This window comes from Brevundimonas sp. (assembly GCF_035935935.1).
Classification (GTDB): Bacteria; Pseudomonadota; Alphaproteobacteria; order Caulobacterales; family Caulobacteraceae; genus Brevundimonas.
On record NZ_DASYWO010000004.1, the window covers coordinates 1 to 54,653 of the forward strand.

At 71.2% G+C, this 54,653-nt stretch carries 55 protein-coding genes and 2 pseudogenes (1 of these 57 running past the window's edge); 27 read left to right on the forward strand and 30 right to left on the reverse strand.

Features of this window, described 5'->3' with window-relative positions; all coding sequences use genetic code 11:
- Positions 1-260: 260 nt before the first annotated feature.
- Entirely contained in the window at positions 261-1,799 is a 1,539-nt protein-coding gene (locus tag VGR32_RS03285; RefSeq protein ID WP_327448016.1) for a YifB family Mg chelatase-like AAA ATPase, read from the forward strand.
- Between the two features lie 4 nt (positions 1,800-1,803).
- Here the strand turns inward: VGR32_RS03285 and VGR32_RS03290 are convergent, their stop codons facing one another.
- A complete protein-coding gene (locus VGR32_RS03290) occupies positions 1,804-2,502 on the reverse strand; it encodes a MarC family protein (RefSeq protein WP_327448018.1) in 699 nt (232 codons plus the stop codon).
- Between the two features lie 99 nt (positions 2,503-2,601).
- Here VGR32_RS03290 and pyrF point away from each other — a divergent pair, with 99 nt between their 5' ends.
- Complete coding sequence (gene pyrF / locus VGR32_RS03295) at positions 2,602-3,318, forward strand: orotidine-5'-phosphate decarboxylase (protein ID WP_327448571.1); 717 nt, start codon at positions 2,602-2,604, stop codon at positions 3,316-3,318.
- A 3-nt stretch (positions 3,319-3,321) separates the two neighbouring features.
- On the opposite strand, the gene VGR32_RS03300 is transcribed toward pyrF, so the two are convergent.
- Both VGR32_RS03300 and VGR32_RS03305 read right to left on the reverse strand, forming a co-directional pair.
- Positions 3,322-3,975: a hypothetical protein gene (locus VGR32_RS03300; protein ID WP_327448020.1), complete on the reverse strand. Its 654-nt coding sequence runs from the start codon at positions 3,973-3,975 to the stop codon at positions 3,322-3,324.
- Between the two features lie 117 nt (positions 3,976-4,092).
- A complete protein-coding gene (locus VGR32_RS03305; protein ID WP_327448022.1) occupies positions 4,093-4,320 on the reverse strand; it encodes a DUF1674 domain-containing protein in 228 nt (75 codons plus the stop codon).
- A 76-nt stretch (positions 4,321-4,396) separates the two neighbouring features.
- Between VGR32_RS03305 and htpX the strand changes: the two genes are divergently transcribed.
- Positions 4,397-5,347: a zinc metalloprotease HtpX gene (htpX, locus tag VGR32_RS03310; RefSeq protein ID WP_327448573.1), complete on the forward strand. Its 951-nt coding sequence runs from the start codon at positions 4,397-4,399 to the stop codon at positions 5,345-5,347.
- A gap of 25 nt (positions 5,348-5,372) precedes the next feature.
- On the forward strand, positions 5,373-5,774 hold the full coding sequence (arfB, locus tag VGR32_RS03315) for an alternative ribosome rescue aminoacyl-tRNA hydrolase ArfB (RefSeq protein WP_327448024.1): 402 nt from the start codon (positions 5,373-5,375) through the stop codon (positions 5,772-5,774).
- On the opposite strand, the gene VGR32_RS03320 is transcribed toward arfB, so the two are convergent.
- The 5 genes from VGR32_RS03320 to VGR32_RS03340 are packed head-to-tail and all read right to left on the reverse strand — an operon-like array spanning position 5,775 to position 10,085.
- Positions 5,775-6,257, reverse strand: coding sequence for a hypothetical protein (locus tag VGR32_RS03320; RefSeq protein WP_327448026.1), 483 nt, complete (start codon positions 6,255-6,257; stop codon positions 5,775-5,777).
- A gap of 25 nt (positions 6,258-6,282) precedes the next feature.
- Positions 6,283-7,881, reverse strand: coding sequence for a 2-polyprenylphenol 6-hydroxylase (gene ubiB, locus VGR32_RS03325; protein ID WP_327448028.1), 1,599 nt, complete (start codon positions 7,879-7,881; stop codon positions 6,283-6,285).
- Positions 7,869-8,645: a class I SAM-dependent methyltransferase gene (locus tag VGR32_RS03330; RefSeq protein ID WP_327448030.1), complete on the reverse strand. Its 777-nt coding sequence runs from the start codon at positions 8,643-8,645 to the stop codon at positions 7,869-7,871. The genes ubiB and VGR32_RS03330 overlap by 13 nt, the downstream gene beginning before the upstream one ends.
- A gap of 9 nt (positions 8,646-8,654) precedes the next feature.
- Complete coding sequence (locus VGR32_RS03335) at positions 8,655-9,344, reverse strand: hypothetical protein (RefSeq protein ID WP_327448032.1); 690 nt, start codon at positions 9,342-9,344, stop codon at positions 8,655-8,657.
- A 39-nt stretch (positions 9,345-9,383) separates the two neighbouring features.
- Complete coding sequence (locus tag VGR32_RS03340) at positions 9,384-10,085, reverse strand: Crp/Fnr family transcriptional regulator (protein ID WP_327448034.1); 702 nt, start codon at positions 10,083-10,085, stop codon at positions 9,384-9,386.
- 109 nt (positions 10,086-10,194) lie between these two features.
- On the opposite strand from VGR32_RS03340, the gene VGR32_RS03345 reads away from it, so the two are divergent.
- On the forward strand, positions 10,195-10,494 hold the full coding sequence (locus VGR32_RS03345; protein WP_327448036.1) for a 4a-hydroxytetrahydrobiopterin dehydratase: 300 nt from the start codon (positions 10,195-10,197) through the stop codon (positions 10,492-10,494).
- Positions 10,494-11,276, forward strand: a complete 783-nt coding sequence (locus VGR32_RS03350) for an SDR family oxidoreductase (protein ID WP_327448038.1) — start codon at positions 10,494-10,496, stop codon at positions 11,274-11,276. The genes VGR32_RS03345 and VGR32_RS03350 overlap by 1 nt, the downstream gene beginning before the upstream one ends.
- A 12-nt stretch (positions 11,277-11,288) precedes the next feature.
- Here VGR32_RS03350 and rph read toward each other — a convergent pair whose 3' ends face one another.
- Complete coding sequence (rph, locus tag VGR32_RS03355; RefSeq protein WP_327448040.1) at positions 11,289-12,002, reverse strand: ribonuclease PH; 714 nt, start codon at positions 12,000-12,002, stop codon at positions 11,289-11,291.
- 77 nt (positions 12,003-12,079) lie between these two features.
- On the opposite strand from rph, the gene VGR32_RS03360 reads away from it, so the two are divergent.
- The 4 genes from VGR32_RS03360 to VGR32_RS03375 all read left to right on the forward strand — a co-directional run bounded on the left by VGR32_RS03360 (position 12,080) and on the right by VGR32_RS03375 (position 14,861).
- The gene (locus tag VGR32_RS03360; RefSeq protein ID WP_327448042.1) at positions 12,080-12,616 is read left to right on the forward strand and encodes a GNAT family N-acetyltransferase; all 537 of its coding nucleotides are present in this window, start codon (positions 12,080-12,082) and stop codon (positions 12,614-12,616) included.
- Complete coding sequence (gene hrcA / locus VGR32_RS03365) at positions 12,613-13,683, forward strand: heat-inducible transcriptional repressor HrcA (protein WP_327448044.1); 1,071 nt, start codon at positions 12,613-12,615, stop codon at positions 13,681-13,683. Before VGR32_RS03360 ends, hrcA begins: the two co-directional genes overlap by 4 nt.
- Before the next feature lie 38 nt (positions 13,684-13,721).
- On the forward strand, positions 13,722-14,312 hold the full coding sequence (gene grpE / locus VGR32_RS03370) for a nucleotide exchange factor GrpE (RefSeq protein ID WP_414642891.1): 591 nt from the start codon (positions 13,722-13,724) through the stop codon (positions 14,310-14,312).
- A gap of 207 nt (positions 14,313-14,519) precedes the next feature.
- Positions 14,520-14,861, forward strand: coding sequence for a hypothetical protein (locus VGR32_RS03375; RefSeq protein ID WP_327448045.1), 342 nt, complete (start codon positions 14,520-14,522; stop codon positions 14,859-14,861).
- A gap of 103 nt (positions 14,862-14,964) precedes the next feature.
- On the opposite strand, the gene VGR32_RS03380 is transcribed toward VGR32_RS03375, so the two are convergent.
- Complete coding sequence (locus VGR32_RS03380) at positions 14,965-15,873, reverse strand: dienelactone hydrolase family protein (RefSeq protein WP_327448046.1); 909 nt, start codon at positions 15,871-15,873, stop codon at positions 14,965-14,967.
- A 74-nt stretch (positions 15,874-15,947) separates the two neighbouring features.
- Positions 15,948-16,304: a hypothetical protein gene (locus VGR32_RS03385; protein WP_327448047.1), complete on the reverse strand. Its 357-nt coding sequence runs from the start codon at positions 16,302-16,304 to the stop codon at positions 15,948-15,950.
- A gap of 249 nt (positions 16,305-16,553) precedes the next feature.
- Here VGR32_RS03385 and dnaK point away from each other — a divergent pair, with 249 nt between their 5' ends.
- The 3 genes from dnaK to dapB all read left to right on the forward strand — a co-directional run bounded on the left by dnaK (position 16,554) and on the right by dapB (position 20,550).
- A complete protein-coding gene (gene dnaK / locus VGR32_RS03390; RefSeq protein WP_327448048.1) occupies positions 16,554-18,464 on the forward strand; it encodes a molecular chaperone DnaK in 1,911 nt (636 codons plus the stop codon).
- 164 nt (positions 18,465-18,628) lie between these two features.
- Entirely contained in the window at positions 18,629-19,804 is a 1,176-nt protein-coding gene (dnaJ, locus tag VGR32_RS03395; protein WP_327448050.1) for a molecular chaperone DnaJ, read from the forward strand.
- On the forward strand, positions 19,801-20,550 hold the full coding sequence (dapB, locus tag VGR32_RS03400) for a 4-hydroxy-tetrahydrodipicolinate reductase (RefSeq protein ID WP_327448052.1): 750 nt from the start codon (positions 19,801-19,803) through the stop codon (positions 20,548-20,550). Before dnaJ ends, dapB begins: the two co-directional genes overlap by 4 nt.
- Here dapB and VGR32_RS03405 read toward each other — a convergent pair.
- The 6 genes from VGR32_RS03405 to VGR32_RS03430 form a co-directional block, all read right to left on the reverse strand.
- Complete coding sequence (locus tag VGR32_RS03405) at positions 20,547-20,966, reverse strand: hypothetical protein (protein WP_327448054.1); 420 nt, start codon at positions 20,964-20,966, stop codon at positions 20,547-20,549. The two genes, dapB and VGR32_RS03405, sit on opposite strands and share 4 nt — an antisense overlap.
- A gap of 2 nt (positions 20,967-20,968) precedes the next feature.
- Positions 20,969-22,087: an acyl-CoA dehydrogenase family protein gene (locus VGR32_RS03410; protein ID WP_327448056.1), complete on the reverse strand. Its 1,119-nt coding sequence runs from the start codon at positions 22,085-22,087 to the stop codon at positions 20,969-20,971.
- A gap of 4 nt (positions 22,088-22,091) precedes the next feature.
- Complete coding sequence (locus VGR32_RS03415; RefSeq protein ID WP_327448058.1) at positions 22,092-23,276, reverse strand: acyl-CoA dehydrogenase family protein; 1,185 nt, start codon at positions 23,274-23,276, stop codon at positions 22,092-22,094.
- A 249-nt stretch (positions 23,277-23,525) separates the two neighbouring features.
- Positions 23,526-25,175 carry a chaperonin GroEL gene (gene groL, locus VGR32_RS03420; RefSeq protein ID WP_327448060.1) on the reverse strand — a complete coding sequence of 550 codons (1,650 nt, stop codon included), beginning with the start codon at positions 25,173-25,175 and terminating at the stop codon, positions 23,526-23,528.
- Positions 25,176-25,229: 54 nt separating this feature from the next.
- Positions 25,230-25,517, reverse strand: a complete 288-nt coding sequence (gene groES, locus VGR32_RS03425; protein ID WP_123288102.1) for a co-chaperone GroES — start codon at positions 25,515-25,517, stop codon at positions 25,230-25,232.
- Between the two features lie 136 nt (positions 25,518-25,653).
- Positions 25,654-27,135, reverse strand: a complete 1,482-nt coding sequence (locus tag VGR32_RS03430) for a tetratricopeptide repeat protein (protein WP_327448065.1) — start codon at positions 27,133-27,135, stop codon at positions 25,654-25,656.
- A gap of 131 nt (positions 27,136-27,266) precedes the next feature.
- On the opposite strand from VGR32_RS03430, the gene VGR32_RS03435 reads away from it, so the two are divergent.
- Positions 27,267-27,761: a hypothetical protein gene (locus VGR32_RS03435; RefSeq protein WP_327448067.1), complete on the forward strand. Its 495-nt coding sequence runs from the start codon at positions 27,267-27,269 to the stop codon at positions 27,759-27,761.
- 150 nt (positions 27,762-27,911) lie between these two features.
- Here VGR32_RS03435 and pgi read toward each other — a convergent pair.
- Positions 27,912-29,540: pseudogene (gene pgi, locus VGR32_RS03440) on the reverse strand (glucose-6-phosphate isomerase); the annotation flags it as partial.
- Positions 29,541-29,650: 110 nt separating this feature from the next.
- Between pgi and VGR32_RS03445 the strand changes: the two are divergent.
- A complete protein-coding gene (locus VGR32_RS03445; RefSeq protein ID WP_327448071.1) occupies positions 29,651-30,118 on the forward strand; it encodes a hypothetical protein in 468 nt (155 codons plus the stop codon).
- Here the strand turns inward: VGR32_RS03445 and VGR32_RS03450 are convergent, their stop codons facing one another.
- From VGR32_RS03450 to VGR32_RS03465, 4 genes are all read right to left on the reverse strand, one after another.
- Complete coding sequence (locus tag VGR32_RS03450) at positions 30,119-30,778, reverse strand: redoxin domain-containing protein (RefSeq protein ID WP_327448073.1); 660 nt, start codon at positions 30,776-30,778, stop codon at positions 30,119-30,121. It abuts the gene before it with no gap.
- Entirely contained in the window at positions 30,775-32,919 is a 2,145-nt protein-coding gene (locus VGR32_RS03455; RefSeq protein WP_327448075.1) for a protein-disulfide reductase DsbD family protein, read from the reverse strand. The genes VGR32_RS03450 and VGR32_RS03455 overlap by 4 nt, the downstream gene beginning before the upstream one ends.
- A 79-nt stretch (positions 32,920-32,998) precedes the next feature.
- Positions 32,999-33,448, reverse strand: a complete 450-nt coding sequence (locus VGR32_RS03460) for an OmpA family protein (RefSeq protein ID WP_327448077.1) — start codon at positions 33,446-33,448, stop codon at positions 32,999-33,001.
- Positions 33,449-33,573: 125 nt separating this feature from the next.
- Positions 33,574-33,897: a YMGG-like glycine zipper-containing protein gene (locus VGR32_RS03465; protein WP_327448079.1), complete on the reverse strand. Its 324-nt coding sequence runs from the start codon at positions 33,895-33,897 to the stop codon at positions 33,574-33,576.
- 169 nt (positions 33,898-34,066) lie between these two features.
- Here VGR32_RS03465 and VGR32_RS03470 point away from each other — a divergent pair, with 169 nt between their 5' ends.
- The 4 genes from VGR32_RS03470 to VGR32_RS03485 are packed head-to-tail and all read left to right on the forward strand — an operon-like array spanning position 34,067 to position 38,548.
- Positions 34,067-34,432 (forward strand): hypothetical protein, encoded by a 366-nt coding sequence (locus VGR32_RS03470; RefSeq protein WP_327448081.1) that lies wholly within the window; start codon positions 34,067-34,069, stop codon positions 34,430-34,432.
- 40 nt (positions 34,433-34,472) lie between these two features.
- Positions 34,473-35,417 carry a diacylglycerol/lipid kinase family protein gene (locus VGR32_RS03475; RefSeq protein WP_327448083.1) on the forward strand — a complete coding sequence of 315 codons (945 nt, stop codon included), beginning with the start codon at positions 34,473-34,475 and terminating at the stop codon, positions 35,415-35,417.
- The gene (locus VGR32_RS03480; RefSeq protein WP_327448085.1) at positions 35,414-36,235 is read left to right on the forward strand and encodes a metallophosphoesterase; all 822 of its coding nucleotides are present in this window, start codon (positions 35,414-35,416) and stop codon (positions 36,233-36,235) included. The genes VGR32_RS03475 and VGR32_RS03480 overlap by 4 nt, the downstream gene beginning before the upstream one ends.
- Positions 36,236-36,268: 33 nt before the next feature.
- Entirely contained in the window at positions 36,269-38,548 is a 2,280-nt protein-coding gene (locus tag VGR32_RS03485) for an NADP-dependent malic enzyme (RefSeq protein WP_327448087.1), read from the forward strand.
- Positions 38,549-38,564: 16 nt separating this feature from the next.
- On the opposite strand, the gene VGR32_RS03490 is transcribed toward VGR32_RS03485, so the two are convergent.
- From VGR32_RS03490 to VGR32_RS13430, 4 genes and pseudogenes are all read right to left on the reverse strand, one after another.
- Positions 38,565-40,301: an AmpG family muropeptide MFS transporter gene (locus VGR32_RS03490; RefSeq protein ID WP_327448089.1), complete on the reverse strand. Its 1,737-nt coding sequence runs from the start codon at positions 40,299-40,301 to the stop codon at positions 38,565-38,567.
- A 37-nt stretch (positions 40,302-40,338) separates the two neighbouring features.
- Complete coding sequence (locus VGR32_RS03495) at positions 40,339-41,847, reverse strand: response regulator (protein WP_327448091.1); 1,509 nt, start codon at positions 41,845-41,847, stop codon at positions 40,339-40,341.
- 48 nt (positions 41,848-41,895) lie between these two features.
- Positions 41,896-42,327, reverse strand: a complete 432-nt coding sequence (locus VGR32_RS03500; protein WP_327448093.1) for an FG-GAP-like repeat-containing protein — start codon at positions 42,325-42,327, stop codon at positions 41,896-41,898.
- A gap of 118 nt (positions 42,328-42,445) precedes the next feature.
- Positions 42,446-42,640, reverse strand: a pseudogene (locus VGR32_RS13430) (FG-GAP-like repeat-containing protein); the annotation flags it as partial.
- Here VGR32_RS13430 and VGR32_RS03505 point away from each other — a divergent pair.
- Entirely contained in the window at positions 42,617-43,168 is a 552-nt protein-coding gene (locus tag VGR32_RS03505) for a hypothetical protein (RefSeq protein WP_327448095.1), read from the forward strand. The pseudogene VGR32_RS13430 and the gene VGR32_RS03505 overlap by 24 nt on opposite strands.
- Positions 43,169-43,172: 4 nt before the next feature.
- Here VGR32_RS03505 and VGR32_RS03510 read toward each other — a convergent pair whose 3' ends face one another.
- Positions 43,173-43,985, reverse strand: a complete 813-nt coding sequence (locus VGR32_RS03510) for an SDR family NAD(P)-dependent oxidoreductase (protein ID WP_414642888.1) — start codon at positions 43,983-43,985, stop codon at positions 43,173-43,175.
- Positions 43,982-44,452, reverse strand: coding sequence for an Rrf2 family transcriptional regulator (locus tag VGR32_RS03515; protein WP_327448097.1), 471 nt, complete (start codon positions 44,450-44,452; stop codon positions 43,982-43,984). The genes VGR32_RS03510 and VGR32_RS03515 overlap by 4 nt, the downstream gene beginning before the upstream one ends.
- A gap of 168 nt (positions 44,453-44,620) precedes the next feature.
- Between VGR32_RS03515 and VGR32_RS03520 the strand changes: the two genes are divergently transcribed.
- The 7 genes from VGR32_RS03520 to VGR32_RS03550 all read left to right on the forward strand — a co-directional run bounded on the left by VGR32_RS03520 (position 44,621) and on the right by VGR32_RS03550 (position 53,580).
- Positions 44,621-46,579 carry a potassium transporter Kup gene (locus VGR32_RS03520; RefSeq protein ID WP_327448099.1) on the forward strand — a complete coding sequence of 653 codons (1,959 nt, stop codon included), beginning with the start codon at positions 44,621-44,623 and terminating at the stop codon, positions 46,577-46,579.
- Positions 46,576-47,859, forward strand: coding sequence for an RsmB/NOP family class I SAM-dependent RNA methyltransferase (locus VGR32_RS03525; RefSeq protein WP_327448101.1), 1,284 nt, complete (start codon positions 46,576-46,578; stop codon positions 47,857-47,859). Before VGR32_RS03520 ends, VGR32_RS03525 begins: the two co-directional genes overlap by 4 nt.
- A 41-nt stretch (positions 47,860-47,900) precedes the next feature.
- Entirely contained in the window at positions 47,901-48,563 is a 663-nt protein-coding gene (gene rpe / locus VGR32_RS03530) for a ribulose-phosphate 3-epimerase (RefSeq protein WP_327448103.1), read from the forward strand.
- A complete protein-coding gene (locus VGR32_RS03535; RefSeq protein WP_327448106.1) occupies positions 48,560-50,320 on the forward strand; it encodes a heparinase II/III family protein in 1,761 nt (586 codons plus the stop codon). Before rpe ends, VGR32_RS03535 begins: the two co-directional genes overlap by 4 nt.
- Before the next feature lie 53 nt (positions 50,321-50,373).
- On the forward strand, positions 50,374-51,150 hold the full coding sequence (locus VGR32_RS03540; RefSeq protein WP_327448108.1) for a hypothetical protein: 777 nt from the start codon (positions 50,374-50,376) through the stop codon (positions 51,148-51,150).
- A 62-nt stretch (positions 51,151-51,212) separates the two neighbouring features.
- Positions 51,213-52,817, forward strand: a complete 1,605-nt coding sequence (gene purH / locus VGR32_RS03545) for a bifunctional phosphoribosylaminoimidazolecarboxamide formyltransferase/IMP cyclohydrolase (RefSeq protein ID WP_327448110.1) — start codon at positions 51,213-51,215, stop codon at positions 52,815-52,817.
- 10 nt (positions 52,818-52,827) lie between these two features.
- Complete coding sequence (locus tag VGR32_RS03550; RefSeq protein WP_327448112.1) at positions 52,828-53,580, forward strand: dienelactone hydrolase family protein; 753 nt, start codon at positions 52,828-52,830, stop codon at positions 53,578-53,580.
- Here the strand turns inward: VGR32_RS03550 and VGR32_RS03555 are convergent.
- On the reverse strand, positions 53,577-54,032 hold the full coding sequence (locus VGR32_RS03555; RefSeq protein ID WP_327448114.1) for an OsmC family protein: 456 nt from the start codon (positions 54,030-54,032) through the stop codon (positions 53,577-53,579). The two genes, VGR32_RS03550 and VGR32_RS03555, sit on opposite strands and share 4 nt — an antisense overlap.
- Positions 54,007-54,653 carry the 3' portion of a GNAT family N-acetyltransferase gene (locus VGR32_RS03560; protein ID WP_327448116.1) on the reverse strand. The gene runs 64 nt beyond the window's last position, so only the last 647 of its 711 coding nucleotides appear in the window; its start codon lies off the right edge, out of view — the gene reads right to left on this strand; the stop codon is at positions 54,007-54,009. Before VGR32_RS03560 ends, VGR32_RS03555 begins: the two co-directional genes overlap by 26 nt.

A 54,653-nucleotide genomic window follows, 5' to 3' on the forward strand; every position in this document is an offset into this window, starting at 1 on the left:
CCGCCCGCCGGAGGCGACCGCGGTAAGGCGTGAACAGCGCCACCCGACGCGGGCTTCCGGAAAACCATGCGCGCGGAGCGTCACGCGAAGCCGAAACGGTATTTTCTTTCTGCATCCGGGCTTCGCGCCCGGCGCTCCGCCCGCCCTCCAACCTCGCCGTCCCGCGGCGGGGCGCTTCGGCACGCCCTCCCACCTGAGCGAGGTCTTGCCAAACGCCGTTAGTTCATGTTCTGTTCCGGTCGAGAGGCGGGAGGAGCCGGATGGTCGCGCGGGCGGTGACGGTGGCGTTCGACGGGGTCGATGCGCGGCGCGTGGACGTCGAGGTGCAGCTGATCGACGCCAGCCAGCCCAGCTTCACCATCGTCGGCCTGCCGGACAAGGCGGTGGCCGAAAGCCGCGAGCGCGTGCGCGGCGCCTTCGCCGGCATCGGTCTGGCCCTGCCGCCGAAGCGGATCATCGCCAACCTCGCGCCGGCGGACCTGACCAAGGAGGGCAGTCATTTCGACCTGCCGATCGCGCTGGCCCTGCTGACCGCCATGGGCGTCATTCCCCTGGACGCGCTGGACGGCTGGTGCGCCGTCGGCGAACTGGGCCTCAGCGGCCAGACCGCGCCGGTGGGCGGCGCCCTGCCGGCCGCCGTGACCGCCTCCTCCATGGGCATGGGCCTGATCTGTCCGGAGGCCAACGGCCCCGAGGCGGCCTGGGCCGGCGACGCCCGGATCCTGGCGCCCCGCTCGCTGATCGGCCTGATCAACCACTTCAAGGGCACGCAGCGCCTGTACCAGCCCGAGCCCGGCCCGCTGAGACAGGGCGAGGCCGTGCGCGACCTGCGCGAGGTCAAGGGTCAGGAGGGCGCCAAGCGGGCGCTGGAAATCGCCGCCGCCGGCGGCCACAACCTGCTGTTCGTCGGGCCGCCCGGTTCCGGCAAGTCCATGCTGGCGCAGCGGCTGCCGGGCCTCCTGCCGCCCCTGACGCCGCAGGAGCTGCTCGAGACGTCGATGGTCTGGTCCGTGGCCGGCATGATCGAGCGCGGCGCCATCGCCCGGGACCGTCCGTTCCGCAGCCCGCACCACTCCGCCTCGATGGCGGCCCTGACCGGCGGGGGACTGCGCGCCCGTCCCGGCGAGGTCTCGCTGGCGCACAACGGCGTGCTGTTCCTCGACGAGCTTCCCGAGTTCTCGCCGCAGGCGCTGGATTCGCTGCGTCAGCCGCTGGAGACCGGCGAGGTCACGGTGGCGCGCGCCAACGCCCACGTCCGCTATCCGGCGCGTTTCCAGCTGGTGGCGGCGATGAACCCCTGTCGTTGCGGGCTGGGCGGCGCCGGCAAGGGGGCCTGCGGCAAGGCCCCGCGCTGCCAGCGCGACTATGCCGGGCGCATCTCCGGTCCCCTGTTCGACCGCATCGACCTGACCGTCGAGGTTCCGCCGGTGACCGCCGCCGACATGGCGCTGCCGTCGCCGGTCGAGGGCACGGCCGAGGCCGCGGCCCGCGTCGCCGCCGCCCGCGACGCCCAGACCGCCCGGTCCGGCGGCGTCAACGCACGTCTGGAAGGCGAGGCGCTGGACCGTTTCGCCACGCCGGACGATCCGGGCCGCGCCCTGCTGTCCCGGGCGGGCGAGGCGGCCGGCCTGACGGCGCGCGGCTGGACCCGGACGCTGCGGCTGGCGCGCACCATCGCCGATCTGGACGGCGCCGACGGCATCCGCCGCACGCACGTGGCCGAGGCCCTGATGTACCGCCGCAGCACCGTCGCGGCCCAGGACGACTTCGACCGGCGGGCCGCGGCGCCCGCCTTCTGAACCGTCAGTGGCCGCCGGTCGGATAGGGCGCTGTGACGCCGGAGGAAATCATTCCGGGCAGGGCTTCCGACAGGCCCATCAGGATGAACTGGATCGCCAGGGCGCACAGGATCAGCCCCAGCACGCGCACGATGATGGCCATGCCGACCTCGCCCAGCACCCGGCTGATCGGCCCGGTCAGGGCGAAGCAGACGAAGGTGGCGAAGGCCGCCGCCGCGATGGCGACGTACCCCGCCGCCTGCGCCGCCGGTCCGATCTTTTCGGCCTCGCCGGCCTGGATGATCATGGTCGAGATCGCTCCTGGCCCGATCATCAGCGGCATGGCGAACGGCACGACCAGACGCTGGAACCGCCGCCGCGCATAGCCGCGGACGTCGGCCAGATCCGCGCCGGCGTCCGCGTCGTGAAAGCTCTTCAGGAAGTCGTCGCCCGTCATGTGCAGGCCCAGCAGCAGCAGCAGGATGCCGCCCGCGATCCGGAACGCCGCCAGCGAAATGCCGAAGAACTGCAGCAGCGACAGGCCGGTCAGGAAGAAGAAGGCCAGCAGGAAGGCCGCGAAGATGCAGATCAGCGCCGCCAGCGACGCGCGCTGCCGCAGGCTGGCCCCTGCCGTGGCGGCGGCGAAGATCGGGATGTTGCCGATGGGATCGACCAGGGCGAACAGCGCCACGAACAGGTTGACCCCCAGATCGACGGCGTCCATTTGATCCCCTTGCCCGACAATTCAGCCTGACCGCCATAAGGGCGGACGACGACCTGCGCGTCCACCCCCGCGCCCGAAAGGATCGCCATGACCTCGCCCGTGCTCGCCGACCCGCGCCTGATCGTCGGCCTCGACCTGCCCTCGATCGAGGCGGCCCGCAGCATGGTCGAACATCTCGGCGGCGCCGTGGAGAGCTACAAGATCGGCCTCGGCCTGCTGGCGCGGCCCGGCGGCGTCGCCTTCGCCCATGAGCTCCGCGGCCGCGGCAAGATGGTGTTCCAGGACTGGAAGCTGCACGACATCGGCGCCCAGGTCGAAGGCGCGGCGCGCGCCGTGGCCGAGGGCGGCTGCGACCTGTTGACGGTGCATGCGCATCCGCAGGTCATGCGGGCGGCGGTCAAGGGCCGCGACGGGGCGGGGGCGGACACGAAGATCCTCGGGGTCACCGTGCTGACCAGTCTGTCCGGGCGCGATCTGGTCGAGCTGGGACATTCCGACGACGTCGCATCGCTGGTCGAGAGCCGCGTGCGACAGGCGCTGGACTGCGGCGTCGACGGCGTCGTCTCCAGCCCGCTGGAGGCCGCCCGGGTCCGGCAGATCGCCGCGGAGGCGGGGCGCCCCGACTTCCTGATCGTCACGCCGGGCGTCCGGCCGGTCGGCGCGGACGTCGGCGATCAGCAGCGCGTGGCGACGCCGTCGCAGGCGCTGGCGGCGGGCGCGACGCACGTCGTGGTCGCGCGCCCCGTCCTGTCCGACCCCTCGCCGATCATGGCCGCCGCGCGCATCGCCGCGGAGATGATCCAGCCGCCGGCCTGACCCTCAGCGGTCGTCCAGGATGGTGTAGCAGTCACAGCCGCGGTCGTGACGATCACGCCCGCGGCGGTCGCGGCCGTAAGGCGGGCGGTCGTCGTGATAGCCGTCGCGCTCGTAGTATCCGCGCCGGTCGTGCCCGACGCTGTAGCCGTACCGTCCGCCCCTGTCGTGCCCGCCCCACGGCTGGTAGCGGCCCCAGTGGCCGCGCCGGTCGGTCCAGCGGGTGCTCCGGGAGTATGAGTATCCCCCGGCGTAGGCATAACCGTCGCCGTAGGCGTAGCCACCGCCGCAGCGGTCATGGCAGCCGTGGGTCGGCGGCGCGGGCGGAGGCGGCGGAGGCGGGTAGTGCCCGCCGCACCGGTCGCGGCATCCCCGGCCATAGCCGTCGTCGTAACCGTAGCTCTCATAGCCGTAGCCGTAGCCGGATCGCCCGTCGGCGTAGGCGCCCGTCGCCGCATAGGCCGCGCCGCGCGTCTCGACCGCGACCTGACCGCCGTAGGCGTAGCGATGGTCCTGCACGCCGGACTGGCCATAGGCGACGTAGGCCTGGCCGCCATAGGCCGGCTGACCGTAATCGAGATAGGCCGACTGCGCCGAGGCTGCGGCGGCCAGCCCCAGAACGGCTGCGCCCGTCAGGGCTCCGAAGACGATGCGGCGCATGGGTCCCTCCTCCGCGCGATTGCGGAAACGTTAACGCCGTTCGCGCCGCCCGGTTCGGAAATCCTGATCCGGGCGAGCCCGAGCCGTCGATTTCGCCCGTGGAGCGATCTCCGGGCGTCAGAAGTCGATGGCCAGACCCTTCTTCTCCCAGTCGCCGTAACGCGTGGGCTCCGGACCCCGCGGGCCGCCGTCCTCGGGCGGCAGTTCCGCGGCGACCGCGGAACGGCGCCGGTCCTCCGCCTCCATAAGCGCCGCGCGCTCCACGGCCGTCAGGGGCCGGTCCCCCCGGGCGCCGGGCACGTCCGGGTTCAGCTTCGGCTCCGGCATGGTGGGCGCTTCGGTCACAGGGGCGGTCTCTTGAGGGGAAGGGGCGCGATCTCATTTAATGGGGCCCGCCGCCCCGCGCGACCCCGGACCCATGATGAATCATCTGAAGACCTTCGTCCTGCTGGCCGCCCTGACCGCCCTGTTCGGCGCCGTCGGCCTGTGGATCGGCGGCGTGAACGGCATGCTGATCGCGCTGGCGATCGCCGCGGCCATGAACCTGTTCAGCTACTGGAACGCCGACAAGATCGTGCTCCGCCTCTACCGCGCCCAGCCGGTGGACGAGAGCCACCCCAACGCCATGGTCCGCGCCTACGTCACCGACGTGCTGGAGATGGCGCAGGCCGCCGGGCTGCCGCGGCCCAGGGTGGCGATCATCCCCTCGGATCAGCCCAACGCCTTCGCCACGGGCCGCGACCCGAAGAACGCCGCCGTGTGCGCCACCACGGGTCTGCTCGACCTCCTGACCCGGGAAGAGGTCCGCGGGGTGATGGCGCACGAGCTGGCGCACGTGAAGAACCGCGACACCCTGACCATGACGGTGACGGCGACCATAGCGGGAGCGATTTCGGCCTTGGCGAACTTCGCCCTGATCTTCGGCGGCGACCGTGAGCGGCCGGGCGGGATCGTGGGGACGATCGCCCTGATGCTGCTGGCGCCGATGGCGGCCGCGCTGGTGCAGATGGCCATCAGCCGCTCGCGCGAATACGAGGCCGACCGCGTCGGGGCCGAGATCGCCGGCGATCCCCACGCCCTGGCCAGCGCCCTGCAGAAGATCGAGGCGCACGCCCGGGGGATCGTCAATCCGACCGCCGAGCGCAATCCCGCCTCGGCCCAGCTGTTCATCATCAACCCGCTGGCGGGCAAGGGCGCGGACAACCTGTTCTCCACCCACCCGGCGACGGGCAATCGCGTGCGTGCGCTGATGGAGATGGCCGATCGGCTTGGCGTGCGACCGCGTCCCGCGACGTCGACGGTCCTGGCCGCCGCGCCCGTGGGAACCAGCGTGCCGACGACCTTCGACCGGCCGCGCGGCCCTTGGGGCTGACGACGGGGCGCGTCATGATGGGGCGATGATCCGTCCGCCCGAGTCAGAGCTGGAGTTCCGCTTCTTCCGCGCCGGCGGACCGGGCGGTCAGAACGTCAACAAGGTCTCGACGGCGGTGCAGCTGCGCTTCGACGCGCGCGGCTCGCCGACGCTGCCCGAGGACGTGCGCGAGCGGCTGATGCGGCTGGCCGGCTCACGACTGACGACGGAGGGCGTCATCGTGATCCAGGCGGTGCGCTTCCGCACGCAGGAGCGCAATCGGCAGGATGCGCTGGACCGCCTGCACGAGCTCATCGACCGGGCCGCCGTCCGCCCGGTCCGCCGCGTCGCCACCCGCCCCACCCGCGCCTCGAAAGAGCGCCGCCTTCAGGCGAAATCGGCGCGCGCGGGCATCAAGTCGGGCCGCGGCCGGCCTGCCCTCGACTGATCACTCGGCCGGCGCGGCTTCCGGCGTGTGCTGGATCGGCGGCGCGGGGCGGAACATCAGCGCCGCGATCTTGCCGGCCTCGTCGAAGCCGATGATCCACTGGGTGTCCGCCTCGGCGAAGCGCACCAGAAACAGGTCGGCGCCGTCGCGATGCTGGAAGAATTCGACGCTCTCCAGCGCGCCCAGACCGCGCACCGCCTCCGACATCTGCGCTTCGGCGGGCCGCAGCTGCTCCACGACGTTCGGTGTGAAGACGCTCCAGTCGACCGTGCCGGTCTGCAGACCCCCGACGAAGGCGCGGATGGCCGGCTCGGAGCGGACGTCGGCTTCGGTGCGCGCCGGCGTCGCCCGCGGCGTCGGCCGGCCGTTGGCGTCGAACGTGTTCTGGATGCGTCCGGCGGCGACGGTCTCCTCCTGCGCGGCGGCGGCGCCGGCCACGAGTACGGTCACGGCGAAGGCGCCGACGGCAAAAACCCTGATCATCACGAGACTCCCGACACGAACCCTGTCATCCGAGAATGCGGGGCCAAAACGACAGAACGAGGGCGGAGGCTCCCGCCAGAAGCCCGATCACCGCGACCACGCCCGGCCATCGCGCCGCCGGCGCGGCCTCGACGATCACGGCGGGCGGCGGCGGGGTCCGGGCCTGACGGGCCAGCGCCTTCAGAACGGCGCGCGCCTCTTCCAGCAGATCGCGGACCTGCGCCTGCGGGCCCAGTTCGCGCCGGATCCACGCCGCCACCACGGGCTCTGCCGCGGCCCACAGGTCGTGGTCCGGGTTCAGGCGTCGCGCCACGCCTTCGACCGAGACCATCGTTTTCTGCAGCAGGATCAGCTCCGGGCGAAGGCGCATGTCGAACAGGTCGGTGATCTCGAACAGCTGTCCCAGCAAGCGGCCCATCGACACCTGCGACGCCTGTTTGCCGATGACGGGCTCGCCCACGGCGCGCAAGGCCTGGGCGAAGGCTTCGACGGAATGCTCCGGCGGCACGTAGCCCGCCTCGAAATGCACGCGGGCGATGCGGTCGTAGTCGCGGTTCAGGAACCCCCACAAAATCTCGGCCAGGTAGCGCCGCTCCGCCGGGCCCAGCCGGCCGACGATGCCGAAGTCGACCGCCGTCAGTTCTGCGGGCGCGTGGCAGAACAGGTTTCCCTCGTGCAGGTCGGCATGGAAGGTCCCGTGATCCAGCGCCTGGATCAGGAAGGCGCGAACGACGTTGTCGGCCAGGGCGTTCCTGTCGATCCCCGGCTGCTCCGCCGCGGCCGGATCGGTCATCGGCAGGCCGGGCGCCCATTCCAGCGTCAGCACGCGCCTGCCGACCCCGTCCCAGATCACGGCGGGGGCGGACATGTGGGCGCGGCCTTCGGCGCGGGCGCGCGACATCACCTCACCCAGTTCGGAAGCGGCGGCGGCCTCAAGCCGCATGTCCAGTTCGATCTGCATCGAGCGCGCGACGATCTCGACGAAGGCCCGCGGCTCCAGACGCCGCGACGGCTCGACGTGGCGCTCGGCCAGCCGGGCGGCCAGCCGCATGGCGTCGAGTCCCCGCGCCACGCGCCGCTCCACGCCCGGGCGAAGCACCTTCACCGCCACCTTGCGGCCGTCCGCCAGCATGGCCGGATGAGCCTGCGCCAGAGAAGCCGCGGCGACCGCCGGCTGCAGGTCGACGAACAGGCTCTCGATCGGGCGGCCCAGTCCGCGCTCGATCTCGCGCCGCGCTTCCTCGACCGGGAAGGGCGGCAGGCGGTCCTTCAGCCGACCCAGATCGCGGGCGAACTGAATCCCGAAAATGTCGGCGCGAGTGGCCAGCACCTGGCCCAGTTTGACGGCGACGGGGCCCAGACTTTCGAATGCGCGGCCCACGCGTTCGCCGGGACGTCCCGCGCGGGACTGCGGGCCGGCGAACAGGTGGAAGAACCGCGCCGTCAGCCGGGCGGCGGGCGGCAGCAGCGGCGTGACCTCGCGCGGGATCAGCGCGTCGTGGCGCAGCAGGACCCAGCCCCACCGCATCAGGCGCGCAAACGCATCGACGGGGCGGCGCACCGGCTGGGCGACCGGCGCGGGCGGCGGCGTCGCGACGTCGGCCAGACGGGTCAGATCGCCCACCCCTGATGCAGGGCGGCGACCCCGCCCGAGAGGTTGGTGACGCCGACCCGGCCGAAGCCGGCGGCCTCGATCATCGCCTTGAAGCGCTGCTGGTCGGGGAAGCGGCGGATGCTTTCGACCAGATAGACGTAGCTGTCCTCGTCCTTCGCCACCCACTTGCCGATCTTCGGAATCGCGCGGAACGACCAGGCGTCGTAGGCGGCCCGGATCGCCGCGGCGGTGGGCCGGCTGAACTCCAGACACAGGAAACGCCCTCCCGGCTTCAGCACGCGCCGCGCCTCGCGCAGCGCCTGGTCCACGTCGGCCACGTTGCGGATGCCGAAACCGATGGAATAGGCGTCGATCGAGGCGTCGGGCAGCGGCAGGGCCATGGCGTCGCCGACCACCCATGTCAGCTCCGGCTCGTGTCCGCGCGCGATTCCGGCGCGGATCATCTCGGCGTTGTAGTCCAGCACGATCACCGAAGCGTCCGGGCCGCCGTTGCGCGCCTGCGCCTTGCGGGCGAGGGCGGCGTAGCGGCGCGCCAGGTCGCCGGTGCCCCCCGCGACGTCCAGAATGGTCTCTCCCGGCCGCGGATTCATCCGGGCGGCGACCGCGTCCTTCCACAGACGATGCACGCCGACCGACATCAGGTCGTTCATGCGGTCGTAGCTGGGTGCGACGCTTTCGAAGACGCCGCGCACGGCGCGCACCTTCTCGCCCGCCTCCAGATCGCGGAAACCGAAAGGAGACGTCTTCTGGGACCCGGAGGCGGCGTCGGTCATGGGCGCGGTTTAGCCGCCTGCGGGGGCCGCGTCACGCGTCCTCGGGGTCGCGGTCTCCCCGTCCGGATCCAGCCGGGCCAGCGCCTGGTCGTACAGCCGGATGAGCCCCTCCTCGCTGGCGACGACGTCGCCGAGGCTGAGCTGGCCCGCGACCACGCCGGCCCGCAGGCCCTCGCCCCGCTCGATCTCGCCCAGGATCGGCGGAAGGGAAGCCACGAACCGGTCGTGCGTGCCCATCACCCGCGCCTGGGCCGCGTAGACGTCGGCCAGAAGAAACACGTCCTCGAGATCCATCTCGCCCAGCAGTTCCCCCGAGCCGACGCTGCGCCAGACGGCGTCCCGAAGCGGTGGAAGGTGCAGACCGGTCTCGAACATGGCCCCGTACGCCCGCATGGTCTCCACCCGCGTCAGGATCTCGAGGCCCGCCGCCTCGTTGAAGACGCGGCGCAGGCGCCTGTGGTGCGGCAGGAAGGCGTCGCTGGCCAGAAGCTGTCGGTTGGCACGAATCTCCGCAACGAAGAATGCCCTGGCTTCCGCCACCTCTGCGGCGACCTTGCGGTCCTCGGCCCAGTTTGTCAGGGCAAGCGCCAGGATCACCGAAAACACGATCAGGGCGCATTCGAACGCCGCGCGCGGGCCCCAGCGCCGCCAGTCGCGGCGGAGCTTCTTCGGCGGCGGAGCTTCGGTCGACGCGTCCATGGCGCAGCTTCGCCCGACGCATGCCGTCCTGCCAAGACCTCAGTCGAACTTCGGCAGGGGAACTCCCAGGTCCGTGGAGACCGCGCGCATCATGCGGTAGCAGCCGCACGACGCCTTCTCCAGGCCGGCGCGGTTCAACACTTCGACCCAGCCGCGTCCGCGGGCGATCAGCTTGCGGTCCTCCAGCAGCGCGCCGACCTCGCTGACGGTGGCCCGACGGACCCCCAGCATTCCGGCGATGTCCTGCTGGGTGAGGTCGAACCGGTCCGCGTCGGCGCGGTCGTGCAGCGTCAGAAGCCAGCGGGCCAGACGTTCGTCCAGCCGGTGCTGGGCGTTGCAGGCCGCGGTCTGCTGGACCTGGGCCAGAAGATTCTCGGTGAAGCGCGACAGAGCGGTGCGCATGGCCTCGCTCTTCGACAGGGCGTCGGAGAAGACGTCCGCCGGGCAGCAGGCGGCCGAGCCCTCGATCTGGGCGATCGCGCGGCTGGACGCGCGGGCGTTCAACGGGCCGCAGGTGACGCCGACCAGACCCTCGCGCCCGATGGCGGCGGTCTCGACCATGCGGTCGTCGGCCAGCACCGTCATGAGGGAGACGACGCCGTCCAGGGGAAACCAGACCTCGTCGACGGCCTCGCCCGCGTCGAACAGGGTCTGGCCCTGAACGAAGGGACGTTCGTTCAGGTGCGGCTCGATGCGGCGGCGATCGGTCGGCTCCAGCGCCTCGATCCAGAGATTGCTCATGTCGGACCCCCGTTTGCGGACGTACGGCAACGCTCCAGCTTGACCGTGTGTTCCGCCGCGCTTGTGGATGGGGCCGAGCGCCGCTAGGCCGGAGCAAACGGAGGACGTCATGGCGGATCGGCTGGATGTGGGCGGGGTTCTGAACGGCCTGCCGTCGTGGCGGGAGGAGCCGGGCGACAGACCCGCCATCCGGCGCGATCTCAAGTTCGCGGACTTCAACGCCGCCTTCGGCTTCATGACGCGCGTGGCCCTGTGGGCCGACAAGGCCGATCATCACCCGGAATGGTCCAACGTCTACGACCGCGTGCAGATCGTGCTGACGACGCACGACGCCGAGGGGGTGACGGACCGGGACGTCGCCCTGGCGCGCTTCATCGACGAGGCGGCCGCGGCCGCGGGAGGACGCTGATGGCCGGACGCGTCGCGGGGAAGAAGGTCCTCATCACCGGCGGAGCCGGCGGGCTGGGCCGGGCCATGGCGTGGATGCTGGTCCGCGAGGGGGCGCAGGTCGCGATCACCGACGTCGACGGCGCGGCCGCAGAGACGCTGGCGGCGGAGATCAACGCGGAAATCGCCGGCGCCGCCTTCGCCTTCGGCCACGACGTGGCGGACGAGGCGCAGTGGGTTGCGGTGATCGGGGGCGCGGCCTCGGCCATGGGCGGGCTGTCGGTGTTGATCAACAACGCGGGGATCGGCGGCGACCTGGTCTTCGTCGAAGGCGACACCGCCGCGAACTGGGATCGCCAGTACCAGGTGAACCTCCGCTCCGTGATGTTCGGCTGCAAACACGCCATGCCGCACCTGCGCGCCGCGGCGCCGGCCTCAATCATCAACATCTCGTCGATCGCCGGCCTGGCCGCCGGACCGGGCATGGGGGCCTACAACGCCACCAAGGCCGGCGTGTGGATGTACAGCAAAACGGTCGCGCTGGAGGCGGCCAAGGCCGAGTGGAACGTGCGCTGCAACTCGGTGCATCCCGTCTTCATCAAGACGCCGATCCTCGATCCCTTCGTGGCCATGGCCGGGGGCGACGAAGGGGCCGCGCACCAGAAGCTGGCGCGCGGCATTCCCCTGAAGCGCATCGGCGAGCCCGACGACGTGGCGTTCTGCGTGCTGTACCTCGCCTCGGACGAGTCGAAGTACGTGACGGGCGCCGAGTTCAAGATCGACGGCGGCATGACCGCCCAGTAGGGCCGCGCCGGGTCAGGCGAGTGCGGCCCGCTGCAGGACGAACAGCTCGGCGCAGCCGCCTTCGGCCAGGCTGAACAGGCGTTCGAACTCGTCGCGCGTGAATCCGCGCTTCTCGCCGGTGGCCTGAATCTCCACGATCGAGCCCGAACCCGTCAGGACGAAGTTCGAATCCGCCTCGGCCGCGGAATCTTCCTCGTAGTCGAGGTCCAGCACCGGCGCGTCCCGGAAAACGCCGCAGCTGACGGCGGCGACCTGATCGAGGATCGGATCGGTCTTCAGCACGCCCTCGGCGCGCATGTGGGCGAAGGCGGAGGCCATGGCCGTCCAGGCGCCCGTGATGGCGGCGGTGCGGGTGCCCCCGTCGGCCTGGATGACGTCGCAGTCCAGCGTCACCTGCCGCTCGCCCAGCGCCTTCAGGTCGACCACGGCGCGCAGGGACCGGCCGATCAGGCGCTGAATCTCCTGGGTGCGGCCCGACTGCTTGCCGGACGCGGCCTCGCGGCGGCCGCGGGTGTGGGTGGCGCGGGGCAGCATGCCGTACTCGGCGGTGACCCAGCCCTGGCCCTTGCCGCGCAGCCAGCCCGGGACGCCGTCCTCGACCGAGCAGGTGACCAGAACGCGCGTGTGACCGAAGGCCACGAGGCACGAGCCCTCGGCGTGGCGGTTGACCCCGGTCTCGAGCGTGACGGCGCGGAGCTGGTCGGGACGGCGGTCGGACGGGCGCATTGAGAACCTTGGACAATCGAATGGAGAGGGAACGGAGACCGCTTGGACAGAGTCCGCGCGCTGCTTATCCTGAAAGCGTGAGCCCCGAAACCGTCACCCTCAGACCCGCCACGGTCGCCGACGCGCCCTTGCTGACGGCGTGGGACCGGCAGCCGCACGTCATCGCCTGTTCCAGCGACGATCCTGACGCCGAGGTGGCGTTCGACGGGATCGACTGGGCCGACGAGCTGTCGAACTCGGACTATGAGCTGACCTACCTGATCGCCGAAGTCGCGGGCGAGCCGGTTGGCGTCATGGCGGTCTGCGATCCGCACACGGAACCCAGCCACTACTGGGGAGAGATCGAGCCGGACCTGCAGGCGATCGACGTCTGGATCGGCCCGCCGGAGTGGCTGAACCGGGGCGTCGGCACGCAGATGATGGCGCAGATGCTGGATCGATGTTTCGCCCAGCCGCAGGTGAAGGCCGTCGTCATCGACCCGCTGAATTCCAACGTCGCGGCGCACCGGTTCTACCGCCGGCTGGGTTTTCGGGACGAAGGCCGCCGGATGTTCGGCGACGACGACTGTCTCGTCATGCGGCTGGAGCGCGACGCGTGGGAGGGGCGGGCATGACGTACCTCGGCGCCTCCGCCCCGCTGACGGTGCTGGACCAGCGGGCGCGCGACATCTTCCGGCGCATCGTCGAGACCTATCTGCAGACCGGCGAGCCCGTCGGGTCCCGTACCCTGTCGATGACGGGCGTGTCGCTGTCGCCCGCGTCGATCCGCAACACCATGCAGGATCTGACGCTGGCGGGACTGCTGGCCTCGCCGCACACTTCGGCGGGGCGGATTCCGACGCATGCGGGGCTGCGCCTGTTCGTCGACGGCCTGCTGGAGGTCGGAGATGTGGGGGCTGAGGAACGGCGCGAGATCGACGCGCGTCTGGCCGGGCGGGGGCGCGGCTTCGACGAGGTTCTGAACGAGGCGTCGGCCCTGCTGTCGGGTCTGGCGGGCGGGGCGGGCATCGTCGCCAGTCCGGTCCGGGACGCGGGCGTCAAGCACGTCGAGTTCGTCGCCCTCGGTCATGATCAGGCGTTGGCGGTGCTGGTCGGCGACGACGGCACGGTCGAGAACCGCCTGATGCCGCTGAAGGCCGGCGTCACGCCGTCGACGTTGCAGGAGGCGTCGAACTTCCTGAACGCCCGGCTGAAGGGCCGACCCCTGCACGAGGCGCGCAGCGAAATGCGGACCGAGCTGGACGCCGCCCGGCGCGAGCTGGACGCCGCGGCGGCGCGACTGGTCGAGGACGGGCTGGCGGCATGGTCGGGCGGCGGGGAGCGCGAGCGGGCCCTGATCGTCCGCGGCCGCGCCAACCTGCTGCAGGACCGCGAGGCGGTCGAGGATCTGGAGCGGGTGCGGGTCCTGTTCGACGACCTGGAGCAGAAGGAGCAGCTGATCGGCCTGCTGGACGGCGTCTCGTCGGCGCAGGGCGTGCGCATCTTCATCGGCTCGGAGACGCGCCTGTTTTCGCTTTCGGGTTCCGCCGTGATCGCGGCGCCCTATATGACCGGCCGGCAGCGGGTGATCGGGGCGCTTGGCGTGATCGGGCCCGCACGGCTGAACTATGCCCGGGTCATCCCGTTGGTGGACTACACCGCACGGGTGCTGGGCCGAATTCTGGACGGACAAGAGACGTGACCGACGCGACCAACGACCCGAACGACTTCGATCCCGCACTGGAGGCCGACGCCGAAGCGGGGCTGAACGCCCACCCGGGCGACGACCTGGGCCCGATCGACCAGCTGATCGCCGAGCGCGACCAGTGGAAGGACCGCGCGCTGCGCGCCGTGGCCGAGGCGGAGAACACCAGGAAGCGCGCCGAGACGCAGAACAACGACGCCCGCGCCTATGCCATCCAGCGCTTCGCCCGCGACCTGCTGGGCGTGGCTGACAACCTGGAGCGGGCGCTGCAGGCCGCGCCCAAGGACGCCGAGGGCGCCGCCGCCGGCCTGGTCACCGGGCTGGAGATGACGCAGAAGTCGCTGCTGTCGGCATTCGAGGCCAACAATCTGGTGCGCGTGGCGCCGGCCGCCGGCGAGGCGTTCGACCCGCATCTGCACCAGGCGATGATGGAGCAGCCCTCGACCGAGGTCGATGGTGGCAAGGTCGTCCAGACGCTTCAGGCCGGCTATGCCCTGTTCGGCCGCACGGTGCGCCCCGCCATGGTCGTAGTCGCGGCCAAGGGGTCCGGCGCGTCGGCGTCGGCGTCGGCGTCGGATCAGGTCGCGGGCGCCGCAGCCTACGCCAGGGCCAGCGATCAGGGCTGAGGCCCTAGGGCCCCTCGGTCCATTCGATCTCGAGCCAGGATTCCCCGGCGCTGGCGGGAGAATGGCTCCACGCAAGCGCATCTCCGTCCGCGCCGGTCATCCGGCGGGCGCCCGGCGCGCTGCCTTCGACCGGGCGCAGCCCCCGGGGCGGACGCCGCCTCCACAAGCGCCGCGTCGATCGCCTCCAAACCGTTGGCGTGCGCGCGTGTGGCCACCCTGCAGGGCGGACCGACGTCGCTTCGCAGCCAGCCGGATTCCAGCCCGGAGTCGACGTATCCGGCTTCGGCGGGCGCGGGCGCGTTCCAGCAGACGTGCGCCAGCCAGGACGTCATGAAGGCGGCATGCGAGGGCGGCGGAGGCGGCGGATCGCTGCGCGGCGGGCGCGGCATCGTCAGCGCCGCCGGCGGGCTCTGCGGAACGGGGCCGGGGTCGTACGGCGCCCCGCAGGCCCCCGCCAGCAACGCCGCGGCCGCTCCGACGGGCGTGAGGAAGCCGGGGATCTTCATGCGCGGCCCGTGCGCGGCCAAGAAGCGGCGGGCAGGGCCGTGAGCATCCGGCCGAAGGGAGAGGCGACGGTCATGACCGGATCACACATCCGGAGGCGCGGGAGGTCAACGCGCCTCGCCGTTCACGTCAGGCGCCGTCAGCCGCGTCAGGCCTTCAGCCGCGCGTCGAACAGCTCCAGCAGCCGGCGCCAGCCGTCGCGGGCGTCGGCCTCGCGATAGCTGTCGCGATAGTCGGCGTGGAAGCCGTGGGGCGCGCCTGGGTAGACGTGGATGCCGCTGTCCGTGCGCCCGGCGCGCTGCAGGGCGGTGTTCATCGCCTCGACCGACGGCAGGGGGATGCCGCGGTCGGCCTCGCCGTACAGGCCCAGAACCGGACATTTCAGATCGTCGGCCAGATCGACCGGCCACGGCTCGCCGGCGGCCCTCTGTTCGGGCGTCGCCTCCGCCGATGGCGCCAGGCGGCCGTACCAGGCGACGCCGGCGTCCAGCGCGGCGAAGCGGGCGCAGGCCTGCCAGACGACCTTGCCGCCCCAGCAGAAGCCGGTGATGCCCATGCGGTCGTCGCGGACCCAGGGCTGGGTCGAGGCCCATTCCATCGTCGCCGAGACGTCGCCCATCACCTGCGGGTATTTCGCCGCGGCCACGATCTCCTGGACCCGCGCCATGTCGGACAGGGGCGCGGGGTCCTCGACGCGGACGAAGAAGGCCGGCGCGATCGCGGCGTAGCCCGCCTTGGCCAGACGGCGGCAGACGTCGCGGACATACTCGTGCACGCCGAAGATCTCGGAGACGACGATGACCACGGGAAACGGGCCGTCGCCCTGCGGCCGGGCCACATAGGCCGGCAGCTGAAAGCCGTCCGGCGCCGGATACGTCACGTCGCCGACCTCCAGCCCCTCGGCGTCGGTGCGGATCGGCGCCGCCTGCGCCGCCAGCGCCGCGGGCGCATAGCCGGCGAAGAACAGGCTGCCGGCGGAAACGCCGGCCAGGGCGCGGCGGCTGAGGGCGAAGTCCTGCGGCTGCGAGCCTTCCGGTCGGGTCAGGCGGACGGTCATGGGCGCGCTCCTGTTTTGAGGCGGTGACCTTGACCGCAGGCCGTCGGGGCGTCGAGTCCCTTCGCCGTGACCGATCAGCGCGTCAGGTACCAGTCGGCGATGCGGCAGACGTTGACGCCCGGCCGCTCCAGCGACTGGCCGTTGGCGAGAACCGCACGGATCGTGAATTGGCAGGCGCCCGAACCGGCGTCGATGGTCAGGGGGCGGCTGCGGCCCGGCTCAAGAGCCTCGCCCGCCAGCAGATCGGGGCCGAAGCCCCCGCCGGGTTCGGACACGCTGAGAGCGCGCACCGCCACGCCGGTCTGATTGTGTACGCGCACGCGCCGGTTCTCGGCGTCCGGGGACCGGGACTGGGCGAGCGCCCCATCCGCCACGCCGCAGGCCGTCGCGCAGACGGTCAGGATCAGGGCGGCGCGGGCAAGAGGCGGCATCTAAGGCTCCGGCGAATTGGCCCCATCCTGCGCCCAAAGACCGATGCGCGCCAATGACGACGCCTGACGGGCCGCGGACGAAAGAGTCCTTGCGGGGAGGGGCAGGCTTCCCATATGCCGCCTGACCCGAGAAACCCCGCGATCGCTGGGGCTTCTCACCCACAGACCCCAACCCACGGGGGCGGTCACGCGCGGCGCTTGATCCAAGGCCGCCGCATCGCCCGCCGAAACGGAGACGAAGACCAGACCATGGCCAAGATCATCGGCATCGACCTCGGCACCACCAACTCCTGCGTCGCGGTGATGGAGGGCGGTTCGCCCAAGGTCATCGAGAACGCCGAGGGCAATCGCACCACCCCGTCGGTGGTCGCCATCCAGGACGGGGGCGAGATCCTCGTCGGCCAGCCGGCCAAGCGCCAGGCCGTGACCAACCCGGCCAACACCTTCTTCGCCATCAAGCGCCTGATCGGCCGCAACTGGGACGATCCCGTGGTGGCCAAGGACAAGGGCATGGTGCCCTATGAGATCGTCAAGGGTCCCACCGGCGACGCCTGGGTGAAGGCGCACGGCAAGGACTATTCGCCCCAGCAGGTCTCGGCCTTCACCCTGGGCAAGATGAAGGAGGCCGCGGAGGCCTATCTGGGCGAGAAGGTCACCCAGGCCGTCATCACCGTCCCCGCCTATTTCAACGACAGCCAGCGTCAGGCGACCAAGGACGCCGGCAAGATCGCCGGCCTGGAAGTCCTGCGCATCATCAACGAGCCGACGGCGGCCGCGCTGGCCTATGGCCTCGAGAAGAACGACGGCCAGAAGATCGCGGTCTATGACCTCGGCGGCGGCACCTTCGACGTCTCGATCCTGGAGATCGGCGACGGCGTGTTCGAGGTGAAGTCGACGAACGGCGACACCTTCCTGGGCGGCGAGGACTTCGACCTGCGTCTGGTCGACTATCTGGCCGACGAGTTCAAGAAGGAGCAGGGCGTCGACCTGCGTCAGGACAAGCTGGCCCTGCAGCGCCTGAAGGAAGAGGCCGAAAAGGCCAAGAAGGAGCTGTCCTCGACGACGCAGTACGAGGTCAACCTGCCGTTCATCACCATGAACGCGTCGGGTCCGCTGCACCTGAACATCAAACTGTCGCGCGCAAAGCTGGAGGCCCTGGTCGAGGATCTGGTGGCCCGCACCATCGAGCCCTGCAAGAAGGCGCTGGCCGACGCGGGCATGAAGGCCTCCGACATCGACGAGGTGGTTCTGGTCGGCGGCATGACCCGCATGCCGAAGGTGCAGGAGGCGGTGAAGGCCTTCTTCGGCAAGGAGCCGCACAAGGGCGTGAACCCCGATGAGGTCGTGGCGCTGGGCGCCGCGGTTCAGGCCGGCGTGCTGCAGGGCGACGTCAAGGACGTGCTGCTGCTGGACGTGACCCCGCTGACGCTGGGCATCGAGACGCTGGGCGGCGTGTTCACCCCGCTGATCGAGCGCAACACGACGATCCCGACCAAGAAGAGCCAGACCTTCTCGACCGCCGACGACAACCAGTCGGCCGTGACGATCCGGGTCTTCCAGGGCGAGCGCCCGATGGCGGCCGACAACAAGATCCTGGGTCAGTTCGACCTGATGGGCATTCCGCCTGCCCCGCGCGGCATGCCCCAGATCGAGGTCGCCTTCGACATCGACGCCAATGGCATCGTGCACGTCACCGCCAAGGACAAGGCGACCAACAAGGAACAGTCGATCCGCATCCAGGCCAACGGCGGCCTTTCGGACGCGGACATCGACAAGATGGTCAAGGAAGCCGAAGCCAACGCCACGGCCGACAAGGCCCGCAAGGAGATGGTCGAGGCCCAGAACTCGGCCGACGCCCTGATCCACTCGACCGAGAAGGCCCTGTCGGAGCACGGCGACAAGATCGGCGAGACCGAGAAGACCGCCATCCAGACGGCCCTGGACGATCTGAAGGCGGCGAAGGAAGGATCCGACCCCGAGGCCCTGCGCGAGAAGACCAACACGCTGGCGCAGGCGTCGATGAAGCTGGGCGAGGCCATGTACGCCGCCCAGCAGGGCTCTGGCGAAGGCGCCGCAGCCGAAGGCCAGCCGGCCGACGACGGCGTGGTCGACGCCGAGTTCGAGGAAGTCTCGGACTCCGACGACAAGAAGAGCGCCTGAGGCGTGTGAAATCCGGAAACGGCCCCGCTTGTCATCCGACGGGCGGGGCCTTTTCTTAAGCCTTGCATCACCGGATCGGGTTCCCATGTCAGCCCGGTCATCGCCGATCTTCAGACGTCGGAACGACGCGGAGGGGCGGCTGAGAGTCAGAGGGTTCCCGCCGCATGGCGCAGCGTGACTATTACGAAGTGCTGGGAGTCGAGCGCACGGCGGACGCCGCCGCGCTGAAGGCCGCCTACCGCAAGCTGGCGATGCAGCACCACCCCGACCGCAACGGCGGCTCGGAGGAGGCGTCGGCCAGGTTCAAGGAAGTGTCCGAAGCCTATGCCGTGCTGTCGGACGCGCAGAAACGCGCCCACTACGACCGGTTCGGTCACGCGGGCGGCGCGGGCGGAAACCCCTTCGGTCAGGGGCAGGGTTTCGCCGACGTCAACGACATCTTCGCCCAGGTCTTCGGCGACGCCTTCGGGGACGTGTTCGGCGGGCGCGCCGGCGGCGGGGCGCGGGGCGGTCCGCGTCGCGGCTCGGACCTGCGCTACGACCTCGAGATCACTCTGGAGCAGGCCTATCAGGGCGCCGAGGTCGAGATTTCGGTGCCGGCCACCCTGACCTGCACCACCTGCGAGGGCTCCGGCGCCAAGGCCGGGACGCAGCCTGTGACCTGCACCACCTGTCAGGGGCAGGGCCGGGTGCGCACGGCCAACGGCTTCTTCCAGATGGAGCGCACCTGCCCCCGCTGCGGCGGTCAGGGCAAGATGATCGCCGAGCCGTGCCCCAGCTGCATGGGTCATGGGCTGGTGCGAAAGACCCGCACCCTGAACCTGCAGATTCCCGCCGGCGTGGACGACGGCTCGCGCATCCGCCTGACGGGCGAGGGCGACGCGGGTCAGCGCGGCGGCCCGCGCGGCGACCTCTACGTCTTCCTGTCGGTGACGCCCCACGACCTGTTCGAGCGCGACAACCTGGATCTGCTGGTCACCGTGCCGGTGCCCATGACGGTCGCGGCCCTGGGCGGCGAGATCGAGGCGCCCTGTCTGGTCAGCCAGGCCTGCGACGGCAACTGCAAGGCGCCCGTCACCGTCCCCGCCGGCGCCCAGACCGGCAAGACGGTCCGCATCAAGGGCAAGGGCATGCCGCACCTGAACGGCAAGTCTCGCGGCGATCTGGTGGTCGAACTGTTCGTCGAGACGCCGACCGACCTGACGGCCCGCCAGAAGGAGCTGCTGCAGGAACTCGCGGACTCGCTGGGCGAGACGCAGACGCCGCGGAATTCCAGCTTCACGGGCAAGGCGAAGCGGTTCTGGGCCGACATCCTCGGCAGCGGCGAGACCGCCCAGTGAACGGCGTGCTGCACGTCGGCATATCCGGCGCCCGCGGACGGATGGGCCGGGCGGTGTCGGCGGCGCTGGACGCCCGGGACGACGTGGTGGTGGCCGCCCGCTTCGACCGCGGCGAGACGCCGGACCTGTCCCGCTGCGACGTCGTGATCGACTTCTCCACGCCGGAGGCCTCGCTGGAGCTGGCGGAAGCCTGCGCCGAACGCGGGGGCCCCGCGCTGGTCATCGGCTCGACGGGCTTCACGCCGGAGCAGCTGGCCGGGATCGAGGCCGCGGCCGAGAAGGTGGCGGTGGTCCGCAGCGGCAACTTCTCGCTGGGCGTCAACATCCTGATCGGTCTGGTCGAGCACGCGGCCCAGCGGCTGGACGGCCGCGACTGGGACGTCGAGGTTCTGGAGGCTCACCACCGGCGCAAGGTCGACGCGCCGTCCGGGACGGCCCTGATGCTGGGGCAGGCGGTCGCCAACGGCCGGGACGTCGATCTGGACGCGGTGCGCGCGGCCCCGCGCGACGGCGTCGGCCAGCCCCGCAAGGAAGGCGAGATCGGCTTCGCCGCCCTGCGCGCCGGCGGCATCATCGGCGAGCACTCGGTCATCTTCGCCAGCGAGGACGAGACGGTGACGCTCAGCCACTCGGCGGTGGACCGCAGCCTGTTCGCCAAGGGCGCGGTGGTGGCGGCCGCCTGGGTCCGCAGCCGCAAGCCGGGGCTCTACGACATGCAGGACGTGCTGGGCTTCCGGCAGGCCTAGTTCGGTTCGCGCACCCAGACGGTGCAGCGGGCGATCCAGTGCTCCAGCTCGCGGATCAGCTCGGGGAAGGACCGGGTCTCGAACCGGTGGACCAGTTCCGCATGGCCGTCGAAGGCGAACGGCACGTCCTTGCGGCGGCGCCCGTTCGGCGAGCGGGGCCAGGGCTGATAGCCGACGCTCATGACGAAGACGCCCTCGGGATCGAACTCCGGCGTGAACTCCACGTCGATGTCGAACCGTCGACCGGGGTTGGACGCATAGAACTGCGACGAGCCGCCCACCTCGGTCAGGTCGGCGTCCATGCCGACGCGCAGCTTGTTGATCCCCACCGTCCAGCCGCCGGGAATGCGTAGGGACACGAGCTCCCGATAGGCCGGCGAGTCCGGATAGAAGTCCTCGTAGGGCGTCACGCGCACCGTCAGAACCCCTGCGACCGCGCCAGCGCCTCCTGATGGAAGGCGGCGTCGCCCAGCAGCTCGTTCAGGACGCGCACGCGCTTCATGTAGAGGCCGACGTCGAACTCGTCGGTCATGCCGACGCCGCCGTGCATCTGCACCGCCTCCTGCACCGCCAGTTCGGCGACGCGGCCGGCCTTGGCCTTGGCGACGGAGACGACAAGACCGGCGTCCTCGCGGCCGGCGTCCAGCGCCTGCAGCGCGGCCAGCACCGCGGCCTGCGCGATCTCGATCTCGGTGAACAGATGGGCGGCGCGGTGCTGCAGGGCCTGGAACTCGCCGATCGCCTTGCCGAACTGCTTGCGCGTGCGCAGGTAGTCCAGCGTGATCTGGAAGGCTTGGTCTCCGGCTCCCACCAGCGACGCCGCGGCGCAGGCGCGCCCCAGGTTCAGGGCGGCGGTCAGCGGCCCCTCGCCCCCGTCCACGGCGCCGATCACGGCGTCGGCGTCGACGCGGACGTCGCTCAGGGTGACACGCGCGGCGTTGTGGGCGTCGACCATGACGGTGCGTTCGATCGCGACGCCGTCCGTGGACGGATCGATCAGGAACAGGGTCAGGCCGCCGTCGGTCCTGGCCGCGACGATCAGGGCGTCGGCGACGTGGCCGTCCAGCACGAAGCCCTTGGCTCCGTTCAGGACGAAGCCGTTGCCCTGACGCTGCGCCGTCGTCGTGATGCGGGCGGGCGCATGCTTGGGCCCCTCGTCCACGGCCAGGGACAGGATCGCCTCGCCCGCCGCGGTCCGGGCCAGCCAGGCCTTCTGCGTCTCCGACCCCGCCTGCGTCAGAACGGTCGCGGCCAGCACGGAAGAACCGAGGAAGGGCGAGGGCGTCAGGGTGCGCCCCAGGCTCTCGGCGATGACGCCGGCCTCGACCGCGCCGAGGCCGGAGCCGCCGTCGGCCTCGGGCACCACCACGCCGGCGAAGCCCATCTCCCCGAACGCGGCCCACAGCTCGCGCGAGACGCCGTCGGGATCGCGCGAATCGCGCAGCGTGCGCAGATGCGCGATCGGCGCGCGTTCGGTCAGGAAGCCGTCGGCGGCCTCCTTCAGCATGGTCTGTTCGTCGGTCAGGATCAGCGGCATCCGCTCACGCCCCCGGCAGCTGGAGGACGTGCTTGGCCAGGATGTTCAGCTGGATCTCGCTGGTCCCGCCCTCGATGGAGTTGGCCTTGGTGCGCAGCCAGTCTCGGGCCATGGCGCCGTCCCTCGACCGTTCGCCCTCCCACTCCAGCGCATCCGAGCCGCCGGCGGCCATCAAGAGCTCGTGCCGCCGCTTGTTCAGTTCGGAGCCATAGTATTTCAGCATGGACGCCAGCGCGGGGTGCGCCTGTTTCGCCTTCATCCGGTCGCCGGTGCGCTCCAGCGCCAGACGGAAGGCCGCGGCGTCCACTTCCAGCTCGGCGATCCGTGCACGGAGCATGGGGTCCAGCAGGCGGCCGTCGTCGTCCACACCGATCGCGCCGGTCGCGACCTGGCCCAGCGGGCGGCCGGCGCCGATCTCGCCCATGGCGCCGATCATGGTCCGCTCGTGCGCCAGCAGGTGCTTGGCCACGTCCCAGCCGCGGTTCAGCTCCCCGACCAGATTTTCCTTCTCCACCCGCACGTCGTCGAAGAAGGTCTCGCAGAAGGGCGACTTGCCGGAGATCAGCGTGATCGGCTTCGTCGTCACCCCCGGCGTCGCCATGTCGAACAGGACGAAGCTGATGCCCAGATGCTTGGGCGCCTCCGGGTCGGTGCGCACCAGACAGAAGATCCAGTCCGCCTTGTCGGCATAGCTGGTCCACACCTTCTGGCCGTTTACGATCCAGTGGTCGCCGCGGTCCTCGGCCCGGGTCTGAAGGCCCGCCAGGTCGGACCCCGCGCCCGGCTCGGAATAGCCCTGGCACCAGCGGATCTCGCCGCGCACGATCTCGGGCAGAAAGCGCTTCTTTTGTTCCTCCGTGCCGAACCTCAGCAGGGCCGGGCCCAGCATCCAGACGCCGAAGCTGTTCAGCGCCGGCTGCGCCCCGATGCGCGCCAGCTCCTGGCCCAGCACCTTGGCCTGTTCCCGCGACAGGCCGCCGCCGCCGTACTCCACCGGCCACTCCGGCGCGGTCCACCCCCGCTCGCCCATGACCTTCAGCCAGCGTTCGTGCCCCGGCGTGGCGAAGACGGCCTTGCGCCCACCCCAGATCACCTCGTCCTCGGACCGCACGGGCCCCCGCACCTCGGCCGGACAGTTCGCCTCCAGCCACTGGCGGGTCGAGGCGCGGAAATCGTCGAGTTCGCTCATGCCGCAGAGGGAGCCACGGTTACGTGGGGGGAGGCAAGGGTGGGGTCATCCCGCCGGTGCGGAGAAAGCATGAGGAACGTGGTGCGCTCCCACACACAGCACCGCACCCACCTCAAAGGATCAGCCAGTCGGCAATAGAAAACGGGCCCGTCGCCGGGCCCGTTCTCATGTCGGTCTGACCGAACTCCTTGCCTCCGGCCTGCGCCAGAGGGCCGTGCAGGCGGGCTCTTGCGAGCCCGCCCTTCCGGATCAGAAGTCCATGTCGCCCATGCCGCCCATGCCGCCGCCCGGCATGCCGCCGGCGCCGGCCGAGGCCTTCTTGGGGGCGTCGGCGACGGCCGCTTCGGTGGTGATCAGGATGCCGGCCACGGAGGCGGCATCCTGAAGCGCCGTGCGGACGACCTTGGCCGGGTCGATCACGCCCATGGCGACCAGGTCGCCGTACTCTTCGGTCTGGGCGTTGAAGCCGAACGACTTGTCGGCGTTCTCCAGCACCTTGCCGACCACGATCGAGCCTTCGACCCCGGCGTTCTCCGAGATCTGACGGATCGGGGCCTGGATGGCGCGGCGGATGATGGCGATGCCGGCGGTCTGGTCGGCGTTGTCGCCGGTCAGGCCGTCCAGGGCCTTGCTGGCCTTCAGCAGGGCGATGCCGCCGCCGGGAACGATGCCTTCTTCCACCGCGGCGCGGGTGGCGTTCAGGGCGTCGTCGACGCGGTCCTTCTTCTCCTTGACCTCGACCTCGGTCGAGCCGCCGACGCGGATGACCGCGACGCCGCCGGCCAGCTTGGCCAGACGTTCCTGCAGCTTCTCCTTGTCGTAGTCCGAGGTGGTGTCCTCGATCTGCTTCTTGATCTGGCCGATGCGGGCCTCGATGGCGTCCTTCTCACCGACGCCGTCCACGATGGTGGTGTCGTCCTTGGTGATGGTGACCTTCTTGGCCTTGCCCAGCATGTCGAGCGAGACGTTCTCCAGCTTGATGCCCAGGTCTTCCGAGATGACCTGGCCGCCGGTCAGGACGGCGATGTCCTCCAGCATGGCCTTGCGGCGGTCGCCGAAGCCCGGCGCCTTGACGGCGGCGACGCGCAGGCCGCCGCGCAGGCGGTTGACCACCAGGGTGGCCAGGGCCTCGCCCTCGATGTCCTCGGCGATGATCAGCAGCGGACGGCCCGACTGCACCACGGCCTCCAGGATCGGCAGCATGGGCTGCAGGCTGGACAGCTTCTTCTCGTGCAGCAGGATCAGGGGCTCTTCGAGCTCGGCCTGCATCTTGTCGGCGTTGGTGATGAAGTAGGGCGACAGGTAGCCGCGGTCGAACTGCATGCCCTCGACGACGTCCAGCTCGGTCTCGGCGGTCTTGGCCTCCTCGACCGTGATAACGCCTTCGTTGCCGACCTTTTCCATGGCCTGGGCGATCATGTCGCCCACTTCCTTGTCGCCGTTGGCCGAGATGGTGCCGACCTGGGCGATTTCAGAGTTGGCCGAGACCTTCTTGGACGAGGACTTCACTTCCTCGATCACGACCTGCACGGCCTTGTCGATGCCGCGCTTCAGATCCATCGGGTTCATGCCGGCGGCGACCGACTTCAGGCCTTCCTGAACGATGGCCTGGGCCAGGACGGTGGCGGTGGTGGTGCCGTCGCCCGCCTTGTCGTTGGTCTTGGAGGCGACCTCACGGATCATCTGGGCGCCCATGTTCTCGAAGGCGTCCTCCAGCTCGATCTCCTTGGCCACCGAGACGCCGTCCTTGGTCGAGCGCGGGGCGCCGAAGGACTTCTGGATGACGACGTTGCGGCCCTTGGGACCCAGGGTGACCTTCACCGCATTGGCGAGGACGTTGACGCCGCGCAGCATCTTGTCGCGGGCGTCGGTGTTGAACTGAACGATCTTGGCGGCCATGTGCGGCTGCTCCTTATCTGTCTGTTTACGGGAGTGAAATCAGGCGCCGGGTGCTTACGACAGCACGCCCAGGACGTCCGATTCCTTCATGATGATCAGGTCTTCGCCGTCGATCTTCACTTCCGTGCCCGACCACTTGCCGAACAGGATGCGGTCGCCGGCCTTCAGCTCGAGCGCGTTGACCTTGCCCGAGTCGTCACGGGCGCCGGGGCCGACGGAGACGACTTCGCCTTCCTGCGGCTTCTCCTTGGCGGTGTCGGGGATGATGATCCCGCCCTTGGTCTTCGATTCCTCTTCCACGCGCTTGACCAGCACGCGATCGCCGAGCGGACGAAACGCCATCTGTAGTTCTCCCTTCAGGGCCTCTGATGATTGAGCGCCCCCGGACGTCGGCGCTTTTGGCAGCCGCCGCGCCCGAGTGCTAACGCGCCGCGGAAGTAGGTCCGGGGCGACGGGGCGTCAAGGCTTGGGTGCGGATTCAGTCGGGCGATTTCGCCAGCCACGCCGCCTGCACGAGGCGGCGGAAAAGCGGGGCCGCGCGGCGGGTGGGATCACCCCCCTCAAGTCGGCGTCCGTCGCGACGGAACAGGGCGTCGCGCGCCGGCCTGAGCACGGCCAGCGCCTCGCCGGGCCGGCCGGCGCCGGCCAGGAAGCCGCCGTGGTTCGCGGCCTGGAAGACGGCGTCGGGATGGCCCGCCGGCTGGCGTGCGGCGAGGATGGCGGCCGAGCGGACCATCAGGGCCTCGGCCTCGGCCGGCCGGTTCAGACCGATCAGGGCCTGTCCATAGCCGTCCAGCGTCGTGACCAGATCCGGGCTGTCGGCGCCCAGCCCGGCTTCCAGCACCGGCAGGGCGGTCTGGAACAGCGGCAGGGCCTCGGCGTGGCGGCCCTGATCCACGAGGCTGAAGGCCAGATTGGCCGTGGCGACGCCGGTGAAGGGATGATCCGGCCCGACGATGTCCAGCGCCAGCGCCAGGGCCTGCCGGAAGATCGGCTCGGCCAGATCTCCGCGACCGGTGAGGTGCAGCAGCCAGCCGTGGTTGGTCAGGGTCTGGGCCAGCAGGACGGGATCGTCGACCCCCTGTGCGATGGCCACCGCGCGGCGGTGCGACCGCTCCGCCTCCTCCATGCGGCCGGTGCGGCGCAGGATGTTGCCCAGATTGCTGAGCGCCAGCGCCACCTGCGCGTCCTCGCCCCCGTAGACGGCCTCGTAGATCACCAGCGCGCGCCGCTGGTGCGGCTCGGCCTCGGCGAAGCGACCTTGCGCCATCAGGGCGTTGGCCAGCTGGTTCAGGGCGTCCCCGACGTAGGGATCGTCGGCGCCCAGCAGGTCGGTTCGCAGGGCGATCACCGTACGGGCGGCCTCCTCCGCGTCCGCGAAGCGGCCCAGCGCGTCGAGGTTCTTGCCGCGCTCATAGGTGAGGTCGGCGATGAGGGTCAGATCCTCCCGCGAGCGAGGATCGGCGGTCAGGGACAGGCCCCGGTCCGCCACGGCCAGCGCCTCCTCGTGCCGCCCCTGAATGTAGCGCATGCGCGCCTGCGTCAGCAGCGTCGGAGCCAGCTCGGGCGAAGCCGGGCCGAACGCGGCCTCCAGAACGTCCAGCGCCTGACCGATCGCCGCGTCGGCGTCCGGCTCGCGCCGCAAAGCCAGCCTGACCTTGGCGGTCTCGACCCAGGCCTCGGCCGCGGCGCGGGCGTCGCCGCGGAAGTCGGCGGCCTGGGCGATCCGCAGAAAGGCGATCTCGGCGCCGACCAGATCTCCCGCCTCGGCGAGGGCACGCGCGTCGGCGATGCGGACGTCGGTCGGGGGCGGAGGCGGAGGCGGAGGGGGCGGCGACACCGGCGGAGGCGGCGGGGGCGGAGGCGGGACGTCCTGCGCCGTGGCGCAGCCGGCCAGCGCCAGCGCGGCCAGCGCCGCCACGCCGGTGAACGCTCGTTTCAGCCCGCCCCAGATCGCCATGGCACGACCCTGCCGGTCCCGGAGCCCGCCTGCAAGGCGCAGGGCATGAACGCCCGCTGAACGCCCCGTGCCCTGCTGGTTCAGTCCCTGAAGCGCAAGGTGCGGACATGCCTCACGAAAGGAGCGCCGACATGAAGACCACGATCCTGACGACGGCGGCCGCCCCTCTGGCCGCCCTGATGCTGACGGCCGCCCCCGCGGCGGCGCAAGACTATCGCTACGATCGGGACCGCGACCGCAACGATTCGACCCGGGACGCCCTGCTGGGCGCCGCCGTGGGCGCGGTGGCCGGCGCCGTCATCGGTCAGGGCGACGGCACCTACATTCTCGGCGGCGCGCTGGCCGGCGCGGCGGTGGGGGTCACGGCGAGCGGCGGCGACGACTGCGGCTATCGCCGCGACGGCCAGTGCTGGCGCAATCAGGGCCACTGGGAGCGGGAACACGGCATCGACCGGAGCCGCTCCGGCTACCAGTCGGGGTATGGCTATGACCAGCGGTACGTCGACGGCCGTACCTATCAGGGCCGCGGCTATTACCGCGACGGCCGCTTCTGGAGGAACCACGGCGAGTGGCGCAGTTCGCAGAACCGCCGCGACCGCGACTACCGCTACGACCGTCGCTGGTAGACCGGCCTAGTCCTGCGGCTTCCTGCGGGACAGGAACAGGGGGCGCGCTTCCTTGCCGGGGGCGCGCTCTTTTTTCTTTTTGGCCTTGTCCGGCTTCGTTTTCGTCTTCGCCCCGACCTCGGGCGCGGTTTTCGGCGAGGGGCGGGTGGCGAGCCGCGTCAGCAGGGCGGCGGTCGAAGGATCCAGCTCCGGCGACGGGGCGCCGGCTTCCGCGTCGGCCAGCAGGCTGCGGGCCATGACCTTGCCCAGCTCGACGCCCCATTGGTCGAAGCTGTTGACGCCCCAGATCACCCCCTCGACGAAGGTCTTGTGCTCATAGAGGGCCAGCAGCGCGCCCAGGGCGCGCGGCGTCAGCGCGTCCATGACGATCGTGGTCGAGGGACGGTTCCCCGGGAAGGCCTTGTGCGGGGCCAGACGATCCGCCTCCTCCGGCTCCATGCCCAGTTCCAGCATTTCCGCGAGGGCCTGACCCGCGGTCTTGCCGACCATCAGCGCCCGCGCCTGCGCCAGGGCGTTGGACCACAACGGCGCCTCCGAAGCGCCCGTGCCCCCCTCCGCCCCCATCGTGTCGCCCACGACCACGAATTCCGCCGGGACCACCTGCGGGCCCTGATGCAGCTGCTGGAAAAAGGCGTGCTGGCCGTTCGTGCCGGGCTCGCCGAAGACGACCGGGCCGGACGCCGGGACCGGCGCCCCGTCGAGCGTCACGCCCTTGCCGTTCGATTCCATCTCGAGCTGCTGCAGGAAGGCCGGCAGGCGGCGCAGACCGTGGGCATAGGGGGCGACGGTGCGCGCGGCGCGTTCCAACCCTGCGACGTTGAGGATCTGGGCCAGGGCCAGCAGGACCGGCGCATTGGCCTCGAGCGGCGCCGACCGGAAGTGACCGTCCATCTCCGCGGCGCCCTCGAGCATCGCGGAGAAGACGTCCCAGCCCAGGCCGACGGCGCACGACAGACCCACGGCCGACCACAGGGAGTAACGGCCGCCGACCCAGTCCCTGAAGCCGAAGGTGCGGCCGCAGCCGAAAGCCTCGGCGCGTTCAGGCGCGGCGGTGACGCCGACGATGTGCCGGCCCAGGTGTTTGGCGGGGACGGCGGTCTTCAGCCAGTCGCGCGCCAGTTCCGCGTTGGCCAGCGTCTCCTGCGTGGTGAAGGTCTTGGAGACCACGACGATGAGCGTGGCTTCCGGGTCCAGCCCGGCCAGGGCCTCGGCCATCTCGCGCGGGTCGATGTTGGCGACGAAGCGCAGGTCGATCGTCGGCTCCACGGGGCGCAGCGCGTCCCAGACCAGCCGCGGGCCGAGGTCCGATCCGCCGATGCCGATGTGGACGACCGCTTCAAACGGGCGGCCGCCCGTGCCCGTCTCACGCGCCGAGCGGACGTCCTCGGCGAATTCGGCCATGGCCTCGCGGACGGCCTCGACCTCGTGGGACACGGGCTCGCCCAGAGCGGTGAAGACGGCACCGTCGGGCGCGCGGAGGGCGGGGTGGAGGACCGCGCGCCCCTCGGTGGGATTGACGACCTCGCCCCCGAACAGCGCGGCACGGCGACCCTCGACGTCGACGGCGCGCGCGAGCGTTAGCGCCGCGGCCAGCGCGCCGGGACCCCAAGGCTGTTTCGACAGGTCCAGCGTCAGGCCCGCCGCCTCGAGCGTAAGCCGCCCGAGACGATCGGGCTGCTTTTCGAACCAGTCGGCGATGCGCGTCCCCGCGTCCGCTGCGACGGCGCGGCGGAAAGCCTTCCAGGCCTTGTCGGGATCGGCGGGACGGGCGGTCGGCATTCTCGGCTCCGGCGGACGCGGCGTAAGCGTCCGTTTACGGGTGGGGCGTACCCCCTTTCAATGACCGATTCGCCAGTCGCGCGATGTTCGGATGCAGAAGGAACGCCGCCATGTCCTGCGGTCTCGCCCTCGCCGTCGCGCTCTCGCTGACCGATCCCGCCGTCGCCGTCTCCGCGGCGCAGCCCGCATGGCAGGCCGGAGACCCGGTCGCCGTCGCCGACGAGCCGCTGTTCGTCGACATCGTGGCCCGGGCCGGAAAGCTGAAGACGACGGCCGAGGGCTGGGCCGGCATGGACCTGGTCGCCGTGCTGGGCGGTCCCGACTGGGCGGCGTTCCGGACCGACGCGCTGGCGCTGGCCGAGCGCGACCTGCAGGGTCACCTGGTGCTGAAGGAGCGCGGCGTGGACGGCGACCTGAAGTGCATCCTGCGCGGCATCTCGGAAGACATCCCGGTTCGGCTGACGGCCCTGGAGAGCGCCGCGACGCCGGAGGAGCGCGCCTCGGCCCTTTCGGAACTGATCCACCTGTTCGACGACAACGTGGCGGTGATCACCGCGCCGCCGCAGCCGGAAGTCTGATCAGGCCTCGGCCTCGACCGTCTCCGGATACTTGATCGCGCAGCCATAGGGCTGGGCGAAAGGCGTCGCCACGGGTCGTCCCGCCTCCATGTCCGACAGCGCGGCGCGGACGAAGTTGTCGGCGCCTTCCAGATCCTCGACCTTGTTCGTCGGCCGGTCGTCGATTCCGCCGACGTAGGTCACGCGGCCCTCGGGATCGATGATCCGCATGTCGGGCGTCGTCTTCGCGTCGTACAGCTTGCCGACCTGACCCGTCGGGTCGAGCAGCAGGTGCGTCCACTGACCCTGATGCTTCGCCCTGAAGGCCCGCGCCGCTTCGCCCTCGACGTAACCTTGCGTCCCCGGCGACGAGGAGATGATGGTCAGCCAGACGACGCCGTCGCCCGTGGCTTCGCGCTGCAGCGCCTGCATGGCGCCGGTCGAATAGTGCTTCTTCACATAGGGGCAGCCCTCGTTGGTCCACTCGATGACGACGGTCTTGCCGCGGAAATCGGCCAGACTGCGCTGGACGCCCTCGGCGTCGACGAGGGTGAAGGGGGGAGCCGCCGGGAGGGCGGCGGCCGGGGCGGCGGCTTCGGTCTTCGGCTCGGGTGCCTCCGACGCGGGCGAGCATGCGGCGAGGGCCAGGACGGCGGCGCAAGCGAAGGTCACGCGGATCATCGGAAGTCTCCTTGGGGTCGGCGGGCGGACGTCTCCTGAAGGGCCCGGATCACGGCGCCCTCCGTCAGAAGTTGCGGCAGGACGCGGGGCTCGCCGCCCCCCGCCGGGTAGAGCAGATACAGGGGCACGCCCGAGCGGCCGTGCCGGGCCAGCTCGGCGGCGATGACGTCGTCGCGTCGGGTCCAGTCGCCGACCAGATAGACGGCGTCGGCCGCCTCGAGGGCCTGCGACACACGCCCGGACGCCAAGGCGGCACGTTCATTGATCTTGCAGGTCACGCACCAGTCGGCGGTGAAGTTGACGAGCACGGGTCTGCCCTCGCGACGCGCGGCGGCGACCGCTTCGGCCGACCATGGCTGCGAAGGCAGGGCTGTCGCGCTTGCACCGGCCTCCCCGGCGGCCGGGGCCGGCAGCAGCGCCGCCGTTCCAGCCAGACCGAGGCCGCCCAGCAGGGCCAGCGTCGCCGCCACGGCGCCAAGGACCGCCGGGCGTCCCTCCGCCCGGGCCACCTGATTCAACCCCGCCAGCCACAGGCCGAAGGCGACCAGCAGCGCGGCGGCGAACAGCAGGGCCAGCGCCTCGGCCCCCGCCTGACGGCTGAACACCCAGGCCAGCCACAGGGCCGTGCCGTACATGGGGAAGGCCAGAAGCCCTTTCAGCCGCTCCATCCAGGGACCGGGGCGGGGCAGGCGGCGCAGAACGGCCGGGCTGAAGCTCACGAGCAGATAGGGCAGGGCCAGTCCCAAGCCCAGCATGGCGAAGACCAGCAGGGCCAGCGGCCAGGGCATGACGAGCGCGGCCCCGAGGGCCAGCGCCATGAAGGGCGCGGTGCAGGGCGCCGCCACCACCACCGCCAGCACCCCGGTGAAGAACGCGCCCACGCCTCCCGGCAGGCGCGACAGCGGGCCTGATCCGGCCGCTGCCTGCAGACCCGCGCCGACGTGGAAGACGCCCGACAGATTCAGTCCGACGGCCAGCATCAGCAGCGTCAGCCCGGCCATCACGCCCGGCGACTGCAGCTGAAACCCCCAGCCGACGGCCTGTCCCGCCGCGCGCAACGCCAGCAGGGCCCCGCCCAGCGCCAGGAAGGCGACCAGCACGCCGCCCAGGAAGGCCAGCCCGTCGCGCCGGGCCCGCGAGGCGTCGTGCGCCGTGGCGGCCAGCGACGCCGCCTTCATCGCCAGAATGGGGAAGACGCAGGGCATCAGGTTCAGGATCAGCCCCCCGATCAGGGCCAGCCCCAGCGCCGCCAGCACGCCTGCGGCGGCGCCGCCGCCGGAGGTCCCCGTGCCCTCGGCCAGCGCCCCGCCGCCCGTCGTGCCCGGGAGAAGGGCGCCGGGTTCAGCCATGATCTCGAAGGCGCCCCGGTCGGTGTCCAGAACCCCCGCCAGCGATCGCGCCGCCGTGCCGAAGCCCTTCCCGGCCGTCAGGGTCAGCGCCACGCCGCCCGGCCCGCGCGTCCCGGTCTGCGTCGCGGCATGGTCCACCAGGCCGCCTTCGAAGGGGAAGAAGTAGGCCCGCGTCACGCCCTGCAGCTCCGTGCCCGCGGCGGTCAGAACGGGCCGGCCGTCGTCGCCCAGGGTCACGCGCGCCGCGATCGGGGCCGGCCGGGGACTGGTCTCCAGGACCTGCCGGATGGCCGGAGCGTGATCCGTGTCGGTCGCCGCGCCGGGGGCGACGGGCAGGGCGAGAGACAGCTCCAGTTCGTCCGGCACGCACATCTCGGCGCTGCAGACGAGGAACAGCGCCGTGACGGTGAAGGTCTGCCGTGATCCCGTGGCCGCGTCGGCCGGGACCTGCACCGGAACCGGCAGGTAGACGACGCCGGAATAGCCGTAGTTCATCAGATCGCCGAGACGCTGCCGCTCCGGCAGGGGCCAGACGATCTCGCCGGCGGTGAAGCCGGCCGGCAGACGCCAGTCCAGCGTTGTGGCGCCGCCCGAGTCGCCGGGATTGCGCCAGTAGGTGTGCCAGCCCGGCTGGGTGTCCTGCCGCACCGCCAGCATCAGCGTCGATCCGGGCGTGGCCCAGGCCGACATGGACACCAGTTCGGCCTCGATCCGCTCGGTGGCCTTCGGCTGTGCCGCCGCCAGAGCGGGCCAGAGCAGGATCGCGAGGATGAGGGCGAACAGGCGGCGCACGCGGGACTCCGGAGGGTTCGCCTCCGTCGTAGCCGTCATATGGCGCGGGTCAAAGCCGCGGCGACGCCGCAGGCGGCGGTCAGCGCGGCGCGGCCTCGATGAAGACCTGGGTCCGGCGCCGCAGCGGTTCCATCGTCCCGTCGGCGGCGACGGCGCCCGCGTCGCCGGCCGCCTCGAGCTCGAAGGCGGGGGCGGGCCAGCCCTTGCGGGCGAACTCGGCCGCGACGGTCTGCGCCCGGCGCTGGGACAGGCTGAGGTTGGCTTCCGGCGTGCCGGTGGCCGACGCCAGTCCGATGACCGTCACCTTGCTGATGGCGCAGTCGGCCATCTGGTCGGCCATCAGGTCGATGGCCTGACGGGCGGGCTGGGTCAGCTGGGCCGCGTTCTCGGCGAAGTAGACTTCGAAGCCACGCGGACCGCATGCCGACGGCTGGGCCACCAGCTGATCGCGGCTCACGGGCCCTTGGGCGCACGCGGACAGGGACGCGGCGACGACGGCGGCGGAGAGAAGTGTGGCTGCGGTCTTCATGGCGTCCCCCTGTGTGCTTCGGGGTAACGCCGATCCTCCGCGGGGGTTGCCGCAGAAGCTTCGCCTTACGTGAAAACGCCCGCCTCTCCGCGGAGAGGCGGGCGATTCGCAGGCTTCAGGTCGCCTTAGCGATAGCGGCGGCCGTCCGGATAGTAGCAGTCGCCTTCCGGATAGCAGTAGATGCCGCGCGCCTGGTCGTAGCGCTGGTTGGCGCGGTCCTGTTGCGAGCCGCGGATGGCGCCCGCGGCGCCGCCGATGGCCGCGCCGACCGCGGCGCCGGTGGCCGCGTTGCCGCCGCCGACGTTGTTGCCGATGATGGCGCCGGCGACGGCGCCGATGCCGGCGCCGATGGCGCCCTGACGCACGGTTTCATTCGAGCCGTAGGGGTCGCTGGCGCAGGCGGCGGTCAGCAGGCCGGCGCCGGCGATGGCGATGAGAGCCTTTTTCATGGTGGTTTCGTCCTCTGGAAGAATCTCTGGTTCGCCCCGGGGGTGAGAACGCTGGACCCCCATGGCGGTTCCGCGATTAGGCTGAGCCGTAAGGTCGGCTCTATAAGGTTAACGTCTGCGACCGGACGCGGCTCTTGGGGGGCCGACATCTAAGTTGGGGGTTGGGTGAATGATGCGTTTTTCTGAGATCGCGCGCATGGCGGACGACGGCGCCGGCCCCGTCTGGGCGTCGAAGCGTCGCCGCGGCGGCAATCCGCTGGTGGGCTTTCTGGTCGGACTGCTGGCGCTGTTCGGCGCGGTGATGGCGGTTCTGTCGATCATGGACCGGTCGGTGGCCGAGGCCGGCGCCCGCATGGACGGCTGGATCGCCACGGCGTGGAACACCGTCAGCGGCAAGACGGAGGAGGCGGTGGACGCCGTTCCCGTCGCGGCCGACAAGGTCGCCGACGAGGCCGGCAAGGCCGCGGAGAAGACCGGCGACGCGCTGGAGGCCGGCGCCGCCAAGACGGCCGAAGAGCTGAAGAAGGCGGGCTGAGCCGCCGGAACGCCCCGCCCTGCGGGACGTTCGGGCAGGCATGAGCGAAACCTTTGCCGTGGATCCCGCGCCCAGCGAACCCGAGGCGCGGGAGCTGACCCCGCACGTCACGCTGGGCCGCGTGCGGATGATCGTGAATCCCGCGTCCGGCAGCGTCGACGCGGGCGCGGCCGAAGCCGCCCGCGGGATCCTGTCGGAGTACGCCATCGCGGACGCGGAGGTGGTCGAATTGCAGCCCGGCGCCTTTTCCGACGGCATCTCGACGGCGCTGGAGGCCAGGCCCGACCTGCTGATCATCCTGGCGGGCGACGGCACGGCGGGGACCATCGCTTCGTCCATAGGCGACGACGGCCCGATGATCGCGCCCCTGCCGGGCGGCACCATGAACATGTTGCCGAAGGCGCTGTACGGCACGACCGACTGGCGCAAGGCGCTGAGGGAAACGCTCGAGACCGGCGAGATCCGCCACATCTCCGGCGGAGAGATCGAGGGCCGCGCCTTTTTCTGCGCCGCCATCTTCGGCGCGCCCGCCTTGTGGGCGCCCGCGCGCGAGGCCGTGCGCGAAGGCGACTGGCGGCTGGCCTGGCTGCATGGCCGCCGCGCCCTTCGCCGGGCGTTCGGCGGCCGCCTGCGCTACCAGCTGGACGGAGGGCCGGTCCGACGGGCCGAGGCGGTGGCCCTGATCACCCCGCTGATCTCGAAGGTCATGGACGTCGACAAGGGGCTGGAGGCCGCGGCCATGTCTCCGTCCGGCGCGGCGGACGCCTTCAGGCTGGCCGCGCACGCCCTGTTCGACGACTGGCGGCACGACCCGGCGGTGACCACCCAGACGGTCCGCAAGGTGACGCTGCGCGCGCGGTCGCGCATTCCGGCGGTGGTCGACGGCGAGCCCCTGCGGCTGGACGCGGAGGCGATCGCCAGCTTCCGGCCGCGCGCCTTCAAGGCCCTGGCCCCCAATCTGGATCACGCGGGGATCGAGGCGTGAGCGGGCGTCTGGTGCAGGTCTCGGACGTCCATTTCGGGCGCGAGAACGCGGCGGCGGCGGAGGCCGCCATGGAGCTGACCCACACGCTGAAGCCGGACCTGACTCTGGTGACCGGCGACGTGACGCAGTCAGGGCAGCCGGAGGAGTTCGAGGCGGCGGCGCGCTGGATCGACCGGCTGGCGAACCCGACCTTTGTGGTCGTGGGCAATCACGACGTCCCGTACTTCAACGTCTGGCATCGGCTTTTCTCGCCGTGGAAGGCGTTCGAGACGGTGATCGGACACCCGGCGCACGACCACCAGTTCGTCGGCGACCGGGTCATGGTGCGCGGCGTCACCACCGCGCGCGGCTGGCAGGCGCGGCTGAACTGGTCCAAGGGCGTCATCGATCTGGATCAGACCCGCCGCGCGGCACAGGCGCTGGAGGCCGCGCCGAAGGGCGTGCTGCGCGTGCTGGCCTGCCACCACCCGCTGATCGAGATGATCGGCACGCCGGTCAGCGGCGACGTGAAGCGCGGCGAGGCGGCGGCCATGATCTTCGCCGAGGCCGGGGTGGACCTGATCCTGACGGGACACGTCCACGTGCCGTTCGCGACGCCCATCCCGCTGGTGGACAACTGCTCCTATGCCGTTGGGTGCGGCACCCTGTCGGACCGGATTCGGGGCACCCCGGCCAGCTTCAACCTGATCGACTGGGACGACCGCGAGATCACCGTCACGGTGATGGCGTGGATGGGCGAGCGGTTCGAGGAGAACCAGATCTGGCGCCTGCCGCGCCGCGGCCGTGCGGCGGTTGTCGAGGAAGCGCCCGCCGCCTAGGGTTCGCGCGCTTCACCACCCCGCGCGAGTCCCATGCCCGACCAGACCGACAAACAGACCTTCTCCGACGACGAGGCGCTGGAATTCCACCGCGTCCCGACCCCGGGCAAGATCTCGATGGCCCCGACCAAGCCGATGGCGACCCAGAGGGATCTGTCGCTGGCCTATTCGCCGGGCGTGGCCGTGCCGGTGCTGGCGATCGCCGAGGACGTGGACCGCGCCTACGACTACACGGCGAAGGGCAACATGGTGGCCGTGATCTCGAACGGCACCGCCATCCTCGGCCTCGGCAACCTCGGCCACATGGCGTCCAAGCCGGTGATGGAGGGCAAGTCCGTCCTGTTCAAACGCTTCGCCGACGTCGACAGCTTCGACGTGGAGGTGAAGACCACGGACCCGGACGAGTTCGTCACGGTCGTGAAGAACATCGGCGACACCTGGGGCGGGATCAATCTGGAGGACATCAAGTCCCCCGAATGCTTCGAGATCGAGACCCAGCTGCAGGATCTGCTGGACATCCCGGTCTTTCACGACGACCAGCACGGCACGGCCATCATCTCCACCGCCGGCCTGATCAACGCCTGCCACATCGCCGGCAAGCGGCTGGACGAGGTGAAGGTGGTGCTGGTGGGCGCCGGCGCCGCGGGCCTGTCGTCCATCGGCCTGATGAAGGCCGCCGGCGTGAAGGCCGAGAACACCGTCATCCTCGACCGGGACGGCGTGGTGTACAAAGGCCGCCCCAACGTCGACCAGTGGAAGGCGGCGCACGCCACCGACACGCCGCACCGCACGCTGGAAGAGGCCATGGTCGGCGCCGACGTTGTGCTGGGCCTCGCGGCCAAGGGGGCGATCACCAAGGAGATGGTGGCGTCCATGGCGCCCAATCCGATCATCTTCGCCATGGCCAATCCGGACCCGGAGATCACGCCGGAAGACGTGATGAGCGTGCGGTCCGATGCCATCATCGCCACGGGCCGGTCGGACTATCCGAACCAGGTCAACAACGTGCTCGGCTTCCCCTACATCTTCCGCGGCGCGCTGGACGTGCGGGCGCGGCAGGTGAACCATGAGATGAAGGTCGCCTGCGCGCAGGCCCTGGCGGCGCTGGCGCGCGAGGACGTGCCGGACGAGGTCGCCGCCGCCTATCGCGGGCGCAAGCTGAAGTTCGGGCCGGACTACATCATCCCCTCGCCCTTCGACCCGCGCCTGATCTGGTACATCCCGCCCTTCGTGGCCCAGGCTGCGATGGATACCGGCGTGGCGCGCAAACCGATCGCCGACATGGACGCCTATCGCGCCCAGCTGCGCGAGCGGGTCGATCCGTCCGCCGCCCTGATGCAGAAGATCTCCTCCGCCGTGCGCGGCGCGCCCAACAAGCGCGTGGTCTTCGCCGAGGGGGAGGAAGCGTCGGTCATCCGCGCCGCCTGGCAGTTCAAGCAGGCGGAGCTGGGCACGCCGATCCTGATCGGCCGCGAGGATCTGGTGCGCCAGAACGCCGCCGAGGCGGGCCTGAACTTCGACGAGCTGGGAATCGAGATTCACAACGCGCGCGTCTCGCACAAGAACACGCAGTACGTGGACTTCCTGTTCGGCAAGCTGCAACGGCGCGGCTGGCTGCGCCGCGACGTGCAGCGCATGGTCAACCAGGACCGCAACTACTTCGCCGCCGCCATGCTGGCCCACGGCGACGCCGACTGCATGGTCACCGGCGTGACCCGCAACTTCAACATGGCCATGCGCGAGGTCGGCCGCGTGCTGGACGTGCGCGGCACCCTGATCGGCCTGTCGATCGTGCTGGCCAAGGGCCGCACCCTGTTCGTCGCCGACACCACGGTGCACGAGCTGCCGGACGCCGAGGAACTGGCCGACATCGCGGTGCAGGCGGCGGACACCGTGCGCCGGCTTGGGCGGTCGCCGCGCGTGGCCTTCATGAGCTATTCGACCTTCGGCAACCCGCCGGGCGACCGGGGCGAGAAGGTGCGCGAGGCCATCCGCATCCTCGACCGGCGCGGCGTCGACTTCGAATACGAGGGCGAGATGCCCCCCGAGCTGGCGCTGGATCCGGAACAGCGCGCCAACTACCCCTTCATGCGCCTGTCCAAGGACGCCAACGTCCTGATCATGCCGGCGGTCCACTCCGCCTCGATCTCGACCAAGCTGGTCCAGGCGCTGGGCGGCGCGACGGTGATCGGCCCGCTGCTGGTGGGGCTGGAGAAGTCGGTGCAGATCGTTTCGCTGGGCGCCTCGGTCAGCGAGATCATCACGGCGGCCACCTTCGCGGCCTATGAAGAGGGCGTGATCGAGGAGGGCTGACCCTCCTCGTCTCACCTCACGACGGCTGGGCTTCGGCCTTCTCTTCCTCGGCGCGGGCGGCGGCCTCGGCCATGACCGCGGGCTGGCGCTTGGCGACGTAGAAGGCCAGCAGGATGGCGAAGACCCCGATCACGGTCGAGTACAGGAAGAAGCTGAAATAGCCGGCGCCGAGACCCTGCACGGTCACGCCGCTCTTCGCCGCGCCTTCGACCAGCGACCCCTCCGGCATGCCGGTGAACAGCCCCTTGAAGGCGGCGGGCAGGCCCCCCGCGTCGGCCGAGCGCGCCGACGCCTCCACGATCTTTCCGGACTGCGAGGCGATGATCTTGCCCGGCAGGGCGTACAGCGAGCTGAACAGGGCGTACTGCGTCGCGGTGAAGCCGATCGACGTCAGGCTGGACATGTAGGCGATCAGGGCCGTTCCGGCGATGCCGGTGGCCACGTTGTCCACGCAGATGGCGACGAACAGCGCCGACAGGTCGTGCCCCTGCGTCGCCAGCCAGGCGAAGATCAGGTTCGACACCGGGCTCATGAAGGCGCCGATCACCATGGTCCGGATCAGACCCAGCCGCGCGACCATCCACCCGCCGATGAAGACGCCGACCGAGGTCGCCACGACGCCGAACACCTTGCGGACCTCGGCCACCTCGATCTTCGAGAAGCCCAGATCGAGGTAGAAGGGGTTCATGATGTTCAGAACGAAGTCCGCGAGCCTGTAGAGGCAGATCAGCGCCAGGATCGGCAGGGCCAGTCGGCCGAAGCGGATGAAGAAGTCGGCCAGCGGCTCGCCGAACGATCCCGCCAGATAGGCGCCCGGCCGCGTGCGGAAGCCCGGAATGGGCCAGCAGGCGGCGGTCACCAGGGCGAAGCCGCCGATGACGTAGGCGAACTGGATCAGCACGCCCGACAGCTCGCCGTTCTCCAGCCCGGCGGTGACGGCCGCCCGCGTCGGCTCGTCCAGAACGCCGCCGAAGGCCCAGAGCAGGGCGTCCGGCTGGTCGGTCAGGCCGGTGCCGATGATCAGGGCCGCGATCGCGATCAGGGCCAGCCGCACGATCCACTCGATCACCTCGAAGGCCGGGCGCGACGGCACGTCGCCGACCGGGATCGGGCGGATGACATGCTGTTTCTCACGCGGGGCCATCAGCACGCCCAGCACGCCGAAGCCCATCAGCGCGGCCATGACCGCATAGGAGAGGTTCCAGTTGTAGAGCTCGGCCAAAATCAGAGGCAGGGCCCCGGCGGTGATCTGGGCCACGCGCCAGCCCAGCTGATAGGCGGCCGCCATGGCGCCCTGGCGGCTGTCGTCCGACGCCTCGATGCGCCAGGCGTCGATGGCGATGTCCTGCGTCGCGCCGAAGAAGCCGACGATGACGGCGAACAGGGCGACCATGCCCAGCGCGTTCTGCGGGTTCGATCCGGAGATCAGCCACAGACCGAGGATCAGCATGGCCTGCGTCGCCAGCATCCACGACCGGCGATGGCCCAGCCATTTGGTCAGGACCGGAATGTTCGTCCGGTCCAGCAGGGGCGCCCAGACGAACTTCAGCGCATAGGTCAGGGTGGCCAGGCCGAAGAAGGCGATGACCTCCAGCGACACCGACGCGTCGCGGAGCCACGCCGACAGGGTGTCGAAGATCAGAAGGTTGGGCAGGCCCGACGCGAAGCCCAGCAGCAGCATGACGAAGGTCCGCCGCTCGCCATAGACGGCCAGGCCCCCCAGGCCCCGGGCGGGTTTCGCGGCATCGGTCATTCAGGCGTCCCTCTTCGAACGCCCCCCAAGGCGTCGATCAGGCGACCTTGGCGCGGACTTCGCGGTTCGTCCAGCGGGCCAGGGCGGCGCGCAGGGTCTCGGGCTCCAGCGGCTTGGGCATCCAGTCGTCCATGCCGGCCTCCAGACAGGCGCGCCTGTCCTCCTCGAAGGCATTGGCCGTCAGGGCGACGATGGGCGTCCGGTCCCCGCCGGCGCGGATGGCCCGCGTCGCGGTCGGCCCGTCCATGCCGGGCATCCGCATGTCCATGAAGACCAGGTCGTAGCGGGCCCGCTTCAGCGCCTGCAGCGCCTCGTCGCCGCTGGCGGCGGTCTCCACCGTGCAGCCTTCGCGCTTGAGCAGGGTCTTGGCCAGCAGGGCGCCCACCGGGTTGTCCTCGACCAGCAACACGCGTGCGGCGAAGGCGCGGGGCGGCGCCACGCGGTCGTCGTCGGGAACGACGGCGGCGGCCTGCGGGCCCCGCTTGACGGCGGCCACCGCGCGCTCGGCCAGCGATGCGCCGCGCAGGGGCTTGATCAGATAGCCCGCCCAGCCCGCGCCGCGATACCGGGCGATCAGGTCGCGGTCAGTCGGGCGCAGCAGGATCAGCGCGGGGCGGTCGGGCCGCTCGGCCAGGGCCCGCCCGGCGGCGGCCGCCTCGGCGTGATCGACCAGAAGCACGTCGGACTGTTCGCCGATCGCGGCGCCGCAGGCCCGTGCCTGGGCCTCGGCCGCGCGGCGCACGAAGGGATCGGGGCTGCGCACCGCGACCGTCAGACCGGCCAGCGCCGGCGCAGCCGCGACCTTCACGGGTGTGGCGTCGAACTCGGCGACGAAGACGAAGCGGGCGCCCGGGCCGTCGGGTCGGTCCTGCACGGCGACCGAACCGCCCATGGCCCCGGCCAGCTTGCGGACGACGGCCAGCCCCAGGCCGGCGCCGTCCACGCGCACCGCGTCGCCCGCCTCGGCGTGGCCGAACTCCTCGAAGATGCGCGCGCGGGCCGCCTTCGGCACGCCCGGGCCGGTGTCGTCGACCGTCAGCGTCAGCCGCGCCCGGCCGCCGGGCAGGGTCTTCGTCGTCGCCCTGACGGCTACGGCCCCGGATTCCGTGAACTTCACCGCATTGCCGGCGAGGTTGAAAAGCACCTGCCGCAGGCGGCCCTCGTCGGCGGACAGGCGCACGGCCGGGCCGTCGGACCAGCCGACGATCTCCAGCCCCTTGTCGTGGGCGCGCGGGGCCAGCAGCTCGACCACCTGACGCACCAGCGCCTCCGGATCGACCGGCGCCAGGTCGAACTCCAGCTTGCCGGCTTCCAGCCGGGCATAGTCGAGCAGGTCGTTGACGAGACCCAGCAGATGCTCGGCCGAGGCCCGGGCGGCCTCGGCATAGGCGCGCTGGGCGCCGTCCAGACGGGTCCGCTGCAACAGCCCCAGCATGCCGATCGCCCCGTTCAGGGGCGTGCGCATCTCATGGCTCATCAGCCTCAGGAACTGACGCTCCGGTGAGAGCTCGGCGGGCGGGGCGCTGGACCTGGACGAACGCGACATGGGGGCAGCCTGCCCCGGCATCCCTTGAAATCGGGCTTGCGAAGATGCCTAACGCTTCCCGAAGAACAGCCGGTCGACGACGTCCGGCATGCCCGCGCCTGCCGCCTTCAGCCGGCCGACATACAGGTCGACGACCCCGTCGCCGTCGAAATCCGCCACCTCCAGCGCCACGTTTGGGCCGCTCACCGGCTCGGCGAAATGCCGTGCGGTGGCGTCGGCGAAGCGGCCACGGCCATCGTTTTCCCACACCGTGACCGGCCCCAGATCGGCGCGGATCAGGTCCAGGTCGCCGTCGCCGTCCAGATCGACGAAGGCCCCGTCCACGGTGGTGCCCTCCTCGGCCGGGATGGTGTCGGAGATGACGAACCGCCCCGTCCCGTCGTTCAGGACCAGCCGGTCCTGCCCCGCCCGGCCCTGCCAGGCGACATGGGCGAAGAAGAGGTCGAGATCGCCGTCGCCGTCCACGTCGGCCGCTCTCACCTTGCGCGCCTCGACGTTGCCCGGATCGGGCAGGCGGTCCGAAGCGTCGGCGAAATGAACCCCGCCCGTCGTTCAGCCACAGGGCCCAGCCGTCCTCCTGACCCAGGACCACGTCCGGATCGCCGTCGGCGTCGACGTCGACGAACTCCGCGTCCTGGGTGGTTCGGGCCTCCGCCGGCGCACGGGCCGCCGTCTCGTCGGTGAAGACCCCGTTGGCGTTGATCAGCACCCGATCCTGGCCGGCGCCCGCGAGGATCAGGTCGAGGTCCCCGTCCCCGTCCACGTCGCCGTGAGCGACGGCGTCGGCTTCCATGTCGGGCAGGGGCAAGGCCCGCACGTAGCGTCCGTCGACGCTGCGATAGCCTTCATGCACCCCGGTGCGGCCGAACTTCACGTCGTCCTCCTGGACGATGATCAGGTCCAGCCCGCCGTCGCCGTCGAAGTCGGCGATGGAGACGTCCTCGCTGTCATGCCCCGCGCCGGGAAACTGCAGCTGCGGAGGGCCGCCGGCCATTTCGGCGTCAGACAGCGGCTGGAACAGGTCGGAGGCGTCCACGAACCGGCCGCCCTCGTTCTTCACGATGCGGTTCAGCCGGAACTCCTGCGGAAGCACCAGATCCAGATCGCCGTCGCCGTCCAGATCGGCGGAGCCGACGTCCATGGTCCAGTGGCCGTCAAAGGCGGGCAGGCGGTCGCCGGCGTCCTCGAAGCGGATGACCTGCGCCGCGGCGGGCGCGGCGAGGGCCAGCAGGGCTGCGGCGCAGACGAGCGTCTTCATGGTGATGTCCTCCCGCGTCCACGCTACCCGAAGGTCGGGACCGCGCACGTGAAGGATCGGTAAGGCGTCAGATGCGCTTGAGCCGCTTCGCGTGCCCGCCGACCATGTTCAGGGCCATGCGATCCGGCAGGTGTTTGGCCAGACCGGCCAGCAGGTTGTTCACGATCCCCGGCGTCACCTGCGCCCGGTTCGCCTCGCAGGCCGCGTATCCCACGCGCGCCACATGCTCGGCCGTCTGCCACATCCAGCCGGGATAGGCTGACGACACCTCTTCGCGGGTCCCATTGACGTCGTGGAACTCCGTCAGGGTGTAGCCGGGACACAGCGCGGTGACGTGAACGCCGGTCCCCCGCAGCTCCAGATGCAGACCTTGCGAAGCCTTGATCAGGAAGCTTTTGATCGGGCCGTACAGGGTGTCGCCGCCCGTCGCCGGCATCCGGCCCGCCAGCGACGCGACGTTCAGGATGCGCCCGAAGCCGCGCCCGACCATTCCGGGCGCCAGCCTGCGCGCCAGCTCGACCGGCGCGCCCAGCATGACCTGCGTCATGGCGCGGTGGTCGTCGGGATCGGTGTTCAGGAAGCCCGAGGTCCGGCTGAAGCCGGCGTTGTTGGCGAGGCCGTCGACGTGCAGGCCGCGCCGGGCGATCTCGGAGACCAGTCGCGCGGGGGCGTCCGGATCGGCCAGATCCTCAGTCAGCACCGCCACGGCGGCGCCCGTCTGCGTCAGTTCCGCGGCCAGGGCTTCGAGTGGCGCGGCACGTCGCGCCGTCAGGATCAGGTCCCAGCCGTGCCGCGCGTACTCCCGCGCCAGCGCCGCGCCGATCCCGGCGGAGGCGCCGGTGACCAGCATCGTCGGCCGCACCTTCGAGGGCAGGCTCACGCCGCGACGGGACAGGAGGAATGCGGCGCGAACGGACGCAGGCTGTCGGGATCCTCGGCCAGCAGGTCCGCGATCGTGATTTTGGCCAGCGCTTCTCCGGCGGCCACGTCGGCGGCCGTCAGCGCCTTGGCCACCTGACGCGGGATGTGTTCGCCGACCGGGCAGCCCTTGGCCCCGGCGGGGGTGGAGCCCAGATGGGCGCAGCCGTTCACGGCACGCAGCACTTCGTCCAGATGGATGTCTTCCGGTCGTCGCAGCAGCCAGGCTCCGCCCGATGCGCCGGGCCGCGTGGCGATCAGTCCCGCCTTGGCCAGCAGGGCAGTCACGCGTCGCACCACGACGGGATTGGTCGGCACCGACGCGGCCAGCACCGCGCTGGCGGCGGCGGCTTCGGGCCCATAGGCGCCCTTGTGGGCCAGATAGGCCAGGGCGTGGGCGGCGACGGGGAATCTCTGGCTGTCGGACATGTCTGCTCCGTCCCGCAATTTAGGCATGCGGCGGGGGATTCACAAACCCCGCGCAACCCGCTCTCCTTCGCAACCGTTCCGGGCGCGATTGATGCGCCGCAAGAAAGGGCGTAAGGCCCCGCGGCTTTCACGGACGGACCGCCTCCCCGCGGGTCCCGGAGACACTGAATGGCTGGGGTCCAACCCCGCGACGAGGCCCTTCCGCCCGCCGCCTCCTTCACCACCGCCGCGCCTTCGGACCCCGGTCAGGGGGACGGTCACGCGCGTTCCGGCAAGGCGGCCCTCATCATCGGCGCCATCGGCGTGGTGTTCGGCGACATCGGAACCAGCCCCCTGTACGCCCTGCGCGAGGCGATCGATCACGCGCGCGGCGGCGACGTCGCCGGCGACCTGGCCGTGATCGGCGTGGTGTCGCTGGCCTTCTGGGCGCTGATGGTGGTGGTGACGTTCAAGTACGTCTTCTTCCTGATGCGCGCCGACAACAAGGGCGAGGGCGGCACCCTTGCGCTGATGGCGCTGGCCCAGAACGCGCTGGGCCGACGCAGCGCGCTGATCTTCCTGCTTGGCGTCTGCGGCGCGGCCCTGTTCTACGGCGACGGCATCATCACGCCGGCCATCTCCGTGCTGTCGGCGATCGAGGGGGTGAAGGACGCGCCGGGCGTGGGCGGGGCGCTGGACCCCTTCATCGTGCCGGTGTCGGCGGGCATCCTGATCGCCCTGTTCCTGGTGCAGGCGCGCGGCACGGCCGGACTGGCGAAGTGGTTCGGCCCGATCACGGCCGTCTGGTTCCTGTCGCTGGGCGGGCTGGGTCTCTATCACATCTTCGACGACGTCTCGGTGCTGCGGGCCCTGTCGCCGCACTACGGCGTCATGCTGCTGATCAACGACGGCTTTCTGGGCTTCATCATTCTGGGCAGCGTCTTCCTCGCCGTAACGGGGGCCGAGGCGCTGTATGCCGACATGGGTCACTTCGGAAAGTCGCCCATCCGCATCGGCTGGCTGACGTTCGTCCTTCCCTGCCTGACGCTGAATTATCTGGGACAGGGCGCCCTGATCCTCGACAACCCGCAGGCCTCGGAAAACCCGTTCTGGAGCATGGTGCCGACGCTGATCTACTGGCCCATGCTGGCGCTGGCGACGGCCGCCACGGTGATCGCCTCGCAGGCCGTCATCACGGGCGCCTTCTCGGTGACCCAGCAGGCCACGCAGCTGGGCCTGCTGCCGCGCATCTCGATCCTCAACACGTCGGAGACGCAGGCGGGCCAGATCTACGTGCCGGCGGTCAACCAGCTGCTGATGGTCGGGGTGCTGGTGCTGCTGTTCGCCTTCCAGAGCTCGTCGAACCTGACGGCGGCCTATGGCGTCGCGGTGACCGGCGTCATGCTGATCAACACCCTGATGGCCTATTTCGTGCTGACGCGGAAATGGAACTGGCCCATGTGGGCGGTGCTGGCGACCCTGGTTCCGTTCGGTTTCGTCGACGGCGTCTTCCTGACGTCGAACCTGCTGAAGATCCCCGACGGGGCGTGGATGCCCCTGGTTCTGGGCGCGGCCCTGGTCATCCTGATGTGGACCTGGGTGCGAGGCACGCAAATCCTGACGGCCAAGACTCGCAAGGACTCGCTGCCGCTGACCGACCTGATCGAGATGCTGCGGGCACGGCCGCCGCACCGGGCGCCGGGCACGGCCATCTTCCTGACCAGCGATCCCGACGTCGCACCGGTCGCCCTGATGCACAACCTGAAGCACAACAAGGTTCTGCACGAGAAGAACGTGATCCTCACGGTGCGCGCCACCGACCGGCCGCGGGTGCCGGAGGATCAGCGGATCAAGATCGAAATGATCTCGGACGACTTCAAGAAACTGACCATCAGCTACGGCTTCATGGAGCAGCCGCACATCCCGCGCGCCCTCTCCGTCTGTCGGAAGCAGGGGCTGAAGTTCGACATCATGTCGACCAGCTTCTTCCTCGGCCGCCGCTCGCTGGTGCCGTCGGCCCAGCAGGGCATGCCGCTGTGGCAGGACAAGCTGTACATCTTCCTGATGCGCAACGCCGCCAATCCGACCGACTTCTTCCACATTCCGCCGGGGCGGGTGGTGGAGCTCGGCGCCCAGGTTTCGGTGTGACGGAGGCCGAGCCCGGCATCGAGGCGCGCCGCGTCGCCGGGGCCCTGCTGGAAGGCGCCCTGTCGGGCCGCGACGGTCTGGCCGCCGTGCAGGCGGGCAAGCCCTTCAACGCCCTGTCCCCGCAGGACCGCGCCTTCGCCCGCGCCGTCGCCATGGGCGCGCTGCGACGGCTGGGCGAGATCGACCGCGCGCTGGACGCCCGCCTGAAGACCGCTCCGCCCCAGCAGGTTCGGACCTTGCTGCGGGTGGCGCTGGCGCAGAGGCTGGCGCTTGACGTTCCGGCCTTCGCCGCGGTCTCCACCGCCGTGAAGCTGGCCGAGCGCGAGGCGAAGACCCGGCCCTACAAGGCATTGGTCAACGCCGTGCTGCGCGGGCTGGAACGCGACGGCCTGTCCGACGGAGATCCGGCGACCAACCTGCCGGGATGGCTGGCGGCGCGCTGGACCCAGGCCTGGGGTGCCGACGCCGTGGCCGCCGTCGCGGCTGCGGCGCGCGAGGAGCCGGCTACCGACCTGAGCCTGAAGCCAGGCGTGGACGCAGGCGCGCTGGCGGCCGCGCTGGAGGGCGAGGTCCTGCCGGGCGGGTCGGTGCGCACGCGCCGCCGCGGCGACCTGTCGACCTGGCCGGGTTACGACGCCGGCGACTGGTGGGTGCAGGACGCGGCCGCCGCCGTGCCGGTCAGGGCGCTGGCGCCGCAGCCCGGCGAGACGGTTCTGGACCTGTGCGCCGCGCCCGGGGGCAAGACGCTGCAGATCGCCGCGACGGGCGCCGCGGTCGTGGCGGTGGATCGCAACGCCTCGCGGCTGAAGCGCGTGCACGACAATCTGGCGCGCACCGGACTGGCCGCAGAGGTGGTCGCCGCCGACGCCGCGGCGTGGGACGACCCGCGCACCTTCGACGCGGTCCTGCTGGACGCGCCGTGCACCGCCACGGGGACCCTGCGTCGGCATCCCGAGGCGCTGCACGCGGTCCGCCCGGCCGATGTGGCCAACCTGTCGGACGTGCAGCACCGCTTGCTGGACGCCGCCGCCGACCGGGTGAAGCCGGGGGGGCGGCTGGTCTACTGCGTCTGCTCGCTGGAACGGGAGGAGGGCGAGGGTCAGGTCCCGGCCTTCCTGCGGCGGCGCGCCGACTTCCGCCTGACGCCGATCGACCCCGCCGCCGTCGGCGCGCCCGACGACGCGCTGAGCGACCACGGCCTGCGGCTGCACCCCGGCCAGTGGTCGGACCGCGGCGGTCTGGACGGCTTCTTCGTCGCCCGCTTCGACCGGGTCGCCTGACGCCGCTTGCCCGGCGCCGCGACCGGGCTTAAGCCCGAGGCATGGCCGCGCCCCTGATCTGTCCGTCCATCCTGTCCGCCGATTTCGCCCGGCTGGGCGAGGAGGTCGCCGCCATCGACGCCGCCGGGGCCGACTGGATCCACGTCGACGTCATGGACGGTCACTTCGTGCCCAATCTGACCATCGGCCCCATGGTGGTGAAAGCGCTGCGGCCGCATTCGACGAAGCCGTTCGACGTCCACCTGATGGTCGCGCCGGTCGACGCGTGGCTGGAGGCCTACCGCGAGGCCGGGGCCGACATTCTGTCGGTGCATCCCGAAAGCGGCCCGCACGTGCATCGCACCCTCGGTCAGATCCGCAAGCTGGGCGCGAAGGCCGGGCTGGTGCTGAACCCGGCCACGCCCGTGGAGGTGGTGGCCGAAACCGTCGATCTGCTGGACCTCGTCCTGATCATGTCGGTCAATCCGGGCTTCGGCGGTCAGGGCTTCATCGAGTCCTCGCTGCGCAAGATCGAGCGCGTCCGCGCCATCCTCGACGCGGCGGGGTCGAGGGCCACCCTGCAGGTCGACGGGGGCGTGACCGCCGCCAACGCCGGCGCCTGCGTCGCCGCCGGGGCCGACGCCCTGGTCGCCGGGACGGCGGCGTTCAGGGGCGGCGCCGGCGCCTACGCCGCCAACATCGCGGCGCTCAAAGCCGCGGCGTGAGCGGGGCCCCCGACATCCCCGGCCTTCGCGGCGCGCCGATGCGCACGCCTGTGAAGCCGACGGGCGCGGCCTCCGGACCGGAGCTGTGGCCCGCGCTCGCCGGGCGCATGCTGACCCGCCAGCTGTGGATCGAGCTCTACGGCCTGCCCGGCTATGGCGCGACCTTGGGGGGAACCCGGGTCGCCGCCTTCGCCTGCGCGCCGAAGGACCCGCGTCCGGTGGACGCCGCGTTGGGCAGGTCCGTGCTGGACGGCCGCTTCGTTCTGGCCGGGACGGCGATGGACGCGGCCGCTCCCGAGGATCCGTGGAATCGGCCCAGTCCATCCCGGCCCTTCGCGGCCCAGCTGCACGCCTTCGCCTGGCTGCCGCATCTGATGGGAGAGGGCGAGCGCGGCGCGCGCGAGGCGCTGCGTCTGGTGCGGGCATGGCAGGCCACCTTCGGCCGCTGGTCGCCGTTCGTGTGGGATCCGGACCGTCTGGCGCGGCGCGTCTTCAACCTGTCCTGCGCCGCGCGGCGGCTGGGCTCGGTAGCGGACGAGACGGACCGGCTGGCGCTGGCGGTCAGCCTGTCGCGGCAGGCGCGGCAGTTGCTGCGCGCGCCGGACCCCACGGCGCGCCGCGCCGAGCGCCTGACCGCCGCGGCCCTGGCAGGATGCGTCCTGACCGGTCCCGCCGGCGTCGCGATCCGGCGTCGCGCGCTGAAAGCCCTGCCGCGCGCTCTGGCCCAGGGGATCGGCGACGACGGCGGACACGCCCTGCGCAGTCCGGAGGCGGGCCTCGAGCTGCTGCTGGACCTGACGGCCCTCTCCGACGCCTTGGGTCAGATCGGCGAGCCCGTGCCCGAGCCGGTTGCGCGGGCCGTGACGCGTCTGGGCAAGGGCGTGCGCACCCTGGCCCTGCCCGACGGGCGGCTCGGCGCGTTTCATGGCGGCGGGCCGTCGTCCTCCGCCTGCGTCGCGGCGGCGCTGGACCCCGGCGAAGCGGGCGAACCCGGCGTGGCCTGCGCCGGGTTCGCCCGGCTGCAAAGCCCCTTGCTGACCGTGATGGCCGACGCCGCGCCTCCGCCACGCGGCGCCTGGGGGGGCGAGGCCTGCGCCCAGCCGATGGCGCTCGAGATCGTGTGCGGCAAGGACCGGCTGGTGACCGGCTGCGGCTGGACGCCGCTCGCCTCGGATCGGCAGGGCCTGCGGCTGACGCCTGGCCACTCCACGCTGACGCTGGGCGAAAGCTCTCTGGGCGAGCCGTTGTCCGGCTGGCGGGCGGAGGTGCTGGGCGCGCGTCTGGCGGGCAGGCCCTATCCGGTGCGCACCGAACGTCGGGACGGCGACGGCGCCGTCTGGCTCGAGATCGAGCACGACGGCTGGATCGGGTTCGGTCTGACGCACCAGCGCCGCCTGTATCTGGACCAGCGCATGGACGAGCTGCGCGCGGAGGAGCGTCTTTTCCCCACGGCGGGCCGGCCCGACGTGACCCGCCAGATCGCAGCCCCCTACGCCATCCGCTTCCATCTGGAGCCGGGCGTGCAGGCCTCGCTGGCGCGGGATCGCCGGTCGATCCTGCTGCGCGGCCATTCCAGCCGGGGCTGGTGGTTCCGCACGGACGGCCCCGACGTCGCCATCGAGCCGTCCGTCCACGTCGACGGCGGTCTCACGCGGCGCTCGCTGCAGATCGTGGTGCGAGGCTCCGCGCGGACCGACAACGAGACCAAGGTGCGCTGGAAGCTGAGCCCGGCGGGCGGGGCGGGGGATCCGGTCTGAAACTTGACCGGGCGCTCGCTGCGGGTGTGTTCTGCCGGCGGGAGGACTGTTCCATGAAACTGATCGCCACCGCGGCCGTCGCTGGCTGCCTGCTCGCGCCCGCCGCCGCCGGGGCGCAGGAGGCGGACGACTGGGAGTACGGCGAGGACGCCGGCCGCAAGATGGCGGCCGCGGTCACCCGCTATGACAGCGGCCATGCCCTAGCGGTCCAGTGCAGCGAAAAGCTGCTGACCGTCGCCATCGTGGGATTTCCGGGCCCCGACGAAGGGGAGGTCTGGCTGGAAGTCATGCGGCCTGACGGGCGCGCTGACGCGATGGTCTGGAACCGTAGGCCGGGCGGCGTGCTGAGCGCCCGCGAAGGTGCACGTGCGGCACGGACCTTGCGCGGAGGGGGCATCGTGCGACTACGAAGCGCTGGAGCGGACCCGGCCATCCGCGCGGCCTTCGAGCTGCCGGCGACTTGGGTCAACCTCGATCGCGCCATCGGCGCGTGCGATCGGCCATTGGAAAGTGCGCGAGACGCCGTTCCCTTGTTGCGTGGGAACATCGTCGGCTGGACGGTGGCCGACCTTCCCAGCAGCGCCTACAGCTCAAGCCGTGAAGGCACGCGGGTCACCGCCGTAAGCTGTCTGGTCGGGGAAGATCTCCGCCTTCACGACTGCGTCGATGAGGGCGCAATGGGAGATCGCCGCCTGGCAGCGGCGCTTCGGGAAGGGCTGACGGGGGTGCAGGTCGCCCCTGCGGAGGGCGAGGATGCCGTCGGCAAGGTCTTCTATCTCGAATCCGTCACGACCACGACGGTCGAATACCTCGGCACGGTGGCCGGCTGAGGTGGCCGGAAGAACGTCCGTCTGCTAGGTCCGCGGCCTCTCCCCAGACGTCGAGACCGCCCATGCCCGCCGCCCCCGACTTTCCGCCCGCGCCCGACCGGGTCGTGCCCGCGCGCGCGCTGATCTCGCTGTCCGACAAGACGGGGCTGGAGGACGTCGCCCTCACCCTGCATGGTCTGGGCGTCGAACTGGTCTCCACCGGCGGCACGCGCGCGGCGATCGCGGCGCTGGACCTGCCGGTGAAGGATGTGGCCGACCTGACCGGCTTTCCGGAGATGATGGACGGACGGGTCAAGACCCTTCACCCCGTTGTCCACGGCGGTCTGCTGGGCGTGCGCAACGCCCCGTCGCACGCGGCGGCGATGGACGAGCACGGCATAGGCCCTATCGATCTGGTGTGGATCGACCTCTATCCGTTCGAGGCGACGGTTGCGGCCGGCGGCGGCTTCGAGGCGGCGATCGAGAACGTCGACATCGGCGGCCCGGCCATGATCCGCTCGGCGTCGAAGAACCACGGCCACGTCGCCGTCGCTGTGGACGCGGAATCGGTCGGCTGGATACTCGAGGCGCTGAAGGCAGACGGGGCGACCTCGCTGGAACTGCGCAAGCGGCTGGCCGCCCGCGCCTTCGCCCGCACCGCCGCCTACGACGCCGCGGTGGCCGGCTGGTTCGCCGGGCAGGTGGAGGACGCCGCGCCCGCACGCAAGTCGATATCGGGCACGCTGGCGCAGACCCTGCGATACGGCGAGAATCCGCATCAGGCGGGCGCCTTCTACCGAACGTCGGAGACGCGCGCCGGCGTGGCCAACGCCCGACAGCTGCAGGGCAAGGAGCTGGGCTATAACAACATCGCCGACGCCGACGCCGCCTATGAACTGGTCGCCGAGTTCGACGCGCCGGCGTGCGTGATCGTCAAGCACGCCAACCCGTGCGGCGTGGCGACCGGGAGCGACCTGACCGAGGCCTATCGCCGCGCGCTGGAATGCGATCCGGTGTCGGCCTTCGGCGGCGTCATCGCCGTGAATCGGCCGCTGACCGGGGCGGACGCGGAAAAGATCGTGGACATCTTCACCGAGGTGGTCATCGCGCCGGGCGCGGAAGACGCGGCGCGCGCCGTGTTCGCCGCGAAGAAGAACCTGCGCCTGCTGCTGACCGACGGCCTGCCCGATCCGCTGGCGGCCGGCGAGGTGTTCCGCAGCGTCGCCGGCGGCTTCCTGGTCCAGTCTCGGGACGTGGCCCGGGTGACCGCGGCCGATCTGAAGATCGTGACGAAGCGCCGGCCGACGCCGCAGGAGGTCGAGGACATGCTGTTCGCCTTCACCGTGGCCAAGCATGTGAAGTCGAACGCCGTCGTCTATGCGAAGGACGGCCGGACGGCGGGCATCGGCGCCGGCCAGATGAACCGTCGCGACTCCGCGCGCATCGCCTCCCTGCGTGCGGCCGAGGCGGGTCAGGCCCTGGGCCTGCCGGCGTCGCTGGCCGAGGGCTCTGCCTGCGCGTCGGAGGCCTTCTTCCCCTTCGCCGATGGATTGCTGGAGGCGGTCGCGGCGGGCGCCACCGCGGTGATCCAGCCGGGCGGCTCGATCCGGGACGCGGAAGTGATCGCCGCGGCCGACGACAAGGGGATCGCCATGGCCTTCACCGGGGTGCGGGTCTTCAGGCACTAGGAGTCCCGACATGGACATGCTCGATGCCCGCTGGGCCCGCCTTGAGCCGCACGTGTCGTGGCACGGCCCCAAAGACGACCGCCCGCGGCCGACGGCGTTGCTGTTCCATGGCTGCGGCGGCGTGCGGGCCCATCTGCCGAGGTATGCCGAAGCGGCGGCGTCGGCCGGCTGGCGGGCGGTGATCGTCGACTCCTACGCCCCGCGCGGGTGGTCCCGCGAGTGGGCGATGGCGACGGTCTGCACCGGCCTGATGTTCCGCGGCTGGGAACGCGGCGGCGACGTGCTGGCGACGGTGCACGGCGTCTCGCAGCGCCCGGCCGTCGACCCCTCGGCGATCTGCCTCGCCGGGTGGAGTCACGGCGGCTGGGGCATCATGGAGGCGATGAGCGCCGATCTGGGTCGGCCGGGCGCGCTGGGCGTCGCCGACGCGGCGGCCGGAGACCTTTCGGGCGTGCGGGCGACCTTCCTGGCCTATCCTTACGTCGGTGTGGCGGCGCTGAACCGGATGCGGCCATGGCGGCATTGTCCGCGCACGCTCGCCGTCGTCGCCCGCAAGGATCACCTGACCACCGTCCGCAACGCCGAGCGCGTGCATGACATGGTCCGCAACTGCGGCGCCGACGTCGAGACGTGGATCGCCGAGGGCACCCACAGCTTCGACGAGCCGATGAACGCCCCGCCGATGCGCTACGACGACGCCCTGACGACGCAGGCGCTGGACCGGTTCCGCCGCCTGCTTGAGGACGTCGCCGTCGCGCCCTAGGTCTCGATCCGGACGTCGCTACGGATCGAGTTCGCCACGTAGCAGCTCTCATGCGCGCGGTGGTGCAGGTCGGCCAAGGCCGCCGCGGACGGCCCTTCGCCGACCCAGTCGATGCGCGGCCGCAGCACGATCTCGGTCATCGACACCTTGCCGCGCGCGTCCTTGGCCAGCGTGCCTGACGCGGCGTCCGAGTATCGGTCCACGACCAGCCCCACTCGGGCCGCATAGGCGAGGAAGAACAGCATGTGGCAGCTGGACACCGCCGCGACGAGCGCCTCTTCCGGATCGACCGCCGCCGGGTCGCTCATCGGCTCCGGCACGCTCGACGGGGCCGACGAGCCCCGCACAACGGCGCCGCCGTCGAAACGCCAGTCGTGGGCGCGGGAGTAGCGATTGTCGGCAAAGGGCTGATCACCCCGCGTCCACTCAACCGTGGCCGTATGTTCGCTCATCGTCGTCTCTCCGGCTCAGGACGGTGAAGGTGACCGGCGACCTGACGGTGAAGCCTACGCCCTGATGCAGGGCCAAGGCCTGCGGTTTGTGGGCGTAGGCGTGGAGGAAGGGCGTCTCGCCGCGCGCCAGGATGCGCTCGGTCACAATCCGCATCAGGGCTGCGGCCAGCCCGCGGCCGCGGAAATCCGGATGGGCGCAGACGCCGGAGACCTCGGTGAAGCCGTCCGGCTTCATGCGCTCTCCGGCCATGGCCGCCAGACGGCCGCCGATCCTCACGCCGACGAACGCGCCGAGCTGATGGGTCTTGGCGAAGAACGGACCCGGCTCGGTCAGCGTGGCCAGCGCCAGCATCTCCGGCGCGTCGGGCTCGCCGAGATCGATCCAGTCCGGCTCAGGGCCGCGCGCAGGGGTCAGACTCGTCAGCGTCATCTGAACGCACGCCGCCTCGGTCACGACGCGGGCTCCGGGGGGCAAAGCCACCGCCCCCGCCTCGACGAGTCCCACGACGCCCTCCTCAGGTATCAGGGCGCTCATCGCCGCCGTGGCCTCAGGGCCGGCGTCGGCCGCCGCGGCGAACAGGGCGAAGTCCGCGTCGAACCGGAGGGCGCGACCGTCGCCGA

Coding starts and splice junctions, on each gene's coding strand:
- VGR32_RS03285 (WP_327448016.1), top strand. CDS start 261: ATGGTCGCGCGGGCGGTGACGGTGGCGTTCGACGGGGTCGATGCGCGG.
- VGR32_RS03290 (WP_327448018.1), bottom strand. CDS start 2,502: ATGGACGCCGTCGATCTGGGGGTCAACCTGTTCGTGGCGCTGTTCGCC.
- VGR32_RS03300 (WP_327448020.1), bottom strand. CDS start 3,975: ATGCGCCGCATCGTCTTCGGAGCCCTGACGGGCGCAGCCGTTCTGGGG.
- htpX (WP_327448573.1), top strand. CDS start 4,397: ATGAATCATCTGAAGACCTTCGTCCTGCTGGCCGCCCTGACCGCCCTG.
- arfB (WP_327448024.1), top strand. CDS start 5,373: ATGATCCGTCCGCCCGAGTCAGAGCTGGAGTTCCGCTTCTTCCGCGCC.
- VGR32_RS03320 (WP_327448026.1), bottom strand. CDS start 6,257: ATGATCAGGGTTTTTGCCGTCGGCGCCTTCGCCGTGACCGTACTCGTG.
- VGR32_RS03330 (WP_327448030.1), bottom strand. CDS start 8,645: ATGACCGACGCCGCCTCCGGGTCCCAGAAGACGTCTCCTTTCGGTTTC.
- VGR32_RS03335 (WP_327448032.1), bottom strand. CDS start 9,344: ATGGACGCGTCGACCGAAGCTCCGCCGCCGAAGAAGCTCCGCCGCGAC.
- VGR32_RS03340 (WP_327448034.1), bottom strand. CDS start 10,085: ATGAGCAATCTCTGGATCGAGGCGCTGGAGCCGACCGATCGCCGCCGC.
- VGR32_RS03345 (WP_327448036.1), top strand. CDS start 10,195: ATGGCGGATCGGCTGGATGTGGGCGGGGTTCTGAACGGCCTGCCGTCG.
- VGR32_RS03350 (WP_327448038.1), top strand. CDS start 10,494: ATGGCCGGACGCGTCGCGGGGAAGAAGGTCCTCATCACCGGCGGAGCC.
- rph (WP_327448040.1), bottom strand. CDS start 12,002: ATGCGCCCGTCCGACCGCCGTCCCGACCAGCTCCGCGCCGTCACGCTC.
- hrcA (WP_327448044.1), top strand. CDS start 12,613: ATGACGTACCTCGGCGCCTCCGCCCCGCTGACGGTGCTGGACCAGCGG.
- VGR32_RS03380 (WP_327448046.1), bottom strand. CDS start 15,873: ATGACCGTCCGCCTGACCCGACCGGAAGGCTCGCAGCCGCAGGACTTC.
- VGR32_RS03385 (WP_327448047.1), bottom strand. CDS start 16,304: ATGCCGCCTCTTGCCCGCGCCGCCCTGATCCTGACCGTCTGCGCGACG.
- dnaK (WP_327448048.1), top strand. CDS start 16,554: ATGGCCAAGATCATCGGCATCGACCTCGGCACCACCAACTCCTGCGTC.
- dnaJ (WP_327448050.1), top strand. CDS start 18,629: ATGGCGCAGCGTGACTATTACGAAGTGCTGGGAGTCGAGCGCACGGCG.
- VGR32_RS03410 (WP_327448056.1), bottom strand. CDS start 22,087: ATGCCGCTGATCCTGACCGACGAACAGACCATGCTGAAGGAGGCCGCC.
- VGR32_RS03415 (WP_327448058.1), bottom strand. CDS start 23,276: ATGAGCGAACTCGACGATTTCCGCGCCTCGACCCGCCAGTGGCTGGAG.
- groL (WP_327448060.1), bottom strand. CDS start 25,175: ATGGCCGCCAAGATCGTTCAGTTCAACACCGACGCCCGCGACAAGATG.
- groES (WP_123288102.1), bottom strand. CDS start 25,517: ATGGCGTTTCGTCCGCTCGGCGATCGCGTGCTGGTCAAGCGCGTGGAA.
- VGR32_RS03430 (WP_327448065.1), bottom strand. CDS start 27,135: ATGGCGATCTGGGGCGGGCTGAAACGAGCGTTCACCGGCGTGGCGGCG.
- VGR32_RS03435 (WP_327448067.1), top strand. CDS start 27,267: ATGAAGACCACGATCCTGACGACGGCGGCCGCCCCTCTGGCCGCCCTG.
- VGR32_RS03445 (WP_327448071.1), top strand. CDS start 29,651: ATGTCCTGCGGTCTCGCCCTCGCCGTCGCGCTCTCGCTGACCGATCCC.
- VGR32_RS03450 (WP_327448073.1), bottom strand. CDS start 30,778: ATGATCCGCGTGACCTTCGCTTGCGCCGCCGTCCTGGCCCTCGCCGCA.
- VGR32_RS03460 (WP_327448077.1), bottom strand. CDS start 33,448: ATGAAGACCGCAGCCACACTTCTCTCCGCCGCCGTCGTCGCCGCGTCC.
- VGR32_RS03465 (WP_327448079.1), bottom strand. CDS start 33,897: ATGAAAAAGGCTCTCATCGCCATCGCCGGCGCCGGCCTGCTGACCGCC.
- VGR32_RS03470 (WP_327448081.1), top strand. CDS start 34,067: ATGATGCGTTTTTCTGAGATCGCGCGCATGGCGGACGACGGCGCCGGC.
- VGR32_RS03475 (WP_327448083.1), top strand. CDS start 34,473: ATGAGCGAAACCTTTGCCGTGGATCCCGCGCCCAGCGAACCCGAGGCG.
- VGR32_RS03485 (WP_327448087.1), top strand. CDS start 36,269: ATGCCCGACCAGACCGACAAACAGACCTTCTCCGACGACGAGGCGCTG.
- VGR32_RS03490 (WP_327448089.1), bottom strand. CDS start 40,301: ATGACCGATGCCGCGAAACCCGCCCGGGGCCTGGGGGGCCTGGCCGTC.
- VGR32_RS03495 (WP_327448091.1), bottom strand. CDS start 41,847: ATGTCGCGTTCGTCCAGGTCCAGCGCCCCGCCCGCCGAGCTCTCACCG.
- VGR32_RS03515 (WP_327448097.1), bottom strand. CDS start 44,452: ATGTCCGACAGCCAGAGATTCCCCGTCGCCGCCCACGCCCTGGCCTAT.
- VGR32_RS03520 (WP_327448099.1), top strand. CDS start 44,621: ATGGCTGGGGTCCAACCCCGCGACGAGGCCCTTCCGCCCGCCGCCTCC.
- rpe (WP_327448103.1), top strand. CDS start 47,901: ATGGCCGCGCCCCTGATCTGTCCGTCCATCCTGTCCGCCGATTTCGCC.
- VGR32_RS03540 (WP_327448108.1), top strand. CDS start 50,374: ATGAAACTGATCGCCACCGCGGCCGTCGCTGGCTGCCTGCTCGCGCCC.
- purH (WP_327448110.1), top strand. CDS start 51,213: ATGCCCGCCGCCCCCGACTTTCCGCCCGCGCCCGACCGGGTCGTGCCC.
- VGR32_RS03550 (WP_327448112.1), top strand. CDS start 52,828: ATGGACATGCTCGATGCCCGCTGGGCCCGCCTTGAGCCGCACGTGTCG.
- VGR32_RS03555 (WP_327448114.1), bottom strand. CDS start 54,032: ATGAGCGAACATACGGCCACGGTTGAGTGGACGCGGGGTGATCAGCCC.